Annotated in this window: 42 protein-coding genes; 20 read left to right on the top strand and 22 right to left on the bottom strand. The window is 73.3% G+C overall.

The window, feature by feature from the left end; all coding sequences use genetic code 11:
• Positions 1–116 precede the first annotated feature (116 nt).
• The 4 genes from ACZ38L_RS00330 to zapE form a co-directional block, all read right to left on the bottom strand.
• On the bottom strand, positions 117–1,082 hold the full coding sequence (locus ACZ38L_RS00330; protein ID WP_465687718.1) for a TerC family protein: 966 nt from the start codon (positions 1,080–1,082) through the stop codon (positions 117–119).
• A 218-nt stretch (positions 1,083–1,300) separates the two neighbouring features.
• A complete protein-coding gene (locus ACZ38L_RS00325; protein ID WP_396560088.1) occupies positions 1,301–1,882 on the bottom strand; it encodes a TerD family protein in 582 nt (193 codons plus the stop codon).
• A 191-nt stretch (positions 1,883–2,073) separates the two neighbouring features.
• Positions 2,074–4,170, bottom strand: a complete 2,097-nt coding sequence (gene uvrB, locus ACZ38L_RS00320; RefSeq protein ID WP_465687716.1) for an excinuclease ABC subunit UvrB — start codon at positions 4,168–4,170, stop codon at positions 2,074–2,076.
• A 63-nt stretch (positions 4,171–4,233) separates the two neighbouring features.
• Complete coding sequence (gene zapE, locus ACZ38L_RS00315; RefSeq protein ID WP_465687714.1) at positions 4,234–5,328, bottom strand: cell division protein ZapE; 1,095 nt, start codon at positions 5,326–5,328, stop codon at positions 4,234–4,236.
• Between zapE and ACZ38L_RS00310 the strand changes: the two genes are divergently transcribed.
• From ACZ38L_RS00310 to ACZ38L_RS00290, 5 genes are all read left to right on the top strand, one after another.
• Positions 5,327–6,091: a pyrimidine reductase family protein gene (locus ACZ38L_RS00310; protein WP_465687712.1), complete on the top strand. Its 765-nt coding sequence runs from the start codon at positions 5,327–5,329 to the stop codon at positions 6,089–6,091. The genes zapE and ACZ38L_RS00310 overlap by 2 nt on opposite strands.
• A 159-nt stretch (positions 6,092–6,250) precedes the next feature.
• Positions 6,251–6,688 (top strand): indole-3-glycerol phosphate synthase, encoded by a 438-nt coding sequence (locus ACZ38L_RS00305; protein ID WP_396560694.1) that lies wholly within the window; start codon positions 6,251–6,253, stop codon positions 6,686–6,688.
• 114 nt (positions 6,689–6,802) lie between these two features.
• Complete coding sequence (gene murC / locus ACZ38L_RS00300) at positions 6,803–8,206, top strand: UDP-N-acetylmuramate--L-alanine ligase (RefSeq protein WP_465687710.1); 1,404 nt, start codon at positions 6,803–6,805, stop codon at positions 8,204–8,206.
• A gap of 28 nt (positions 8,207–8,234) precedes the next feature.
• Positions 8,235–8,639, top strand: a complete 405-nt coding sequence (gene msrB, locus ACZ38L_RS00295; protein ID WP_465687708.1) for a peptide-methionine (R)-S-oxide reductase MsrB — start codon at positions 8,235–8,237, stop codon at positions 8,637–8,639.
• Positions 8,640–8,734: 95 nt separating this feature from the next.
• Positions 8,735–9,541, top strand: coding sequence for a TIGR04222 domain-containing membrane protein (locus ACZ38L_RS00290; RefSeq protein WP_465687706.1), 807 nt, complete (start codon positions 8,735–8,737; stop codon positions 9,539–9,541).
• Between the two features lie 28 nt (positions 9,542–9,569).
• Here the strand turns inward: ACZ38L_RS00290 and hemQ are convergent, their stop codons facing one another.
• Genes hemQ through hemE form a run of 3 tightly spaced genes read right to left on the bottom strand, consistent with a single transcriptional unit; the run spans position 9,570 to position 12,764 of the window.
• Entirely contained in the window at positions 9,570–10,280 is a 711-nt protein-coding gene (gene hemQ / locus ACZ38L_RS00285; protein WP_396560078.1) for a hydrogen peroxide-dependent heme synthase, read from the bottom strand.
• Positions 10,277–11,701: a protoporphyrinogen oxidase gene (gene hemG, locus ACZ38L_RS00280; RefSeq protein WP_465687704.1), complete on the bottom strand. Its 1,425-nt coding sequence runs from the start codon at positions 11,699–11,701 to the stop codon at positions 10,277–10,279. Before hemG ends, hemQ begins: the two co-directional genes overlap by 4 nt.
• 49 nt (positions 11,702–11,750) lie before the next feature.
• The gene (gene hemE / locus ACZ38L_RS00275; protein ID WP_465688012.1) at positions 11,751–12,764 is read right to left on the bottom strand and encodes a uroporphyrinogen decarboxylase; all 1,014 of its coding nucleotides are present in this window, start codon (positions 12,762–12,764) and stop codon (positions 11,751–11,753) included.
• Positions 12,765–12,969: 205 nt separating this feature from the next.
• On the opposite strand from hemE, the gene ACZ38L_RS00270 reads away from it, so the two are divergent.
• The 6 genes from ACZ38L_RS00270 to ACZ38L_RS00245 all read left to right on the top strand — a co-directional run bounded on the left by ACZ38L_RS00270 (position 12,970) and on the right by ACZ38L_RS00245 (position 20,222).
• A complete protein-coding gene (locus tag ACZ38L_RS00270; protein WP_465687702.1) occupies positions 12,970–13,620 on the top strand; it encodes a DUF3000 domain-containing protein in 651 nt (216 codons plus the stop codon).
• A 322-nt stretch (positions 13,621–13,942) separates the two neighbouring features.
• Positions 13,943–14,659: a LuxR C-terminal-related transcriptional regulator gene (locus ACZ38L_RS00265; protein WP_396560073.1), complete on the top strand. Its 717-nt coding sequence runs from the start codon at positions 13,943–13,945 to the stop codon at positions 14,657–14,659.
• A 114-nt stretch (positions 14,660–14,773) separates the two neighbouring features.
• Positions 14,774–16,027, top strand: coding sequence for an HRDC domain-containing protein (locus ACZ38L_RS00260; protein ID WP_465687699.1), 1,254 nt, complete (start codon positions 14,774–14,776; stop codon positions 16,025–16,027).
• Positions 16,028–16,222: 195 nt separating this feature from the next.
• Complete coding sequence (locus ACZ38L_RS00255) at positions 16,223–17,440, top strand: thiolase family protein (protein ID WP_465687697.1); 1,218 nt, start codon at positions 16,223–16,225, stop codon at positions 17,438–17,440.
• Positions 17,441–17,442: 2 nt separating this feature from the next.
• A complete protein-coding gene (locus ACZ38L_RS00250) occupies positions 17,443–19,569 on the top strand; it encodes a 3-hydroxyacyl-CoA dehydrogenase NAD-binding domain-containing protein (RefSeq protein ID WP_465687695.1) in 2,127 nt (708 codons plus the stop codon).
• Positions 19,570–19,745: 176 nt separating this feature from the next.
• Positions 19,746–20,222, top strand: coding sequence for an SPW repeat protein (locus ACZ38L_RS00245; RefSeq protein WP_465687693.1), 477 nt, complete (start codon positions 19,746–19,748; stop codon positions 20,220–20,222).
• Positions 20,223–20,289: 67 nt separating this feature from the next.
• Here ACZ38L_RS00245 and ACZ38L_RS00240 read toward each other — a convergent pair whose 3' ends face one another.
• The 6 genes from ACZ38L_RS00240 to ACZ38L_RS00215 form a co-directional block, all read right to left on the bottom strand.
• Positions 20,290–21,804 (bottom strand): glycosyltransferase family 39 protein, encoded by a 1,515-nt coding sequence (locus tag ACZ38L_RS00240; RefSeq protein ID WP_465687691.1) that lies wholly within the window; start codon positions 21,802–21,804, stop codon positions 20,290–20,292.
• Between the two features lie 84 nt (positions 21,805–21,888).
• Positions 21,889–23,823 carry a 1-deoxy-D-xylulose-5-phosphate synthase gene (gene dxs / locus ACZ38L_RS00235; protein WP_465687689.1) on the bottom strand — a complete coding sequence of 645 codons (1,935 nt, stop codon included), beginning with the start codon at positions 23,821–23,823 and terminating at the stop codon, positions 21,889–21,891.
• Between the two features lie 188 nt (positions 23,824–24,011).
• Positions 24,012–25,301 (bottom strand): sugar ABC transporter permease, encoded by a 1,290-nt coding sequence (locus ACZ38L_RS00230; RefSeq protein WP_465687687.1) that lies wholly within the window; start codon positions 25,299–25,301, stop codon positions 24,012–24,014.
• Positions 25,298–26,083: an ATP-binding cassette domain-containing protein gene (locus ACZ38L_RS00225; protein ID WP_465687685.1), complete on the bottom strand. Its 786-nt coding sequence runs from the start codon at positions 26,081–26,083 to the stop codon at positions 25,298–25,300. The genes ACZ38L_RS00230 and ACZ38L_RS00225 overlap by 4 nt, the downstream gene beginning before the upstream one ends.
• Positions 26,084–26,266: 183 nt before the next feature.
• The gene (locus tag ACZ38L_RS00220; RefSeq protein WP_465687683.1) at positions 26,267–27,370 is read right to left on the bottom strand and encodes a sugar ABC transporter substrate-binding protein; all 1,104 of its coding nucleotides are present in this window, start codon (positions 27,368–27,370) and stop codon (positions 26,267–26,269) included.
• A 199-nt stretch (positions 27,371–27,569) separates the two neighbouring features.
• The gene (locus tag ACZ38L_RS00215) at positions 27,570–28,766 is read right to left on the bottom strand and encodes an ROK family transcriptional regulator (protein ID WP_465688010.1); all 1,197 of its coding nucleotides are present in this window, start codon (positions 28,764–28,766) and stop codon (positions 27,570–27,572) included.
• 349 nt (positions 28,767–29,115) lie between these two features.
• On the opposite strand from ACZ38L_RS00215, the gene ACZ38L_RS00210 reads away from it, so the two are divergent.
• A complete protein-coding gene (locus ACZ38L_RS00210; protein WP_465687681.1) occupies positions 29,116–30,975 on the top strand; it encodes an outer membrane protein assembly factor BamB family protein in 1,860 nt (619 codons plus the stop codon).
• 134 nt (positions 30,976–31,109) lie between these two features.
• Complete coding sequence (pepN, locus tag ACZ38L_RS00205) at positions 31,110–33,689, top strand: aminopeptidase N (protein ID WP_465687679.1); 2,580 nt, start codon at positions 31,110–31,112, stop codon at positions 33,687–33,689.
• A gap of 36 nt (positions 33,690–33,725) precedes the next feature.
• Here the strand turns inward: pepN and ACZ38L_RS00200 are convergent, their stop codons facing one another.
• Together ACZ38L_RS00200 and ACZ38L_RS00195 are read right to left on the bottom strand one after the other, a co-directional pair.
• Positions 33,726–35,165, bottom strand: a complete 1,440-nt coding sequence (locus ACZ38L_RS00200) for a sensor histidine kinase (protein ID WP_465687677.1) — start codon at positions 35,163–35,165, stop codon at positions 33,726–33,728.
• A 35-nt stretch (positions 35,166–35,200) separates the two neighbouring features.
• A complete protein-coding gene (locus ACZ38L_RS00195) occupies positions 35,201–35,923 on the bottom strand; it encodes a response regulator transcription factor (protein WP_465687675.1) in 723 nt (240 codons plus the stop codon).
• 316 nt (positions 35,924–36,239) lie between these two features.
• On the opposite strand from ACZ38L_RS00195, the gene ACZ38L_RS00190 reads away from it, so the two are divergent.
• The 4 genes from ACZ38L_RS00190 (at position 36,240) to ACZ38L_RS00175 (ending at position 39,715) form a co-directional block, all read left to right on the top strand.
• The gene (locus ACZ38L_RS00190) at positions 36,240–37,583 is read left to right on the top strand and encodes a ferredoxin reductase family protein (protein ID WP_465688008.1); all 1,344 of its coding nucleotides are present in this window, start codon (positions 36,240–36,242) and stop codon (positions 37,581–37,583) included.
• Between the two features lie 80 nt (positions 37,584–37,663).
• On the top strand, positions 37,664–38,140 hold the full coding sequence (locus ACZ38L_RS00185; protein WP_465687673.1) for an FMN-binding protein: 477 nt from the start codon (positions 37,664–37,666) through the stop codon (positions 38,138–38,140).
• Positions 38,140–38,916: an FAD:protein FMN transferase gene (locus ACZ38L_RS00180; RefSeq protein ID WP_465687671.1), complete on the top strand. Its 777-nt coding sequence runs from the start codon at positions 38,140–38,142 to the stop codon at positions 38,914–38,916. Before ACZ38L_RS00185 ends, ACZ38L_RS00180 begins: the two co-directional genes overlap by 1 nt.
• A gap of 241 nt (positions 38,917–39,157) precedes the next feature.
• A complete protein-coding gene (locus ACZ38L_RS00175; protein ID WP_465687670.1) occupies positions 39,158–39,715 on the top strand; it encodes a hypothetical protein in 558 nt (185 codons plus the stop codon).
• A gap of 119 nt (positions 39,716–39,834) precedes the next feature.
• Here the strand turns inward: ACZ38L_RS00175 and ACZ38L_RS00170 are convergent, their stop codons facing one another.
• The gene (locus tag ACZ38L_RS00170; RefSeq protein ID WP_465687668.1) at positions 39,835–41,400 is read right to left on the bottom strand and encodes an FAD-dependent monooxygenase; all 1,566 of its coding nucleotides are present in this window, start codon (positions 41,398–41,400) and stop codon (positions 39,835–39,837) included.
• 116 nt (positions 41,401–41,516) lie between these two features.
• Here ACZ38L_RS00170 and ACZ38L_RS00165 point away from each other — a divergent pair, with 116 nt between their 5' ends.
• Both ACZ38L_RS00165 and ACZ38L_RS00160 read left to right on the top strand, forming a co-directional pair.
• Positions 41,517–42,158 (top strand): TetR/AcrR family transcriptional regulator, encoded by a 642-nt coding sequence (locus ACZ38L_RS00165; protein WP_465687667.1) that lies wholly within the window; start codon positions 41,517–41,519, stop codon positions 42,156–42,158.
• 86 nt (positions 42,159–42,244) lie between these two features.
• The gene (locus ACZ38L_RS00160) at positions 42,245–42,985 is read left to right on the top strand and encodes a VIT1/CCC1 transporter family protein (protein ID WP_465687665.1); all 741 of its coding nucleotides are present in this window, start codon (positions 42,245–42,247) and stop codon (positions 42,983–42,985) included.
• Positions 42,986–42,997: 12 nt separating this feature from the next.
• Here ACZ38L_RS00160 and ACZ38L_RS00155 read toward each other — a convergent pair whose 3' ends face one another.
• From ACZ38L_RS00155 to malQ, 5 genes are all read right to left on the bottom strand, one after another.
• Complete coding sequence (locus tag ACZ38L_RS00155) at positions 42,998–43,453, bottom strand: GNAT family N-acetyltransferase (RefSeq protein ID WP_465687663.1); 456 nt, start codon at positions 43,451–43,453, stop codon at positions 42,998–43,000.
• Between the two features lie 83 nt (positions 43,454–43,536).
• Entirely contained in the window at positions 43,537–44,451 is a 915-nt protein-coding gene (locus tag ACZ38L_RS00150) for a GlxA family transcriptional regulator (protein ID WP_465687661.1), read from the bottom strand.
• Positions 44,452–44,458: 7 nt separating this feature from the next.
• Positions 44,459–45,067: a cysteine hydrolase family protein gene (locus ACZ38L_RS00145; RefSeq protein ID WP_465687658.1), complete on the bottom strand. Its 609-nt coding sequence runs from the start codon at positions 45,065–45,067 to the stop codon at positions 44,459–44,461.
• A gap of 289 nt (positions 45,068–45,356) precedes the next feature.
• Positions 45,357–45,590, bottom strand: coding sequence for a hypothetical protein (locus ACZ38L_RS00140; RefSeq protein WP_465687656.1), 234 nt, complete (start codon positions 45,588–45,590; stop codon positions 45,357–45,359).
• A gap of 12 nt (positions 45,591–45,602) precedes the next feature.
• A complete protein-coding gene (gene malQ / locus ACZ38L_RS00135; RefSeq protein ID WP_465687654.1) occupies positions 45,603–47,834 on the bottom strand; it encodes a 4-alpha-glucanotransferase in 2,232 nt (743 codons plus the stop codon).
• Between the two features lie 395 nt (positions 47,835–48,229).
• Between malQ and ACZ38L_RS00130 the strand changes: the two genes are divergently transcribed.
• Entirely contained in the window at positions 48,230–52,390 is a 4,161-nt protein-coding gene (locus ACZ38L_RS00130) for a beta-N-acetylglucosaminidase domain-containing protein (protein ID WP_465687652.1), read from the top strand.
• Positions 52,391–52,515: 125 nt separating this feature from the next.
• Here ACZ38L_RS00130 and ACZ38L_RS00125 read toward each other — a convergent pair whose 3' ends face one another.
• The gene (locus ACZ38L_RS00125; protein ID WP_465687650.1) at positions 52,516–53,136 is read right to left on the bottom strand and encodes an HNH endonuclease; all 621 of its coding nucleotides are present in this window, start codon (positions 53,134–53,136) and stop codon (positions 52,516–52,518) included.
• Between the last annotated feature and the right edge of the window lie 323 nt (positions 53,137–53,459).

Below are 53,459 nucleotides of genomic sequence, written 5' to 3'. Positions count from 1 at the left end.
CCAAGCGCAGAAAAAAACAAACCCTGTTGTGTCCCACACCCCACCACCCCCCCCACCCCCCCCCCCCCCCCGCGCACCCCCCCCCCCCTCCCCCCCCCCCCCCCCCCCGCCGGTGGTCAGGCCCCCACCCGCTCACCAGACTGCCGCCGCGAGGCGACCAGGCTGGTGACCGTGGTGACCGCCAGCACCAGCACGATGAAGCCGAGCGAGACCGGGATCCCGATCTCCGGCACGTGCACCCCGCTCTCGTGCAGCGCGTGCAGCACCAGCTTCACGCCGATGAAGCCGAGGATCGCAGAGAGCCCGTAGGAGAGGTGGACCAGCCTCTTCAGCAGCCCGCCGATCAGGAAGTACAGCTGCCGCAGCCCCATCAGGGCGAAGGCGTTGGCGGTGAAGACCACGTACGGCTGCTGGGTGAGCCCGAAGATCGCCGGGATCGAGTCCAGCGCGAACAGCAGGTCGGTGGTGCCGATCGCCAGCATCACGATCAGCATCGGCGTCATCAGCCGCCGACCGTTCTGGCTGATCAGCAACTTGGTGCCGTGGTAGCGGTCGGTGGAGGGGAAACGCCGCTCGATCGACCTGAGCAGCCGGTTCTCCTCGAACTCCTCGTCCTGGTGGTCCTCCCGGGCCTCCTTGATCAGCTTCCAGGCGGTCCACACCAGGAACGCGCCGAAGAGGTAGAAGACCCACGAGAAGGTGGTGACCAGGGCCGCGCCGCCGGCGATGAAGACCGCGCGGAGCACCAGCGCGATGATCACCCCGACCATCAGCACCCGCTGCTGGTAGATCCGCGGCACCGCGAACTTGCCCATGATCAGGATGAAGACGAAGAGGTTGTCGACGCTCAGCGACTTCTCGGTGACGTACCCGGCGAAGAACTCGCCGGCCGGCTGGGCACCGGAGTGCCACCAGAGGAAGCCGCCGAAGAGGAGTGCCAGCACCACCCAGACCGCGGTCCAGGTGCCGGCCTCCTTGAGCGAGACCTCGTGCGGCTTGCGGCCGCCGACGAAGAAGTCGGCGACGATCAGTGCGATCAGCACACCGATGGTGGTGACCCACATGGCAACGGAAACGTCCATGGAACTGCTCCTCCGGCGGTCGGCGGGAGATACGTCGGCTGCCGGAGGTCTCTTCCACCCGCACGGACCGTGCGGGCCAGTGGACCCGGGTGACCACTCGGGCGGGTCACCGTGATGACGGGAACACTGTGCGGGGAATACTCCCCTCCGTTCTTCGAACGGTAACAGAACGGACCAAGAAACGGTAAAGAAGGTAAAGAGTCCGTGGGCTGACCAGCTCAGAGGAAGGGCTCGATGGCGGGCAGCAGGTCCTGGAAGGTCCGGGCCCGGGCCGGGGCACCGATCGCCTGCATGCCCCAGCCACCCGCCGGGTCGCGGTACACCTTGGCCATGATCTGGCCGGTGTGCGCGCCGCCGCCGGCCAGCTCGTAACGGGCCAGCTCCAGCCCGCTGGTCTCGTCCACCAGCCGGCAGTGCGCGTCCAGCACTTCGGAGAAGGTCTGCCCGGTGTACGAGCTGACGGTGAAGACGACCTGGGTGATCTGCGCCGGGATCCGGGTCAGGTCCACCACGATCGACTCGTCGTCACCGCCCGCGCCCGCGCCCCCGACCAGGTTGTCCCCGGTGTGCCGGACCGAGCCGTCCCGGCTCACCAGCTGCTGGAAGAAGACCACGTCGGACGGCGTGCGCTCGGCGTACAGCAGCGCCGAGGCGTCCAGGTCGATCTGCCGGGTACGGCTGCCGAACAGCCCGCGTTTGGGAGCCGCCCGCCAGCCGAGGCCCATCCGGACCAGACTCAACGTCTCCCCCGAGGCCTTGCGCAGGCTGACCTGCTGGCCCTTGGCCAGATTCACCGACACGGTGCTTCCCCTCTGTTCGTCCCGCACACACACGACGCGCACGGACCACGGTTCGGTTCACCCCGGTGCCGTCCCCCGGCTGAGGCCCCCTGTACTTGCCGGCGCGCCGGCCATCCCGGCGTCCCCGCAGGCCAACCCTAGGGCCTGCGGGGACGGCCCGACCAGGGGAGCCCCGTCTCACCGCCCCGGAGTCAGGCGATTCCGGCCTCGCGCATCTGCCGCAGCTCCTTCTTCAACTCCCCAACCTCGTCACGCAACCTGGCGGCCACCTCGAACTGAAGCTCCGCCGCGGCGGCGTGCATCCGCTCGGTCAACTGCTGGATCAGGTCGGCGAGTTCGGCGGCCGGACGGCTCTTGGCCGGCTTCCGGTCGGCGCCCAGGGCCGGCACCGCCACCTTGCCCCTGGTCTTGCCGGTGTCCCGGTAGCCGGTGGCCAGCAGCTCCTCGGTGTCGATCTCCTCCCGGGCCAGGGTGTCCAGGATGTCGCCGATCTTCTTGCGCAGCGGCTGCGGATCGATGCCGTGCCGCTCGTTGTAGGCCTGCTGGACGGCCCGGCGGCGGTTGGTCTCCTCGATCGCCTTCTCCATCGCGGGCGTGATCCGGTCGGCGTACATGTGCACCTGGCCGGAGACGTTGCGGGCGGCGCGGCCGATGGTCTGGATCAGCGAGGTACCCGAGCGCAGGAAGCCCTCCTTGTCGGCGTCCAGGATCGCCACCAGCGAGACCTCCGGCAGGTCCAGGCCCTCGCGCAGCAGGTTGATGCCGACCAGCACGTCGTACTTGCCGGCCCGCAGCTCGCGCAGCAGCTCGACCCGGCGCAGCGTGTCGATGTCGCTGTGCAGGTAGCGGACCCGGATGTCCAGGCCGAGCAGGTAGTCGGTGAGGTCCTCGGCCATCTTCTTGGTGAGCGTGGTGACCAGCACCCGCTCGTCCCGCTCGACCCGCTGGCGCACCTCGTGCACCAGGTCGTCGATCTGACCCTCGGTCGGCTTGACGATCACCTCCGGGTCGATCAGGCCGGTCGGGCGGATGATCTGCTCGACCTGGCCGTCGCCGCGGGAGAGTTCGTACGGGCCGGGGGTGGCCGAGAGGTAGACCGTCTGCCCGACCCGCCCCAGGAACTCCTCCCACTTCAGCGGGCGGTTGTCCATCGCCGAGGGCAGCCGGAAGCCGTGCTCGACCAGGGTGCGCTTGCGCGAGGCGTCACCCTCGTACATCGCGCCGATCTGCGGGACCGTCACGTGGGACTCGTCGATGACCAGGAGGAAGTCCTCCGGGAAGTAGTCGAGCAGGGTGTTCGGCGCGGTGCCGGGTTCGCGGCCGTCGAAGTGCATCGAGTAGTTCTCGACGCCGGAGCAGCTGCCGATCTGCCGGAGCATCTCGATGTCGTAGGTGGTGCGCATCCGCAGCCGCTGGGCCTCCAGCAGCTTGCCCTGCTTCTCCAGGACGGCCAGCCGCTCGCCCAGCTCCCGCTCGATCCCGTTGACCGCGCGCTCCATCCGCTCCGGACCGGCGACGTAGTGCGAGGCGGGGAAGACGTAGACCGAGTCGTCCTGGCTGATGATCTCACCGGTGAGCGGGTGCAGGGTGTAGAGCGCCTCGATCTCGTCGCCGAACATCTCGATCCGGACGGCCAGCTCCTCGTAGACCGGGAAGATCTCCACGGTGTCGCCGCGGACCCGGAAGGTGCCGCGGGTGAAGGCCACGTCGTTGCGGGTGTACTGGATGTCGACGAAGCGGCGCAGCAGCTGGTCCCGGTCGATCTCCTCGCCGACCTTGAGCGGGACCATCCGGTCCACGTACTCCTGCGGGGTGCCCAGGCCGTAGATGCAGGAGACCGAGGCGACCACGATCACGTCCCGCCGGGTGAGCAGCGAGTTGGTGGCCGAGTGGCGCAGCCGCTCGACCTCCTCGTTGATCGAGGAGTCCTTCTCGATGTAGGTGTCCGTCTGCGGGACGTAGGCCTCGGGCTGGTAGTAGTCGTAGTACGAGACGAAGTACTCGACCGCGTTGTTGGGGAGCAGCTCGCGGAACTCGTTGGCCAGCTGGGCGGCCAGGGTCTTGTTCGGCGCCATCACCAGGGTGGGCCGCTGGAGCTTCTCGATCATCCAGGCGGTGGTCGCCGACTTGCCGGTGCCGGTGGCGCCGAGCAGGACGACGTCCTTCTCGCCCGCGCGGATCCGGCGCTCCAGCTCGGCGATGGCCGCCGGCTGGTCGCCGTTCGGCTGGTAGGGGCTGACGACCTCGAAGGGCGCCACGGTCCGCTCAATGCTCGTGATGGGTCGCACGTGTCCACCGTACGACCCGCCGCCGACAATCCGCGGGCGCTTCTCGCCGGCCCCGGTCGGGCCCTACCGGGGAGCCGAGTCCCGGGCCAGCGCGACCAGCCGGGAGACCGCCCGCAGGTACTTCTTGCGGTAGCCGCCGCGCAGCATCTCCTCCGAGAACACCTGGTCGAACGGGATCCCGGAGGCGGTGATCGGCAGCTCGCGGTCGTACATCCGGTCGGCCAGCACCACCAGGCGCAGCGCGGTGGACTGGTCCTCCACCGGGCGCACCCCGCGCAGGAAGACCGCCTGCACGTCGTCCAGCAGCGCGCCGTACCGGCTGGGGTGGACCGCCGAGAGGTGGCCCAGCAGGTCGTCGAACGAGTCCAGCGAGGCACCCGGGGTGCCGGCGGCGCCGGCCTCCACCGCCTCGTCGGAGTAGGGCGGCGGGGCGGCGGGCAGGCCGCGGTGGCGGTAGTCCTGGCCGTCGATGCGCAGCGGGCGGAAGTGCGCCGAGAGCCCCTGGATCTCGCGCAGGAAGTCGGCGGCCGCGAACCGGCCCTCGCCGAGCTTCTCCGGCAGGGTGTTGGAGGTGGCGGCCAGCTTGACCCCGGCCTCGACCAGCCGGCCGAGCAGGGTGGAGACCAGCACGGTGTCGCCCGGGTCGTCCAGCTCGAACTCGTCGATGCAGAGCAGCTTGTGCCCGGACAGCGTCTGCACGGCCTGCTGGAAGCCCAGCGCGCCGACCAGGTTGGTCAGCTCGACGAAGGTGCCGAAGGCCTTCGGCCCGGGCGCCGCGTGCCAGAGCGAGGCCAGCAGGTGGGTCTTGCCGACGCCGTAGCCGCCGTCCAGGTAGATCCCGGCCGGGCCGGCCGGCGTCGGGGCGGACCGGCGGAACCAGCCCCGCTTGGGTGCCTCGGCGGCGTTCAGGCCGGCCGCGAACTCCTCCAGCACCCGGACCGCCTCGTACTGGCTCGGCTGCGCGCTGTCCGGGATGTAGGTGCCGAAGCCGACCCCCGCGAAGCGCGGTGGCGGGACCATCTCGGCGACCAGCCGCTCGGCCGGTACCACCGGACGACGGGCGGTGAGCGCCACCGGGGTGGCCGTGGCTATGGCATCGGGGTGGGAGGCTGCGGGCACGGTAGTAAAGGGTACGCGCCGTGGCAGACTCGCCCGCATGCGCCAGCTGATCTCTCCGTCACACTCCGCCGGCTCCGATCCCGCCTCGCTCGCGGCGCTCGCCGAGACCTACGCCTACCCCGCGCAGGTGAACTCGGGCCGCGCCTGGTTGCGGGCCAACATGGTGGCCGGGCTGGACGGCGCGGCACGGCTGGCCGGGCTCTCCGAGGGGCTCTCCGGCGCGGCCGACAAGCGGATCTTCGGGGTGCTGCGGGCGCTCAGCGACGTGGTGCTGGTCGGGGCCGAGACGGTCCGTGCCGAGGGCTACCGGCCGGCCCGGGCCCGCGCCGAGTTCGCCGCGGCCCGGCGGGCCGCCGGCCAGGCGCCCGCGCCGGCGATCGCGGTGGTCAGCCGCAGTCTGCGGCTCGACCTGGACGCGCCGCTGTTCACCTCCCCCGTGGTGCGGACGGTGGTGATCACCACCGAGGACGCCCCCGCCGAGGCCCGGGCGGCGGTGGCCGAGCTGGCCGACGTGATCGCGGTGGGCCGCGGCTCGGTGGACCTGCCCGCCGCGGTCGCCGCGTTGACCGCGCGCGGCTGGACCCGGCAGCTGACCGAGGGCGGCCCGCGGCTGCTCGGCTCGCTGGCCGACGAGGGCCTGCTGGACGAGCTCTGCCTGTCGCTCGCGCCACTGCTCACCGGCGGTGACGCGCCCCGGATCGTGACCGGCCCGGAACCGGCCCGGGCACAGCGGATGCGGCTGGTCTCGCTGATCGAGGAGAAAGGTTTCCTCTTCACCCGCTACTGCCGCGCCGAGGAGTAGCCGGCGGCGGGCGTCAGCGGCGGCCGCCGGCTCACTCCCCGGTGGCCCGTGTGCTCTGTGCGCCGCGTGAGGAAAGCTTCCTCCGGGCACTATGGGAGGGGACACCGGACCCCGGGGGCCTGCGACACGGAAGGGACTCTTGTGTTCAAGACCGTACTGATGATCGAAAAGGCGCTCTCCGAGGCGGATGTGGAGCTGGTGACCACTCTCCACGGCGACGAGAAGGTCTCCTTCGTCGTCCTGATGCAGCCCCGCGGCAAGCAGGACGAGCTGCTCCGCGCCCTCGACGACGTGGCCCTCGGGCACCTCGACAAGGCGGTGCACGAACGCGAGGAGCCCGGTCCGACCGTCGCCGGCGAGTCACTCGAACACAGCCTGCGCCACCTGCGGGAGGCCGGTGCCGAGGCGGTCGGCAGAGTGGTCGAGGACCACCCCCTGGACAGCCTGCGCGCGGTGGTCGAGGAGACCGGCGCGGACGAGGTGCTGGTGCTCACCGCGCCGCACTTCGTGGAGGAGTTCTTCCACCGCGACTGGGCCTCGCAGGCCCGGCACAAGGTCGGCGTCCCGGTGCTCAAACTGTTCGCCAGCGAGGCCTGAGACCGCCACCGGGCGGCGCGGGGCCCCCTCCCGCGTGGTGCAGAATCGTCCTTGCGGCCGGCCGGTCCGAACCGCCCGCGAGGACGATTCCCACATTCACTACGGAGAGCTCCCTTGAACGACTCCGCCCACGACCTGCACGCCCCGCACTTCGTCGGCATCGGCGGGGCCGGCATGTCCGGCCTCGCGAAGATCCTGGCGGTGCGCGGGGCCCGGGTGTCCGGGAGCGACTCCAAGGAGTCCGAGACCGTACTGGCGCTGCGCGGGCTGGGCGCGACCGTCCAGGTCGGCCACGCCGCGTCGAACGTGCCGGACGGCACCAGCAGCCTGGTGGTCTCCAGCGCCATCCGCGAGGACAACCCGGAGCTCGCCGCCGCCCGCGAGCGCGGCATCCCGGTGGTGCACCGCTCGGACGCCCTGGCGGCGCTGATGGGCGGCCGACGCGCGCTCGCGGTGGCCGGCACCCACGGCAAGACCACCACCACCAGCATGCTCGCGGTCAGCCTGGCCGCGCTCGGCCTGGACCCGTCCTACGCGATCGGCGGCGACCTCGACGCCCCCGGCAGCAACGCGCACCACGGCACCGGCGAGATCTTCGTGGCGGAGGCGGACGAGAGCGACCGCAGCTTCCACAAGTACGCCCCCGAGGTGGCGATCATCCTCAACGTGGAGCTCGACCACCACGCCAACTACGCGTCGATGGAGGAGATCTACCAGTCGTTCGAGACCTTCGTCGGCCGGATCCAGCCCGGCGGCACCCTGGTGGTCTCCGCCGACCACCCCGGCGCCCGCGAGCTGACCGCCCGGGTGGCCGGCCGGGACGGCCTGCGGGTGGTCACCGTCGGCGCGGCCGAGGACGCCACCGTGCGGGTCCGCTCGGTCGTCGCGCACGGCATGACCAGCGAGGTCACCGTCGAACTGGACGGCGCCGAGCTGATCTTCACGGTCTCGGTGCCCGGACGGCACTACGCGCACAACGCGGTGGCGGCGCTGGCCGCCGGCGTCGCGCTGGGCGTGCCGGCGGAGGAGCTGGCCAAGGCGCTCGGCGGCTACACCGGCGTGCGGCGCCGGCTCCAGCTCAAGGGCGAGGCGGCCGGCGTCCAGGTGATCGACTCCTACGCGCACCACCCCACCGAGATGACCGCCGACCTGGAGGCGATCCGCGAGGCTGCCGGGCCCGGCCGGGTGCTGGTGGTCTTCCAGCCGCACCTGTTCAGCCGGACCCAGCAGCTCGCCGAGGAGATGGGCCAGGCGCTGGCGCTGGCCGACGCCTCGGTGGTGCTCGACATCTACCCGGCCCGCGAGGACCCGATCCCCGGCGTCACCAGCGAGCTGATCATCGAGGCGGCCCGCCGGGCCGGCGCCGAGGTGACCGCCGAGCACGACTTCGCCACCGCCCCCGCGCTGCTGGCCGACCTGGCCCGGCCCGGTGACCTGCTGCTCACCATGGGTGCCGGGGACGTGACCAACCTCGGCCCGGAAATCCTGGAGCGGCTCGCCGGCGTTGCGGTCCGGTGAGGGCCAGGGCGGCCCGGAGGAGGGCGAGATGAGCTACGAGATCGAGAAGACCGAGGGCGAGTGGCGGGCTGAGCTGAGCCCCGAGGAGTACCACGTGCTCCGCGAGGCCGGCACCGAGCGGCCGTTCGTCGGCGAGTACACCGACACCAAGACCGTCGGCGTCTACAGCTGCCGGGCCTGCGGCAACGAACTGTTCAGCTCCGATGCCAAGTTCGACAGCCACTGCGGTTGGCCGTCGTACTACACGCCGCTGGCCGAGGACCGGGTCGAGTACCTGGAGGACGACACGCTCGGCACGCGCCGGGTCGAGGTGCGCTGCGCCCGCTGCGGCGGCCACCTCGGGCACGTCTTCGAGGGCGAGGGCTACCCGACCCCGACCGACCAGCGCTACTGCATCAACAGCATCTCGCTCACCCTGCGGCCGGCCGACTGACCGGTCGCGGCACGGTTCGGGTCGCGGTCACGATTCGGTATCGCGCACCCGGATTGCGTTCCGCGCGCCGAGCCGGGCGGTCTACAACAAGCCCTATGTGGCTCGTCTTCCTGGTCCCGGCCTGCGTGGTGGCCGTCCTCTCCTGCCTGCGTCTGGTCCGCGCCGCCGCTGCCGCGGACGCGCTGAGCGGGCTGGAGGTCGAGCCGCCCGCCGAGGCGGTCGGGATCGGGCTGTACGAGACGGCGTACCTGGCCGGCGGACCGGAGCGGGTGGTCGACCTGGCGCTGGTGCTGATGTCCGGGCGCGGCCGGCTGCACCTGGCGCACACCGGCTGGACCACCGTGGTCGACCCGCAGGGCCGCAGCCGGCTGGAGCGGGCGCTGATCGCCACGATCGGCCCGGAGGGGCAGCGCCGGACGGCCGAGCTGCGCGCGGAGCTGGCCGGTCACCCGACCGTGGTCGACATCGGCGCCCGGCTGGCGATGGCCGGGCTGGCCACCCCGGCGCCGGTCCGGGAGAGCACCGTGCTGGCGGTCCGGCAGGTCCGGCAGGCGCTGCTGCTCTCGGTGGTGATGGTGGTCGCGGCGATGAGCCTGGCCGGGCCGGACCAGGCCGACCTGGCCAGCGCGCTGGCCTGGTTCTCGCTGCCGCTGATCCTCACCACCGGGACGCTGCTGATGGCCCGCGTGGACGTGCACCCCTACACCCGGTGGGCCTCGCCGGCCGGTCAGGAGGTGCTCGGCTCGGTCCGGCTGCCGCGCCCGGGCGACGGGCCGGACGAGTCGGCGCGGGCCGAGAAGCGGCTGCTCACCGCGGTGGCGATGGGCGGTCCTGACGCCGTGCCGGACCCCCGGCTGCGGGCCGCGCTGCGCCCGCTGCGCCGCGGTCCCGCCGACCTGTAGAAGCCGGCGGGACCGTGCTCGCCCTCGGTCAGACCAGACCGTTCAGCAGCTCGGCGACCGGCTTGCGGCGACCGGTGAAGAACGGCACCTCCTCGCGGACGTGCAGCCGGGCCCGGGACGGGCGCAGGTCGCGCATCAGGTCCACGATCCGGTGCAGCTCGTCCGCCTCGAAGGCGAGCAGCCACTCGTAGTCGCCCAGCGCGAACGAGGCGACCGTGTTGGCCCGCACGTCCGGGTAGCCGCGGGCCATCTGCCCGTGCTCGGCGAGCATCGCCCGGCGCTCCTCGTCGGGCAGCAGGTACCACTCGTAGGAGCGCACGAACGGGTAGACGCAGACGTACTCGCGGGCCCGCTCGTCGGCCAGGAAGGCCGGGATGTGCGACTTGTTGAACTCGGCCGGGCGGTGCAGCGCCATGTTCGACCAGACCGGCTCCAGGTGACGGCCAAGGCCGGTGCGGCGGAACCGGTTGTAGGCCTCCTGCAGGTCGTCGGAGTCGGCGGCGTGCCACCAGACCATCAGGTCGGCGTCGGCGCGCAACGCGGAGACGTCGTAGGTGCCGCGGACCGTGACGTCCTTGGCGGCCAGCTGCTCGAAGAGCGCGTCGACCTCGGCGGCGAGCGCGGTGCGGTCCTCGGGCAGCGCGTCCTTCAGCCGGAAGACCGACCACATGGTGTAGCGGATGACCTGGTTGAGGTCGCGGGCCTTCTTCTTCGGCGTCTGCTCGGTGCTCTCAGTCATGCCCTCATTGTCCCTTCGGTGCGGTCTGCCCCGTTCGGCGGGGTCAGCAGGTCCTCGACGGCGCGGCGGGCGCTCGCGACGCAGGCCGGGATGCCCACGCCGTCGTAGGCGGCCCCGGCCAGCGCCAGGCCACCCAGCCCGGCCGCCGCCGCGCGGATCCGGGCCACCCGGGCCAGGTGGCCCACGGGGTACTGCGGCAGCCCGGTCGGCCAGCGGGTCACCGCGGTGTCGTACGGCTGAGCGGTCAGGCCGACCGCCTCGCGCAGGTCGGCCAGCGAACGGGCCACCAGTTCCTGGTCCGACAGCCGCAGCGCGGCCTCCTCGCGGTGCCGGCCGAGCGAGGTGCGCAGCAGGAACGCGTCCGGGGCCGAACGCGCCAGCCAGCCCCACTTGTTGGAGGAGAAGGTGGAGGCCTTGATGGACCGGCCGTCCACCGGCGGCACCAGGAAGCCGCTGCCGGTCAGTGGCTCGGCCAGCTCGGCGCGCCGGAAGGCCAGGGTGACCAACGCGGTGCCGGCGTACTCGATCCCGGCCAGCTCGGCCGCGGCGCCCGGGGCGGTCGTGGCGAGCAGCCGGGCCGCGGCGGGGGCGGGGACGGCGAGCAGCACCGCGTCCGGGGTCAGCGTCCGCTCCGGGGTGCGGACCAGCCAGCCCCCGGGGGTGCGGCGCAGTTCCTCGACCGGCTCACCGGTGGACAGCTCGGCGCCGGCCTCCCGGCAGGCCCCGGCGACCGCGAGCGGCAGCGTGCCGATGCCGCCGCGCAGGCCCTGGAAGACCGGGGCCGGGCTGGGCGTGCGGGGCAGCAGCCGGTCCACCCCGGCCACCAGCGAGCCGCCGCCCTGCGCGATCGGCAGCAGCTGCGGGACGGCGGCGCGCAGTGAGATCTCCTCGGCGCGGCCCGCGTAGACGCCGCCGAGCAGCGGCTCGACCAGCCGCTCCAGCACCTCGTGGCCGAGCCGGTCGGCGACCAGCCGGCCGATCGCGATGTCCTCGCCGACCTCGACCGGTTGCTCGGCGGCGGTCCGCCGCAGCCCCTCGGCGCTGAGCACCCCGGACTCCGCCAGCAGCGCCAGGTCGCCGGGGACGCCCATCAACTGACGGCCGGGCAGCGGGCGCAGCCCGTCCCGGGTCCACACCGAGGCCTTGGCGGTGGCGGGCGGTTCCAGGACGTCGGCCAGGCCGACGTTCCGCGCGAGCTCGACGGCCTCCGGGCGGCGGGCCAGCATCGACTCGGCCCCGAGGTCCACCTGGACCCCGCCCACCTCGCCCACCCGCAGCTTCCCGCCGAGCCGCTCCCCCGCCTCCAGCAGCGTCACTGCGGCCCGGGCCGGCCCGCCGGCCGCCCCACTGAGGAAGGCGGCCGCGGCGAGCCCGGCGATGCCGCCACCGATCACGACTACGTGCGGGAGAGGTTCTGACATGCCTCGCAGTCTCGCAGAACTCACAACCACGACCGGCCCGGGGCCGGGCTCAGCGGGCGGTGGCCTCGTGGACGAAGGCGACCAGGCGGGTCAGCGCGTCCGGGTCCATGCTGGGCAGCACGCCGTGGCCGAGGTTGAAGATGTGCCCGCTGTCGCCGATCGCGGAGGCCGCGTGCAGCACCTCGCGGGCCTTGGTCTCCACCACGTGGGTCGGCGCGAAGAGCACCGCCGGGTCGAGGTTGCCCTGCAGCGCCTTCTCCGGGCCGACCCGGAGGGCGGCCTCGTTCAGCGGCACCCGCCAGTCGACTCCGACCACGTCGGCGCCGGCCCGGCTCATCAGCCCGAGCAGCTCGCCGGTGCCAACCCCGAAGTGGATCCGCGGCACGCCGTACTCGGCGACCGCCGAGAAGACCTTGGCGCTGGCCGGCATGACCGAGCGCCGGTAGTCGTCCGGCGCCAGCGAGCCGACCCAGGAGTCGAAGAGCTGGACGGCCGAGACGCCCGCCTCGATCTGCACCTTGAGGAACCCGGCGGTGATGTCCGCGAGCCGGTCCACCAGCTCGGCCCAGAGCTCGGGCTCACCGTACATCATGGCCTTGGTCCGCTCGTGGTTCTTCGACGGACCGCCCTCGACCAGGTAGCTGGCCAGCGTGTACGGCGCGCCGGCGAAGCCGATCAGCGGGGTCTCGCCCAGCTCGTCGACCAGCAGCCCGACCGCCTCGGTGATGTACGGGACGTCGTCGGGCTCGAGCGCGCGCAGCCGCCGCAGGTCGGCCTTGGTACGGATCGGGTCGGCGATCACCGGGCCGATGCCCGGCTTGATGTCGACGTCGATCCCGACCGCCTTGAGCGGCACCACGATGTCGCTGAAGAAGATCGCGGCGTCCACCTTGTGCCGGCGGACCGGCTGCAGGGTGATCTCCTTGACCAGCTCCGGCCGCATGCACGAGTCGAGCATCGGAATGCCCTCGCGGACCTTCAGGTACTCGGGCAGCGAACGGCCCGCCTGCCGCATGAACCACACCGGGGTGTGCGGAACCGGCTCGCGCCGGCAGGCGCGCAGGAACGCGGAGTCGTACGCGGCGCCGCGCCGCGGGGAGGTCTGGGCAGCGGGCTGGCGGCCGGACGGGGCTGCGGAAGTGTCACTCACGGGGCCATCCTGCCACGCGTTTCCGGGCCGTCCGGCGCGGGTCACTCGTGCGATTCTCCAAGAGGGCTCTGCGTGCCGATCCCCCGCGAGATGGGGGACAGGGCCTAGTCTTCAGCTCATGGCAGCGGTCGGCGGGAACCCCGCAGAGAATGGCGGAACGGGCAAGGAGTCGGCGCCGATCGAGTTCCGCAGTGCGGTGGAGATCTTGACGGGCGTGCGGCTGCGGCCGGAGGTGGAGCTCTCGCCCGCCCCGGCGCCGCGCCGGCTCGCCCCGTACAGCTGGGCGGTGACCGCCTCGGTCGAGCTGGAGGGCGAGGAGCTGGCGGACGGCCGACTGGTGCTGCTGCACGACCCGGCCGGCCAGGAGTCCTGGCACGGCACCTTCCGCCTGGTCAGCATGGTCCGCGCCGAGCTGGAGCCGGAGATCGCCGGTGACCCGATGCTCTCCGAGGTCGGCTGGGCCTGGCTGATGGACGCGCTGCAGTCGCACGGCGCGATCGCCTCCGAGCCGAGCGGCACGGTGACCCGCTGCGCCTCGCAGTACTTCGGCGGCCTGGCCGACCGGGCCTCGACCACCGAGATCGAGGTCCGGGCCTCCTGGACCCCGACCGACGGCCGGTTCGAGCGGCACCTGACCGGCTGGGCCGACCTGCTCTGCGTCTGCGCCGGGCTGCCGCCGTCCACCCCCGCACCGCTGCCGCCGCCCGACGCGCCGTCACTCGGCGGAGTGGTCCCGATGCCGGCCCGACGGCGGCCGCGCTCACACTGACGGCTGACCCGGGCCGCGCCGCACCGGACCGGGCGCGACCGGGTGCGACCAGGCCGGACGGCCGGTCAGGGCACCACTGGTCGTCAACTCCCCGTCCACAGAAGACCGTTTTGCATCTCTCCTGACCGATTTCTGATGCCTTGTGGGCATGTCGCGTCAATCATCTGCACGATTTGTCCGTATTGTGGCTCACTAGATCGTGATCTTTCGCTAAAGCCGGGCGCGGATGCTGCCGAAGCAGTCTGTGACCCTTTCCATCCGCGGAACACTCCGACTCCTTCCCCCATCGGGGTTCCGTCCGCCACTCCCCACAGGAGGCCTGGTGTCGGTCCTTCTTGAGCACCCCGCAAACGTGGTCGCCTACCGTCCGACCAAGCCCACCGCGATGGTGGTGATCGCGGACCCGCGGGTCCGCAACACCGTCACCCGGCATCTGTGGGCGCTCGGCGTGCGCGACGTCATCGAAGTCTCGTCCATCGCCGAGGCCCGCCCCCGGGTGTCCACGCCCCGGGACATCTGCGTCGCCGACGTCCACCTCCCCGACGGCTCCGGGCTCACCATCCTGGCCGAGACCCGGGCGGCCGGTTGGCCGAACGGTCTGGCGCTGTCCGCCGCCGACGACATCGGCGCGGTCCGCAGCGCGCTGGCCGGCGGGGTCAAGGGTTACGTGGTGACCGGGACCCGGACCAACGTGGCGATGCCGGGCCGGCCCGGGCTGCCGCTCGGTGCCGCCGGGCTGGCCGGCCGGATGCGCCGTCCGGGCCTGCCCGGCGCCCCCGGCCACCCGGGTGCGCCCGGTGCGGCGGGCGTCCCCGGGGCGCCCGGCAGCCAGCCGGCCGCCTACCGCGAGCTGTCCGGACGCGAGGTCGAGGTGCTGCGGCTGGTCGCCGAGGGTCAGTCCAACAAGGCCATCGGGGTCGCGATGGGGCTGTCCGCGCTCACCGTGAAGAGCCACCTGGCCCGGATCGCACGCAAGCTCGGGACCGGCGACCGCGCCGGAATGGTGGCCGTCGCGCTGCGCACCGGCATCATCCACTGAAGGGCCGCGGCGGCGGTCCGGAGGAACGTTTCCTCCGGACCGCCGTTGGCATTCGAGCTGGTCCGCGCCCGACGAGCAGGTACCCGCCGGGAAGGCTCGTCGTACCCTTGGTGGGTGACCGAAGCCGCAGAAGCCATCGCCCTAGAGTCAGCAGAGACAGCACCGGTCCCGCTCGTCGAGCCGCGGGAGGGACTACCTCCGGTGGTGGCGGACGAAGCGGCGCTGGCCGCCGTGGTCGCCGCCTTCGCGGCGGGCCACGGACCGGTCGCGGTCGACGCCGAACGGGCCTCCGGCTACCGCTACGGGCAGCGCGCCTATCTGATCCAGCTGCGGCGGGCCGGTGCCGGCACCGCGCTGATCGACCCGATCGCCTGCCCCGACCTGAGCGAACTGGGTGACGCCCTGGCGGAGGCCGAATGGGTGGTCCATGCCGCCACCCAGGACCTGCCCTGTCTGGCCGAGGTCGGGATGCGCCCGAACCGGCTCTTCGACACCGAGCTGGCCGGCCGGATCGCCGGCTTCGCCCGGGTCGGCCTCGGACCGATGACCGAGAGCGTGCTCGGCTACACGCTGGCCAAGGAGCACTCCGCGGTGGACTGGTCCACCCGCCCCCTGCCCGAGCCGTGGCTGCGCTACGCCGCTCTGGACGTCGAGGTGCTGGTCGAGCTGCGGGACGCACTCGAACGGGAGCTGGACGGCCAGGGCAAGCTCGACTGGGCGCTGGAGGAGTTCGCCGCGATCGCCGCCGCACCGCGCCCGGCGCCCCGGGTGGACCCGTGGCGGCGCACCTCCGGGATGCACAAGGTGCGCCGGCGCCGGCAACTGGCCGCCGTGCGCGAGCTCTGGCAGAGCCGGGACCGGATCGCCCAGGAGCGGGACGTCTCACCGGGCCGGGTGCTCTCGGACGCCGCCATCGTCAACGCCGCGCTCGCGATGCCGCAGAACATCGCCGCGCTGCAGGCCGTGCAGGGCTTCGGCCCGCGGGTGCACCGCCGCCAGCTGGAGCAGTGGCTGGCCGCGCTGGACCGCGCCCGGGCCGTACCGGAGGCGCAGCTGCCGGCCGCCACCGCACCGCACGAGGGCCCGCCGCCGCCGCGCGCCTGGGCCGAGAAGGACCCGGTGGCCGCGGCCCGGCTGGCCGGGGCGCGGGCCGCGGTGGCGGAGCTGGCCGAGCGGCACCGGCTGCCGGCCGAGAACCTGATCACCCCGGAGCTGGTCCGCCGGGTCGCCTGGGCGCCGCCGGGCGAGCCCACCGTGCCGGCGGTGGCCGGGGCGTTCCGCGCGCTGGGCGCGCGTCGCTGGCAGGTCGAACTGGTGGCCGCCGCGGTGGCGGCGGCCTTCGCGACGGCCACCGAGGCGGCCGGCTGAGCGGCCTCCCGTCCCGGGGTCCGCGCAGGCCGAACGTGGCGGGGGACACACCGGTTGAGTGGGGCCCCGGCCCTGGGCAAGTTGGTTACCGACCAGTAGCATGGCGGTGAAGCAGCGCTGCTCACCCGCCTTTTCCCGGCGGGATCCGGTCGCGGCCTGCACACCGTTCTGTTGGTCCCTGGGAGGAGAGCCCCCGTGCCTCGTACCGCGAGGGACGTCGTCTTCGTCGATGGCGTCCGCACCCCGTTCGGCAAGGCCGGCCCTAAGGGCATCTACCACGAGACCCGCGCCGACGACCTGGTCGTCAAGTGCATCCGGGAGCTCGTGCGCCGCAACCCGAACCTGCCCGTCGAGCGCATCGACGAGGTGGCCGTCGCCGCCACCACGCAGATCGGCGACCAGGGTCTGACCATCGGCCGTACCGCCGCGCTGCTCTCCGGTCTGCCGAAGTCCGTCCCGGGCTTCTCGATCGACCGGATGTGCGCCGGCGCGATGACCGCCGTCACCACCACCGCCGGCGGCATCGCCTTCGGCGCCTACGACGTCGTGGTGGCCGGTGGCGTCGAGCACATGGGCCGCCACCCGATGGGCGAGGGCGTCGACCCGAACCCGCGCTTCGTCTCCGAGAAGCTGGTCGACGAGTCCGCCCTGTTCATGGGCATGACCGCGGAGAACCTGCACGACCGGTTCCCGCACCTGACCAAGGAGCGCTGCGACGCCTACGCCGTGCGCTCCCAGGAGAAGGCCGCCAAGGCCTACGCCAACGGCGACATCCAGCCCAACCTGGTGCCGATCGCGATCCGCAACACCAACCCCGAGGTCGGCGAGACGGGCTGGGGCCTGGCGACCACGGACGAGCCGATGCGCCCGGGCACCACGCTGGAGAGCCTGGCCGGCCTGAAGACCCCGTTCCGCCCGCACGGCAACATCACCGCGGGCAACTCGGCCGGTCTGAACGACGGCGCCACCGCCTCCCTGCTGGCCGCCGAGGAGGTGGCCGAGGAGCTCGGGCTCCCGGTCCGGATGCGCCTGGTCTCCTACGCCTTCGCCGGCGTCGAGCCCGAGGTGATGGGCATCGGCCCGGTCCCGGCGACCGAGAAGGCGCTGGCCCAGGCCGGTCTGACCATCGAGGACATCGGCGCCTTCGAGATCAACGAGGCGTTCGCCGTCCAGGTGCTGGCCTTCCTGGACCACTACGGCATCGCGGACGACGACGAGCGGGTCAACCCGTACGGCGGTGCGATCGCCTTCGGTCACCCGCTGGCCTCCTCCGGTGTGCGTCTGATGACGCAGCTGGCCCGCCGCTTCGAGCAGCGCCCGGACATCCGGTACGGCCTCACCACCATGTGCGTCGGCTTCGGCATGGGCGGCACGGTCATCTGGGAGAACCCCCACTTCGAGGGTGGTAAGTGAGCATGAGCACCACTGAGCTGCTGAAGCGCGCCGCCGAGCTGTTCCCCGGCGAGGTCGTCACCACCGCGCACGTCCGCCACCTCGACCTGCCGCTGCAGGCCGGTCGGCTGGCGCTGATCACCCTGGACAACGGCTTCGACCACACCAAGCCGACCACCTTCGGCCCGGGCTCGCTGGCCAAGCTGTCCGAGGCGCTGGACCAGGTCGAGGCGGAGGCCGCGGCCGGCGAGATCGTCGCCGTCGCGATCACCGGCAAGCCGTTCATCTTCGCGGTCGGCGCCGACCTCAAGGGCGTCGAGGTGCTCAAGGAGCACGGTGACGCGCTGGCCATCGGCAAGGGCGGCCACGACGTCTTCAAGCGGATCGCCGCGCTGCCGGTCCCGAGCTTCACCTTCTACAACGGTGCGGCGATGGGCGGCGGCGTCGAGGTCGGCCTGCACTGCAGCTACCGCACGGTCAGCGCCGGCATCCCGGCCTTCTCGCTGCCCGAGGTCTTCCTGGGCCTGGTCCCGGGTTGGGGCGGCTGCACCATCCTGCCGAACCTGGTCGGCCCGGCCAACGCGGTCAAGGTCATCATCGAGAACTCGATGAGCCAGAACAAGCAGCTCAAGGGCAAGGAGGTGTTCGAGCTCGGCATCGCGGACGCGATCTTCGAGCCGGCCGACTTCCTGGAGCAGTCGCTGCACTGGGCCGCCTCAGTGCTGACCGGCGCCACCGTCGTCGAGCGTCCGGAGATCGACCGCGGCGAGAACTGGGACCAGTGCATCGCCTGGGGTCGCGCGGTCGCCGACGCCAAGGTGCACGGCGCCGCCCCGGCCGCCTACCGGGCGCTGGACATCATGGCCGCCGCCAAGGACGGCGACCTGCAGAAGGGCTTCGACGCCGAGGACGCCGCGCTGGCCGACCTGATCATGGGTGGCGAGCTGCGGGCCGGGCTGTACGCCTTCAACCTGGTGCAGCGCCGGGCCAAGAAGCCGTTCGGCGCCCCGGACAAGTCGCTGGCCCGCCCGGTCACCAAGGTCGGCGTGGTCGGCGCGGGCCTGATGGCCTCGCAGCTGGCGCTGCTCTTCGCGCGCCGCCTGGAGGTGCCGGTGGTCCTCACCGACATCGACCAGGAGCGGATCGACAAGGGCGTCGGCTACGTCCACGCCGAGATCGACAAGCTGCTCGCCAAGGGTCGGATCGGCGGCGACAAGGCCAACAAGCTCAAGGGCCTGGTGCGCGGCTCGCTCGACAAGGCCGCCGCCTTCGGCGACGCGGACTTCGTCATCGAGGCCGTGTTCGAGGAGATGGGCGTCAAGCAGAACGTCTTCGCCGAGCTGGAGGCCGTGGTCTCGCCGAGCTGTGTGCTGGCGACCAACACCTCCTCGCTCTCGGTCACCGAGATGGCCTCCAAGCTCCAGCACCCGGAGCGCGTGGTCGGCTTCCACTTCTTCAACCCGGTCGCGATCCTGCCGCTGCTGGAGATCGTCCGGGCCGAGAAGACCGACGACGCCTCGCTGGCCACCGCCTTCGGCGTGGCCAAGAAGCTGAAGAAGACGGCCGTGCTGACCAAGGACGCCCCGGCGTTCGTGGTGAACCGGATCCTGACCCGCTTCATGGGCGAGATCCAGACCATCATCGACGAGGGCACCTCGTTCGAGGCGGTCGAGAAGGCCGTCCAGCCGCTCGGCCTGCCGATGTCCCCGATCGCGCTGCTGGAGCTGGTCGGCCCGGCCATCGCGCTGCACGTCTCGGAGACCCTGCACGGCGCGTTCCCGGAGCGGTTCGCCGTCTCCGAGAACCTCGGCAAGGTGGTCAAGGCCGGCAAGCGCGGTTTCTACGTCTGGCAGGACGGGCAGCAGGTCCTCGACCCCGAGGTTCTGGAGCTGCTCTCCTTCGGCGACACCGTGCTGACCGAGGAGCAGGTGCGCGACCGTGCCCTGGACGCGGTCGCCCAGGAGATCGGCCTGATGCTCGACGAGGGCGTCGTGGGCGAGGCGCAGGACATCGACCTGTGCATGATCACCGGTGCCGGCTGGCCCTTCCACCTGGGCGGGATCACCCCGTACCTGGACCGCGAGGGCGTCTCCGAGCGGGTGAACGGCAAGCGCTTCCTGGCCCCCGGCCTGGCCAGCGTCCCGGAGTAGGCAGGACCCGGAAGAGCCGCGAAGGGCGGCCCGCTCCCACGGGGGCGGGCCGCCCTTCGGCGTTCTCCGGCGGCCGGTGAAAGAGTCAGAGTCTGCCGGTATACAGCAAATTGGGACAAAGGGCATAATACGGTTAGGCCAGTAAGCAGACTTTGCACCTGAAGGAGGCGAGTCGTATGGCCGACGTCTCACACCAGGCAAGTGACCTCTCCACTCACCCCGACATCTCCGAGATGCGCGCCCGCTACGCGCGGATGATGGACGGCCCCCAGGGTGTCGCCGTCGACGGACTGGTCTTTCTGGCCGGCCTGTACCTGGCGATCTCGCCGTACGTGGTGCACTTCAGCGCACAGAGCCACGAGCTGGCGCTCTGCAACCTGATCGTGGGGATCGGGATCGCGGTGCTCGGCCTCGGGCTCACCCTCGCGCCGGCCCAGATGTTCGGGCTGACCTGGGCGCTGACCGCACTCGGCGTGTGGCTGATCATCTCGCCGTGGGTCGCGACCGTGGGTCACAGCGCGAGCAGGGGGATGATCTGGAACAACGTGATCGTCGGAGGCCTGGTCTGCCTCCTCGGGTTCACCGCGGCCAGCATGGTGCTGAACCGCCAGCGGGAGGGCGGCGGACGAGCCAGCCGTCGGCGCCGGATCTGACCCGGCGGCCACTCCCCGAGGGCCCGGGCCCGCCACGCGGCGGCCCGGGCCGTTCCGCGCCCGGGGGCTACTTCCGCAGCCGGTAGACCATGGTGTCGCCGTACGCGCCGATCACCTCGTAGTGGCTGTCCAGCATGTTCTCGATGGTCGGGACCAGCTCCGGCTGGTAGGGCGCGTTGCCGGAGTCGTCGACCACGATCTCCGGCAGGCCCTTGGCCATCTCCTGGTCGAAGGTCTGCCAGGCGTCCGGCACGCTGTACTGCGGGCCGACGTCCGCGCTGCTCTTGCCGCCGCTGAAGTTGGTCAGGAAGCCGGCCGTCAGGTACCGGGTGGCCGGGCGGCGGTCGGAGAGCCAGTAGAGCTCCGGGTGCATGCCCCAGACCAGCACGGTGTCGTTGGGCGTGCTGCGCTCGGCCACCGCGGTGGCCACCTGGGTGGTCTGGCTCATCTGCTCGCCGGGCCAGGCCACCGCGAGCACGAAGAACGCCAGCGAGGCCACCGTGCTGTAGGTGAGCACGGGCTTCCAGCGCACCCCGGAGACAGAGACCGCGCCGGTGCCGAGCAGCACCAACGGCGGCATCAGCTGGAGGTAGTAGTGGCCGAAGAAGTGGAAGCCGGTGCAGACCGCGACCACCGAGGAGAAGAGCCAGACCCAGAGGTCGCCGACCGAACCGTGTGCCGTGCCGGCGGTCGGCACCGCCCGCCCGCCGCGGTACTTCAGCCAGAGCCGACGGGCCAGCGGGAGCACGAAGCCGAGGCAGGCGGCGAGCAGGATCGCCGAGTTGCCGAGCGCCCGGCCGATCATCTGCCACCAGGAACCGTCCAGTGAGGCGTAATCGCCACTGCCGGTGACCACCCAGAACAGGAAGCCCTTGGGCTTGGTGAGGATGGCCGCGACCAGCGCTATCGGCAGCGCGAAGCCGAACCCGATCTTGGCCAGCGCGGAGCGCCAGGGCACCCCGCGCTGCCGGGCGTCCTGCAGCAGCATCCAGAGCACCGGCAGCAGCACCGCGCCACCGGTCTGCTTGGTCAGCGAGCAGACCGCGACCGCGATCCCGGCGGCCAGCCAGCGCCGCCGCTCGGCGTAGCGGAAGGCGGCCACCATGGCGGGCAGCATGAAGACCTCGAAGGTCGCCGCCTGGGTGTCCTCCGGCGAGAGGCCGATGGAGATCAGCAGGTAGAGCGCGCCGGCCGCGGCGCCGGCCTTGTCGCCCCAGCGGCCGCGGGCGACCGAGGCCAGCAGCACGGCGGTGACCAGGTGGGCCACGATCGCCAGGACGCGAAGCGGCCAGAGCGAGAGCGAGCCGAAGACCGCGAAGCAGGCCTCGTAGAGCCAGGGCAGCAGCGGCGGCTTGCGGTCCACCACGGTGTCGTAGAGCACCCCGCCGTCGGAGAGCATCCGGGCCTCGCTGGCCAGGTAGCCCTCGTCCGGGCTCCAGACCGGGCGCAGGAAGGACGGGATGTGGGTGACCGTCGCGAGCAGCGCCAGCACCGGGACGACCCGGGTCCAGTACCCCGTGCGGAGACCCTCCGGAAGCCGGGCGGTCAGCGCGGCGAAGCGGGAACTCGTGGTGGTCGGCACGGGTGACAACCTACCTGGCGGAACTGGCGTCGGGAGCGCCAGTTCCGCTCTGGGATATGAAAATCATCTTGTGACAGCGCCAGATCAGGCCCGCACGGTCGCGGCGGCCGGGTCCAGCCGGGACACCAGGGCGGTGACCTGCCGGGCGATGTCCGGACCGGTCAGACCGATCTCGGCGAGGATCTCCTCGCGCTTGGCGTGGTCCAGGAACTCCTGCGGGATGCCGAAGTCGCGCAGCGGCAGGTCCAGCTCGGCGTCCCGCAGCGCCTGGGCGATCGCCGAGCCGACGCCGCCGGCCCGGCCGTTGTCCTCGACCGTGACGACCACCCGGTGCTCGGCCGCCAGGCCGGGCAGCGCGGCGTCCACCGGCTTGACCCAGCGCGGGTCGACCACGGTGCAGGTGATGCCCTGGGCGTCGAGCAGCGCGGCCACCTCCAGACAGATCGGCGCGAGGGCGCCGACCGAGACCAGCAGCACGTCCGCGCGGTGCTCGCCCGCACCCTCCTCCCGCGGCGGAACCGGTTCGGTGGAGCCGTGCAGCACGTCCATCCCGCCGATCCGGCCGAGCGCGGCCACCGCCGGGCCGACCGTGCCCTTGGAGTAGCGGACCACGGTCGGGGCGTCGGTCACCTCGACCGCCTCGCGCAGCTGGGCGCGGAGCTGGTCGGCGTCGCGCGGGGCGGCCAGCCGCAGGCCCGGGACGACCTGCAGGATCGACATGTCCCACATGCCGTTGTGCGAGGCGCCGTCGGTGCCGGTGACGCCGGCCCGGTCCAGCACGAAGGTGACGCCGAGCTTGTGCAGCGCGACGTCCATCAGCACCTGGTCGAAGGCCCGGTTGAGGAAGGTCGCGTAGACCGCCACCACCGGGTGCAGGCCGCCGGTGGCCAGGCCGGCCGCCGAGACGGCCGCGTGCTGCTCGGCGATGCCGACGTCGAAGGTGCGCTCGGGGAAGGCCTTGGCGAACGGCGCCAGGCCCACCGGGTGCAGCATCGCGGCGGTGATCGCCACCAGGTCGTCGCGCTCGTGGCCGAGCGCGACCATCTCCTCACCGAAGACCGAGGTCCAGTCCTTGCCGGAGGTCTTCACCGGCAGGCCGGTGTCGGGATGGATCACGCCGACGGCGTGGAAGCGGTCCTCGTCGTTCTGCAGCGCGGCGTGGTAGCCGCGGCCCTTCTCGGTGATGCAGTGCACGATCACCGGGCCGCCGAAGCCCCGGGCCTTGCGCAGCGCGGACTCCAGGGCGGTGATGTCGTGGCCGTCGATCGGGCCGAGGTACTTCAGGCCGAGGTCCTCGAACATGCCCTGCGGGGCGATGAAGTCCTTCAGGCCCTTCTTGGCGCCGTGCAGTGCGCCGGCCAGCGGCTGGCCGAGCACCGGGGTGCGCTGCAGGGTGTCCTTGCCCCAGGTGAGGAAGCGCTCGTAGCCCTGGGTGGTGCGCAGGGTGGCCAGGTGGTTGGCGAGGCCGCCGATGGTCGGCGAGTAGGAGCGCTCGTTGTCGTTGACCACGATCACCACCGGGCGGTCCTTGCCGTCGGCGATGTTGTTGAGCGCCTCCCAGGCCATCCCACCGGTCAGCGCGCCGTCGCCGGTGACCGCGACCACCGGGCAGTCGCGCAGGCCGCGCAGCTGGTTGGCCTTGGCGATGCCGTCGGCGTAGCCGAGCACGGTGGAGGCGTGCGAGTTCTCGATCACGTCGTGCTCGGACTCGGCCCGGGACGGGTAGCCGGACAGGCCGCCCTTCATCTTCAGCCGGGTGAAGTCCTGCCGGCCGGTGAGCAGCTTGTGCACGTAGGACTGGTGCCCGGTGTCGAAGAGGATCCGCTCCCGCGGGGAGTCGAAGACCCGGTGCAGGGCGATGGTGAGCTCGACCACGCCGAGGTTCGGGCCGAGGTGGCCGCCGGTCTTCGCGACCTCTTCGATCAGGAAGCCCCGGATCTCCTCCGCGAGGACAGCCAGCTGTCCCGGGGTGAGCCGGTCGAGATCGCGCGGTCCCCGAATGCGGGTCAGCAGGGCCACCCGTTCCTCCTCGTTTCGGTACGTGTCCGGGCGTGCCCGGTACGGGGGTCTCGGACCGCCCGACCGGTCGAGTCTAATGTCAGCTCCTGGGACGCGGTGCGACGAGGGACGGGTTCCGGCCGCGATCCGGGGCGTGCGAAGGCCCGGGACGCGCCCCTTGAGGGGACCGTCCCGGGCCTTGGGCGGGGTCAGCCGCGCCCGGAGGACTTCTGGGTCCGGCGGGAGACCGAGTCCAGCACGACGGCGGCGAGCAGCACCGCGCCGGTGATCATGTACTGCACGGACTGGCTGATGCCCTGCAGGTCGAGGCCGGTCACGATGGACTGGATCACCAGCATGCCGAGCAGCGCCGACCAGGTCTTGCCCCGGCCGCCGAAGAGGCTGGTGCCGCCGATCACGGCCGCGGCGATCGAGTTCATCAGCACGTTCCCGCTGCCCAGCTGCTTGTCGGCGAAGCCGGCCTGCGAGGCGATGAAGAGACCGCCGACCGCGGCCAGTCCGGCCGAGATCATGAAGACCGAGATCCGCACCCGGGCCACGTTGATGCCGGCCCGGCGGGCCGCCTCGACGCCGCCGCCGACCGCGAAGACCTTGCGGCCGTAGGAGGTGCGGCGCAGCACGAAGTCGGTGACGACCACCACACCGAGGAAGACCACCAGGGCGAGCGGCAGGCCGCGGTCCTGGTTGAGGGTGTAGGCGGCGCCGAACGCGACCACCGCGAGCACCACCGCGCGCAGCACGATCTCGCCCACCGGGCGGGCCGGCAGCCCGGCCTGCCGACGGCTCCGGGCACCCAGCAGCGCGGCGACCAGGTACCCGGCCACGCCGACCGCGGCCAGGCCGTAGGCGGCCGCGACGTCGGCGAAGAAGTAGTTGTCCAGGTTGGCGATCACGCCGCTGGGGATGTTGTTCAGGGTGCCGGTGTTGCCCATCACGGCGCCCTGCAGGCCGCTCCAGCCGAGCAGGCCGGCCAGCGTGACGACGAAGGCGGGCACGCCGATCTTGGCGAAGAAGAAACCGTGCAGCGCGCCGATCAGCAGCGCCGCGAGGACCGCGAGGACCATCGCCAGCCACTCGTTGACGCCGTGCTGGATGGAGAGGACCGCCGAGAGCGCGGCCGAGACGCCGGCCACCGAACCGAGCGAGAGGTCGATCTCACCGAGCAGCAGCACGAAGACGATGCCGACCGAGATCAGGCCGGGCCCGGCGATGTAGAGGGTGATGTTGGAGAGGTTGCCGGCGGTGAGGAAGTCGCCGGTGATCAGCTGGAAGATGGTGGCGATCAGGATCAGGCCGAGCACCACGGGTATCGAACCCAGGTCGCCGCTGCGCAGCTTGCGCTTGAACTCGTCCAGGTAGCCGGCGAAGCCCTGCTCACGCACCAGCAGCCGGGGGTCCACGGCGGGGATCGGCGCCGCCTGGTCGGAAATCTCGCTCACAGTCGTGCCGTTCGTCGTCGTGCCGGTGTGCTTGCTCACTTGGCCCCCTCCGCGACCCGGGCCTGACGCCGGGTCACCGCGTTGTCGGTGGCGCCGGTGATGGCGGAGATGATCGTCTCGTGGGTGGTGGACTCCACCGGGAAGGCGCCGTTGTTGCGGCCGAGCCGGAGCACGGCGACCTGGTCGGCCACCGCCCGGACGTCCGCCATGTTGTGGCTGATCAGGATCACCCCGAGGCCGCGGTCGCGGAGCCGCTCGACCAGGTCGAGGACCTGCGCGGTCTGCTCCACCCCGAGCGCGGCGGTCGGTTCGTCCAGGATGACGATCTTCGGCTCGCCGATCAGCGCGCGGGCGATCGCGACCACCTGGCGCTGGCCGCCGGAGAGCGCGGCGACCGGGATGCGCACGCTGGGGATCCGGATCGACAGGGTGTCGAGCAGCTCCTTGGCGCGCTTCTCCATGGCGACCTCGTCCAGCCGGCCGCCGCGCTTCAGCTCGCGGCCGAGGAAGAGGTTGGCCACCACGTCGAGGTTGTCGCAGAGGGCGAGGTCCTGGTAGACCGTCGCCACGCCGAGTGCCTGGGCGTCCTGAGGTCGGTTCAGGTGGACCTGGCGGCCCTCCCACTCGATGCTGCCCTCGTCGATCGGGTGCACCCCGGCGATCGTCTTGACCAGGGTGGACTTGCCGGCGCCGTTGTCGCCGACCAGCGCGACCACCTGGCCGGCGTGCACCTCCAGGTCGACTCCGGTGAGGACCTGGACCGCGCCGAAGCGCTTGGAGACTCCGCGCAACGCCAGGATGGGTGCGTCTGTGTGGACCATGGTGTGGGCTCCTTCGTTCCCGGCTCCTGGGGGGTCGTCCCACCGTGCCGGGCCAGCCGCGCGCCGCCCCGGGCGCGAAGAGGTAGTGCGAGAGACAAGAGGGGCGCACGCGGATTCGACACGCACGCCGGGGTAACGCGGGCCGGCCGGACCCGGTGGGGCGGGTCCGGCCGGGCACGGGCGTCACTCGAGGCCGGCGGCCTTGCAGGCGTCGGCGTACTGGGCGGTGCAGATGTCGCTGACCTTGTACATGCCGTCGGCGATCACGGTGTCCTTGACGTTGGCCTTGGTCACCACGACCGGGGTGAGCAGCAGCGAGGGGACGTTGGTGCCGCCGTCGTTGGTGACGGAGGTGGCGGTGCCGGTGACGTCCAGGCCGTGCAGCAGGTCGACGGCGATGGTGGCGGCGCCCTCGGCCTCGGGCTTGTAGGCCTTGTAGATGGTGTAGGCCTGGTCGCCGCTCAGGATCCGCTGGATGGCGTCGGGGGCGGCGTCCTGGCCACCGACCGGGACGTTGATGCCGGCGGCCTTCAGCGCGGTGATGATGGCCGCGGCCATGCCGTCGTTGGCGGAGTAGACGCCCTGGAAGCCGTTCTTGCCCAGGGCGGTGATCGCGGCGCCGATCTTCTGGCTGGCCACGGTGGGCTGCCACTGGCCGGACTGCTCGTAAACGATCTTCTTCACACCGGTGTCCAGCACCTTGTGCGCGCCGGCCTTGAACTGGCCCGCGTTCGGGTCGTTGTCGTCACCGTTGATCATGACGATGTCGTCGTTCTTGGCGTTGCCGCCGTTCGCGTTGAGCGCGTCGATCAGGGCCTGGCCCTGCAGCTCGCCGACCTTCTCGTTGTCGAAGGAGACGTACCCGGCGACCGGGCCGGCGGCCAGCCGGTCGTACGCGACGACCTTGACACCCTTCTTGGCGGCGTCGGTGACCCAGGAGGCGGTGCCGTTGGCGTTCACCGCGTCGAGCATGATCACCTTGATGCCCTGCGCGACCATGGTGTCGAACTGCTGCTTCTGCGTCGCGGCGTCACCGTTGGCGTTGTTGTACTTGACGGTGCAGTTGGGGCAGAGCGCCTTGACCTTCGCCTCGATCAGCGGCTTGTCGAACGACTCGTACCGCACCGACGAGGAGTTCTCCGGCAGGAGCAGACCGATGGTCCCGCTGTCAGGACTGGAAGCCGAGCTGCTGCTACTGCTACCGCCGGCCTTGCCACAGGCGGCCATGGACAGGGCCATCGATACCACGGCGGTGCCGATGAGGGCGCGACGCATCATTGCGTTCATGGTGGGGGGTGCCTCCCTGACAGAGCCGCAACGTTGCGGCGAGGTGGGGAGGAGTCAACCCGGCTCGTCGGCTTATCGTCAAGAAGTAAATCCAGCCCCCCGCCGATTCAAACCCTTTCGTTATCTTCATGAAGGCTAAGCCGAGACCAAATGCGGTGTTCCCCGAGTTTCCCCGGGGTTTCCCGCCGCTTCTCGGAGTTCAGGCGCGGGCCACCGCGGCCGGTCCGGCGTGCCCGAGTGCGCCCGTTTCGCCCATCTCGCTCATCACCAGCGCGAGCGCGCCCAGTACCTCCGCCCGACCACCCAGGGTGCCCGGGACGATGGAGAGCTGACGCGCGGCGGAGGGGATCGCGTACCGCGCCACCGAGTCCCGGATCGGGGAAAGCACCAGCTCACCGGCCTCGGCCAGGTCACCGCCGAGGATCACCCGGCGCGGGTTCAACAGGTTGCACAGGGTGGCCACCCCGGTCCCGATCTGCCGGCCGGCGTCCGCGATCACCCGGCGGCAGCCGAGGTCGCCCTCCCGGGCCAGCTGGACCACCCGGGAGAGCGTCAGCCCCTGCTCGTGGCTCGCGTTCAAGAGGTTGAGCAGGTAGCGCGAGCCGACGAAGGTCTCCAGGCAGCCGCGGTTGCCGCAGCGGCAGACCGGGCCCGCCTCGTCCAGCGTGATGTGGCCGATCTCGCCCGCCGTGCCGCCCGGGCCGCGGTAGATCTGGCCGTTGATCACCAGGCCGGCGCCGACCCCGCTGGCCACCTTGATGTACGCCAGGTCGCCCAGCCCACGGCCGGCGCCCCAGACCAGTTCGCCCAGCGCGCCGAGGTTGGCGTCGTTGTCGACGTGCACCGGCATGCCCAGCCGGGAGGAGAGCTCGCGACCGGGCACCACACCGGTCCAGCCGGGCAGGATCGCGGTGGAGCCCAGCGCGCCGGTCTCCACGTCGATCGGCCCGGGCACCCCCAGACCCACGCCGATCACCTTGTCGGACCGGAAGCCGGCCTGCACCAGCAGCCGCTCGACCAGCGCCTCGGCCCGGTCGAAGCCCTGCGCCGCCGACTCGTCCACGTTCATCGGCTCGCTCTCCTCGGCGAGCACCCGGTGGGCCAGGTTGCCCACCGCGACCCGCAGGTGGGAGTGGCCGAAGTCGACGCCCACCACGATCCCGGCGTCCCCGCTGAGCGAGACCGAGCGGGCCCGCCGGCCGCCCGAGGAGGTGTCGGCCACCACCACCGTGCCGCTCTCCTTGAGCTCCCGCACGATGTTGGAGACGGTCGCCGCCGAGAGCCCGGTGCCGCGGGCGATCTCGGCCTGGGTGAGGGAACCCGCCATCCGCACCGCCCGTAGCACCCGCTCCAGGTTGGCGCGGTGCAGTGACGACTGCGAACCGGGCGTGTCCATCGACATTGCTTGATCCTCCCAAGGGATCGGGACCTGGTGTCCCCGTCCACGCCGCGCCTTTGCGGTGGAGCTCGCGTGCCGGCGGTCGCGGCACCGGGAGAGCCGGCACCACGACCAGGTTTCACCTTCAACTTGTGAACTCTATGCTGCGCCTGCCCGGCAAGGCAGCGTCAAGGCCGAGTACGGATCGTTGTAAACCCCACCGGCTGCCAAGCCCGCGGCGGTCCGCAGGCCGGACCTGGCGGAAGCGGAATTCGGCCCACCCGTACGATGTGCTCTGTTCCAGCCGCCAGATCATTCGGGGCCATTGTGGCAAGGCGGCACAGATTCGGACATGACGGGGAATCACATGGCAGGGGATCAGCCGAACCCGAGCCCGGGCGGCGCGCCGCAGGACGCGACGCCGGGTCAACAGGGCGGAGCAGCGGCAGAACAGCGACCCGGGGTGGACCCGGCGGCTCTCGCGGACCAGGCGACCCAGCTCGCCGGCGCGCCGATCCCCGCCCAGGCCGCGGGCCCCGTGCCACCGCCGCCCACCGCGCCGCCGACCGCGCCGCCCGCCGGCGCACCCGCCCCGCCCCCGGGCGCCCCGGCCGACGTCAGCTACCAGCCGACCGCCCCCGCCTTCCCCGCCCAGGCCCCGCCGCCGGCGGGCGGCTACGGCGCACCGGTCGGCCCGTACGACCCGCAGGCCGGCTCGGCGTACGCCTACCCGCAGGCCGCCCCGGCCCCCGTGCCCGGCCCGTACGGCCCGCCGCAGCCCGGCTACCCGCAGCCCGACCAGGGCGGCTACGCCTACCCCGGTCCCCCGCAGCCCGACCAGGGGGGCTACGCCTACCCGGGTCCCCCGCCGCAGCAGGGCGGCTACGCCTACCCCGGTCCGCCGATGCCGGCGCCGGCCAAGCAGCGCAACCCGGTGCTGGTCTTCGGCGCGGTGGCCGGTTCGGTCCTGGTGGTCGGCATCATCATCGGCCTGGCGGTGCTCTTCGGCGGCGGCAAGAGCAGCGGCAACAACACGGCCGGCGGCGGCGGCAACAACCCGCCCGCCGCCCAGCCCGGGAAGTTCAGCGCCACCTGGACCGCGCCCAAGTCCGACGACGACGGCTCCGACTCGCAGACCCTCGGCACCTGGACCACCGACAAGCTGCTGGTCCGCGGCGACGCCACCGGGCTGACCGCCTACGACCTGAGTGACGGCAAGGTGGCCTGGACGCTGGCCGTGCCGCCGAACACCAAGGCGTTCTGCAGCATGTCGGCCACCGTCAACAAGAACATGATCGGCGGTGTCTCCTTCAACCTCGGCGACGACGACTGCGCCGCGGTCGGCGCGGTCGACGCCACCAGCGGCAAGCTGCTCTTCAAGGTCGGCCAGTCGATCCCGAACAACACCAGCTTCAACACCCAGGTCACCGTCACCGACACCACCCTGGCCGCCGCCAGCGGCGCGATCCAGGAGGGCTTCAGCCTGACCGACGGCTCGACCGTCTGGCAGTGGAAGGACCGCGGCCAGTTCTGCAACGACTCCGCCGACACCGCCGGCGGCGTCCTGGTGGTCAGCGACTACTGCGCGGACGCCACCCCCAGCCAGGTGCTGAGCGTGCTGGACGCCAACACCGGCAAGGTCGAGACCAACTTCAACCTGAACACCCAGGGCGAGCGGATCGGCGCCATCATCTCGGTCAAGCCGCTGGTGCTGCAGATCTCCAACGGCGGCGACAACGACTTCGTGGTCGGCCTGGACGGCGCCAACAACGCGATGGCCCAGATCCCGCTGAAGGTCACCGGCCAGGACACCCTGCAACTGACCGACGTCAACGCCGGTCTGAGCCACGACATCGTGCTCGGCAACACGCTCTACGTCGAGGTGGAGGAGAGCAGCAAGACCGCGGTCCGGGCGATCGACCTGGTCTCCGGCCGGACCCTGTGGACCGTGGACGGCGGCACCGACGAGGGCCTGCGCCTGGCTGCCTCCGCCACCAGCGACGGCAAGCCGCTGGCGATCGCGATGCAGGGCTACGGCAAGGCCTCGCAGTTGGTCAGCCTCTCCCCCGCGGACGGCTCGCTGACCACCATCGCGCCCTTCGCCAACACCCAGGACAGCTCGCTGCCGTTCCAGGACGCCCAGGTGCTGGTGCCCTCCACCGGCCAGGTGATCACCGTCCCGCAGTCCCCGATGGACAACAGCGCGCAGCTCTACACCAAGGGCTGAGCCGACCCGGCGGGAAGGGCGGGCCGTCCACCGACGGCCCGCCCTTCGTCGTACCCGGACCGCCCGCTCCCCGGGGGCCCGAGGGCGACGTGGGAGGATGCCGGGCAGACAAGCCTGACGAAGGAGTCCTGCGAGTGCCTGGCACCAACCTGACCCGTGAGGAGGCCCGCACCCGGGCCGAGCTCCTCCATGTCGACGCGTACGACATCGAGCTGGATCTGAGTACGGCCCGTGACGGCGGCACGTTCCGGTCCACCACCGTGGTCCGCTTCACCGCCTCCCGTCCCGGCGCCTCCACCTTCATCGACCTGGTGGCCCCGACCGTCCACGAGATCGTCCTGAACGGCGAGCGGGTGGACGTCTCGGCGTTCGCCGACAGCCGGATCGCCCTGAACGGCCTGGCGGCCGAGAACGAGCTGCGGGTCGTCGCCGACTGCGCCTACACCAACACCGGCGAGGGCCTGCACCGCTTCGTCGACCCGGTGGACGGCGAGACCTACCTGTACAGCCAGTTCGAGGTTCCGGACGCCCGGCGGGTGTTCGCCTCCTTCGAGCAGCCCGACCTGAAGGCCGCCTTCAGCTTCACCGTCACCGCCCCGCGCGGCTGGGTCGTGGTCTCCAACTCCCCCACCCCGCAGCCGGTCGGCGAGGGCGGGACGCAGGTCTGGCGGTTCGCCCCGACCGGCCGGATCTCCACCTACATCACCGCGCTGGTCGCCGGCCCGTACGTCGGCGTCTTCGACGAGTACGTCGCCGGCTCGCAGCGGGTTCCGCTCGGCATCTACTGCCGGCCCTCGCTCCGGGAGTTCCTGGACGCCGAGGCGGTCTTCGACGTCACCAAGCAGGGATTCGCGTACTTCCAGGAGAAGTTCGACTGCGCGTACCCGTTCGAGAAGTACGACCAGCTCTTCGTCCCGGAGTTCAACGCCGGCGCGATGGAGAACGCGGGCGCGGTGACCCTGCGCGACCAGTACATCTTCCGCTCGAAGGTGACCGACGCCTCCTACGAGATGCGCGCCACCACGATCCTGCACGAGCTGGCCCACATGTGGTTCGGCGACCTGGTCACCATGGAGTGGTGGAACGACCTCTGGCTCAACGAGTCGTTCGCCACCTACGCCGAGATGGTCGCCCTGGTCGAGCCGGCCGGCACCAAGTGGCCCAACGGCTGGACGACTTTCGCCAACCAGATGAAGACCTGGGCCTACCGGCAGGACCAACTGCCCTCCACCCACCCGATCATGGCCGAGATCAACGATCTCGAGGACGTCATGGTCAACTTCGACGGCATCACCTACGCCAAGGGCGCCTCGGTGCTCAAGCAGCTGGTGGCGTACGTCGGTCAGGACGCCTTCTTCGCCGGCCTGCGCGCGTACTTCAAGCGGCACGCCTGGGGCAACACCACGCTGCCCGACCTGCTCGGCGCGCTGGAGGAGACCAGCGGGCGCGACCTGAAGACCTGGTCCCGCAAGTGGCTGGAGACGGCCGGCATCAACGTGCTGCGCCCGGAGATCGAGCTGGACGCCGCCGGCGCGATCGCCTCCTTCGCGGTCCGCCAGGAGGCCCCCGCGCTGCCCGTCGGCGCGAAGGGCGAGGCCGCCCTGCGTCCGCACCGGATCGCCATCGGCTGCTACGAGTTGACGGACGGCAAGCTGGTCCGCACCGAGCGGATCGAGCTGGACGTGGACGGCGAGCGCACCGCCGTCCCGCAGCTGACGGGCCGTCGGCTGCCCGCCGTGGTGCTGCTCAACGACGACGACCTGTCGTACGCCAAGCTGCGGCTGGACGACGCCTCGCTGGCCACCGTCACCGCGCACCTGGGCGACTTCGCCGAGCCGCTGCCGCGCGCGCTGGTCTGGGCCGCCGCCTGGGACATGACCCGGGACGGCGAGCTGGCCGCCCGCGACTACCTCGCGCTGGCCGTCGCCGGGCTGCCCAAGGAGAGCGACATCGGCGTGGTCCAGTCGGTGCAGCGCCAGGTGCAGAGCGCGCTGGACTCGTACGCCGACCCGGCCTGGCGCCCGCAGGGGCTGGCCCGCTGGGCCGCCGCCTGCGAGGAGCAGCTGCGCGCCGCCACCCCGGGCAGCGACCACCAGCTGGCCTGGGCCCGGGCGTTGGCCGCGGTCGCGCACCAGGCACCGCAGCTGGACCTGATCGCCGGCCTGCTGGACGGCTCGGTCGAGGTTCCCGGTCTGGCCGTGGACACCGAGCTGCGCTGGACCCTGCTGGTCAGCCTGGTCGCCGCCGGCCGGGCGGACGAGGCCGCGATCGACGCCGAGCTGGTCCGTGACAACACCGCGGCCGGCCAGGAGCACGCCGCCACCTGCCGGGCCGCCCGGCCGACCGTGGCCGCCAAGGCCGACGCCTGGGCCTCGGTGGTGGAGTCGGAGGAGCTGACCAACTACCTCCAGGACGCGGTGATCGGCGGGTTCAACCGGTCCGACCAGCGCGAGCTGCTCGCGCCGTACGTGGCGAAGTACTTCGCCGCGATCAAGGGCGTCTGGGAGTCGCGCAGCCACGAGATCGCCTCGCAGATCATCACCGGGCTGTACCCGGCCACCCAGGTCGAGCAGGCCACCCTGGACGCCACCGACGCCTGGCTGGCCTCGGCCGAGCCGGTGCCCGCGCTGCGCCGGCTGGTCGTCGAGTCCCGGGCCGGCGTCGAGCGGGCGCTGAACGCCCGGGCCGTCGACCGCGCCGCGGGCGAGCGCTGAGCCGGGCCCTGGGCCACCCCCTCCGAGGGGGGTGGCTCAGGGCAGGGTGACGGTGACCGTGGTGCCGCCGGCCGGCGGGCTGGTGAGGGTGACCGTGCCGCCGTGCGCGGTCACCACGGCGTGCACGATGGCCAGCCCGAGGCCGGTGCCGCCGGTGCTGCGGGTGCGTGACTGGTCGGCGCGGACGAAGCGTTCGAAGACCAGCGGGACCAGCTCGGGCGGGACCCCGGGGCCGTCGTCGCTGACGGTCAGGGTGCCCTCGGCCAGCCGCAGGGTGACCGTGCTGCCCGCCGGGGTGTGCCGGTGGGCGTTGCCGAGCAGGTTGGAGACCACCTGGCGCAGCCGGTCCTCGTCGCCGCTGACCAGCACCGGCTCCGTCGGCAGGTCGAGCCGCCAGTGGTGGCCGGGCGCGGCGGCGCGGGCGTCCGCGGTGCCGTCCAGGGCCAGCCGGGTGAGGTCCACCTCGCCGCGGGCGAGCGGCCGGCCGGCGTCCAGTCGGGCGAGCAGCAGGAGGTCCTCGACGATGGTGCCCATCCGGCGGGACTCCGCCTCGATCCGCTCCAGCGAGTGCCGGACCGGTTCCTGCACCGGCCCCGGGTGGCGCAGCGCCAGCTCGGCGTGGCCGCGCACGGCCGCCAGCGGGGTGCGCAGCTCGTGGCCGGCGTCGGCGGCGAACGAGCGCAGCCGGTCCTCCACCGCGTGCCGCTGGGCGAGCGCGTCGGCCACGTGGCCGAGCATCCGGTTGAGCGCCAGCCCGACCCGGCCGGTCTCGGTGGCCGGGTCGGCGTCCGGCACTCGTTCGGAGAGCTCCACCTCGCCCCGCGCCAGCGGCAGCGCGCCGACCCGCTCGGCGGTGTCGGCGATCCGGTCCAGCGGGCGCAGCGAGACCCGCACCCAGCACGCGGCGGCCAGGCCGGCGGCGGCGCCGGCCACCGCGAAGACGGTCAGTTCGAGCACCAGCACCTGGTGTTCGGTACCGCTGACCTGACTCATCGGCAGGCCGGTGACCAGCACGTCACCGTCCCCGCCGGCCACCGCGCGGACCCGGTAGTCGCCGAGCGCCGCCAGGTGGACGGTGCCGGCCGACCCGCCGACCGGGAGCGCGGCCAGCCGCTGCTGCTCGGCCGGGGTGAGCCGGACCAGGTCGTCGGTGTCGGGCGCGGCGCTCCCGGCCGCCACCGCGTCGTCGTCCGCGTCCCCGTCCACCACGCCGGCCTGGGTCACCGTGCCGTGCAGCAGCCGGGCGCCGAAGGTGCCCGGGGCCTGCGCCCGGGTGTCGCTGCGCGGCCGGCCCGTCCGGCCGCTGTGCTCCAGGCTGGCCGCGTACCGGCCGCCGGTGTCGGTGAGCTGCTGGTCGAGCCGGGCCACCAGGAAGGTCTGCAGCGAGACCGCGACCGCCACGCCGACCGCGGCGAAGGTCAGCAGCAGCAGGACGAGCAGGCCCGCGATCAGCCGGCCGCGCAGTGTCCGGGGCACCGGACGCGGCCTCGGGAACCTCGGGAAGCGGGACGTCACGTGGTGGGCGCCTTGATCAGGTAGCCCGCGCCGCGGACGGTGTGGATCATCGGAGTGCGGCCGGCGTCGATCTTCTTGCGCAGGTAGCTGATGTAGAGCTCCACCACGTGCGCCTGGCCGCCGAAGTCGTACGACCAGACCGCGTCCAGGATCTGCGCCTTGCTGAGCACCTGGCGCGGATGGCTCAGCAGGTGGCGCAGCAGGGCGAACTCGGTCGGGCTCAGCTCGATCGGGTCACCGCCCCGGGTGACCTCCCGGGTCTGCTCGACCAGCACCAGGTCGCCCAGCACCAGCGCGCCCTCCGGCGGCGGCAGGATCCGCCGCCCGGTGGCCGCGTCCGCCCGGCGCAGCAGGCCGCGCAGCCGGACCACCACCTCCGCCAGGCTGAACGGCTTGGTCACGTAGTCGTCGCCGCCGGCGGCGATGCCGGCGATCCGGTCCTCCACCGCGTCCTTGGCGGTCAGGAAGAGCACCCGGACCTCGGGGCGCTCGGCGTGGATCCGGGCCAGCACCGCCATGCCGTCCAGGTCGGGGAGCATCATGTCGAGGACCACCGCGTCCGGCGCCCAGGTCGAGGCGGTGCGGACCGCCTCGCCGCCGGTCGCGGCACCGCGGGCCTCCCAGCCCTCGTAACGCAGCGCGCCGCAGAGCACCTCGACCAGGTCGGGCTCGTCGTCGACGACCAGGATGCGGCGGGCGGTCAGGAGGTCCCCGGTCATGAGGTCCCTTCGGGGGGGGTGGGCGAGCGGGTGCGGCGTCCGTCCATTCTGCCGGTGGCGATGAGAAAGCGGTGAGATCCGCGGGCGCCGGTGGGGACTTCCGCCGGCGGAAGAGCCCGGAAATCCGGGCTTCCGGTCCGGTCACGGGCCCACTGTTCAGAGCGAACTGAGAGCTTGCGGTGTCAGGGTGGCAGCTCGGCCGCAGTCCATCACCCGGCAGCTCCGTCACCGTCACGAGGAGGTCGCCCTGAGCGCCGCCACCCAGCACCCACACCGGTCCCCCGGCGGCCGCCGCAGGCAGGGGCAGCCGACCGTGATGCGCGCCCGCGGCGTGAGCCCCACCGAGCTGCTGCCCGACCCGGTGTCGCTGCTGGTCCTGCTCGCGATCGGCGCGGGTGCCCTCGGCGTGCTCGCCCTCTGGTGGCGGGACACCTTCGCGGTCACCGGCGCCGACGAGTGGCTGACCAACGCCGGCCGGATCACCGGCCTGCTGGCCGGGTACGCGGCGCCCGTGCTGCTCCTGCTGATGGCCCGGATCCCGCTGCTGGAGCGCGAGGTCGGCGCGGACCGGCTGGCCCGCTGGCACGCGATCGGCGGGCGCTACCTGGTCGGCCTGGTCAGCGCGCACGTGCTGACGATCATCTGGGGCTACGCGCTGACCGCGCGCGAGAACGTGGTCGGCGAGGGCGTCCAGATGGTCTTCCACTTCCCCGACATGATCAAGGCCTCGCTGGCCACCCTGCTGATGTTCGCCACCGGTGCCTTCTCGGCCCGGGCGGCCCGCCGCAGGCTGAGCTACGAGACCTGGTACTACCTGCACCTGGGCACCTACCTGGCGATCGCGCTCGGGTTCGGGCACCAGCTCAGCAACGGCGCCGACCTCGGTGAGGGGCCCGGGAAGCTCGGCTGGTACGCGCTCTACGCCGGCTCGTTCGGGCTGCTCGGGTGGTACCGGCTGGCCGTTCCGTTCCTGCGCGACCGGCGGCACCGGCTGCGGGTCGCCGAGGTGCGTCCGGAGGGGCCCGGGGTGGTGTCGGTCTTCCTGACCGGTGACCGGCTGGACGAACTGCGCTGCGAGCCGGGGCAGTTCTTCCGGCTGCGGTTCCTGACCCGCGAGCTGCGCTGGGCGGAGAACCCCTACTCGCTCTCCGCGCCGCCGCACCCGCGCTTCCTGCGGTTCACCGTCAAGGACCTCGGCGGGCACAGCGCGGCGATCGCCGGGCTGCGGCCGGGGGTGCGGGTGTGTGCGGAGGGCCCGTACGGCGCGTTCACGGCGCGGCGGCGCAGGGCGCGGCGGGTGCTGCTGATCGCGGCGGGGGTCGGGATCACCCCGATCCGGACGCTCTTCGAGACGCTGCCGGCCGGACCGGGCGAACTCACCCTGCTCTACCGGGCACGCGACGAGCGGGACCTGCTCTTCCGGGCCGAGCTGGAGGAGGTGGCGGCCAGGCGCCGGGCCCACCTGCGCTACCTGGTCGGGTCGCGCGCCGAGATCGGTGATCCGCTCACCGCGGAGGCGCTGGGCCGGCTGGTGCCCGGGCTGGCCTCGCACGAGGTGTTCCTGTGCGGTCCGGAGGGGCTGGCGGCGGCCACCGTCGCCGAGCTGCGGGCGGCGGGGGTGCCGGCGCAGCGGATCCATCATGAGTCGTTCGCGTTCTGAGCCCGCCCGGCTGCCCGCCCGCCCGAACCGTCCGGCCACCCGAACCGTCCGTCCGCCGAATCCGAGGAAGTGCCCACCCGATGCGTCGAACCGTTGTCACCTGCACCGCCACCGCGGCGGGCGTCATCCTGCTGCTCTCGCTCAAGCCGCACGGCTCGGGGACGGCGGCCAACAGCCTGCCGGTGATCTCCTCGAACACGGCCGGGCCGGGTGGGTCGGGGGCTTCGGGCACGCCGTCCGGGACACCGTCGAGTACGGCCTCCGGCCAGGCGTCGGCCGGGTCGCGGGTGGTGACCGGGAGCGCGGTCGACACCCGGTACGGGCCGGTGCAGGTCCGGGTGACCCTCACCGGCGACCGGCTGAGCCAGGTGGACGTGATCCAGTACCCCTCGGAGAGCAACCGCGACTCGGAGATCGACAGCTACGCGCTGCCGCAGCTCAACCAGGAGGCGATCGCCGCCCAGAGCGCGCAGGTGGACAGCGTCTCCGGCGCCACCTACACCAGCGAGGGCTACCAGCGCTCGCTGCAGAGCGCGCTGGACCAGGCGGGGCACTGATGCTCCGGCACGTCGAGCACGCCATGGGGACGGTCTTCTCGTTCGCCGTACGCGACGCGACCGCCGACGACCGGCCGGCGCTCTCCCCCGCACTGGCCGAACTGCACCGGCTGGACGCGCTGTTCTCCACCTACCGGCCGGAGAGCGAGATCAGCCGGCTGCGTCGCGGCGAACTCACCCCGGCCGCCTGCGACCCGCTGGTCACCGAGGCGCTGGCGCAGTGCGCGACGATCGGCGCGCAGACGGGGGGATGGTTCTCCGCCGAGTACGCGGCCCGGGCGGGCGACGGAGGGCTCGACCCGACCGGGTGGGTCAAGGGCTGGGCGGTGGAACGGGCCTCCCGGCTGCTGACCGCGGCCGGCTACCCGCACCACAGCATCACCGGCGGGGGCGACGTGCAGACCTCCGGCGAGGCGGCCCCCGGCCGGCCGTGGCGGATCGGCATCGCCGACCCGGCCAGGCCGGGGCACCTGGTCGGCGTGCTGGCCGGCCGCGACCTCGCCGTCGCCACCTCGGGCACCGCGGAGCGCGGGGCGCACATCCTCGACCCGCACACCGGCCGGCCGGCGCGGGAGTTGCTCTCGCTCACCCTGGTCGGCCGCGGCCTGGCCCGGACCGACGCCTGCGCCACCGCCGCCTTCGCCATGGGTCCCCTGCGCGCCATGCGCTGGACGCAGTCGCAGCCGGACCTGGAGGCTCTGGCGATCCTCCCGGACGGCCGCCGGCTGGGAACGGCGGGCTTCGGCCGCCACCTGCTCCCGACCGGGGCCGCCTGACGCACGGCCGGAGGTTCCCGGGGGCGTCGAGGACGCCCGGCGGCGGACGCCCGGCGGCGGACGCCCGCCTCCGGCGCGGTGGCCGACTCCCGGCGGGGTCGGACGGCTCGGGAGCAGCGCGGAACCAGCCTCCTGGCAGCGAGATCCGGACGCCTCCGTCGAACGTCGCCGGCCTCGCGGCGCGCGCGGTTAGCGTCGGTCTGCCGCCGCCAGCCAGCAGTACCCCGGCAGAAGGAGCCCGATGCACCGCAGTACCGGCCGCCCCGATCCGCTGCCCGAGGAGAACGAGGAGCTGTCCCGCTGGACCTTCGGCGAACCGGCCGCCTTCCTGGTCGGCCCGCCGGCGCGGTGGCGGCGCTCCGTGGAGTCCGGCAGCTCGGACGGGCACCCGTGGTCGCTGGAGGTCCACTACCACGCCGAGCGGCGGCGGGTGCTGAGCGTGCGGACGATCCGCGAGCTGCCGGCCTCGGTCCGGCGCCGGCCGTTGGACGACCTCGCCTCTCCGCTGCTGAGCTTCCGGCTGCACCGGGCCGCGGCGGAGCGGGCGGCCACCGGCGTCCGCGAGCTGCTCGCCCGGGCCGGCCGCGGGATCGCCCAACTGCCCGAGCGGGAAGCCGCGCTGACCGTGGACGGCATCGAGGTCCGGGCCCGGATGATCGAGGCGTCGGACAGTTACGCGATCCGCGCCCGGCTCGCCACCCTGACGGTCGTGCTCTGCGCGGAGCACGGCGTGGACGTACCACCGGCGGTGACGCTGGTACCGCCCCCGGTACGGCGGCCGACGGAGGCCGAGCACTGACGGACCCGGACACTGACGGACCCGGGCACTGACGGACCCGGCGGGCTGACGGGTTCGGCGCCCGTCAGCGCACGGTTGACCGCCCGTCGCCGACCGCGGCTGACCGGCGACGGCAGCGGTCAGCCGTCGAGCCGGTCCAGGTAGTCGGTCACCGCGCCGGGGTGGTGCGGCGCCGAGGCGGTGAGCCCGAGGTGGCCGTCCGGGCGCACCAGCACCAGGGTGCCCTCCCGCGCCGCGTAGGCCGACCGGGCCAGCCCCCGCTCGTCGCGCCACCGCGCCACGCCGTCGGGCAGGCCGTGCGGCGAGCCGTCCAGCAGGCAGGCCCGGACGCTCGCACCGTGCGCGGCGACGGCCTCCCGCAGCACTCCGGCCGTGGTGTCGCCGAAGCCCAGCAGGGTGAAGTGCGGCCCGGCGAAGAACTCGAACAGCCGGACCGGTGCGCCGCTGGCGGCGTCCCGGCAGGGCGCGTCCGGGGCCCGGTCACCGGCCCGCAACCGCCCGCCGTCCCGGTCACCGCCCCGGTCGTCCAGCTCCCGGGCGAGCCGGCTCCAGCGGTAGCCGACCCCGAGGGTGCTGGTCTCCGGCGTCGACACCGTGTCCAGGCCGCCACCGGGCCGCCGCATCGCCGCCAGCACCGCGTCCAGCCGCGCCGAGCTGAGGTCGAGCGTCCAGGCGGCCACCGGCAGCCGCTCCTCCTGGTAGCTGTCCAGCAGCGCGGCCCCGGCCAGGCCGCCCGCCACCCGGGCGAGCTTCCAGCCCAGGTTGGCGGCGTCCTGGATGCCGGTGTTCATGCCCAGACCGCCCGCGATGGGCTGGACGTGCGCCGCGTCGCCGGCCAGCAGCACCCGGCCGACCCGGTAGCGGTCGACCATCCGGACGTTGACCCGGTAGGTGGAGAGCAGGTCGGCCCCGGTCAGCCGCAGGCCCGGCCGCCGGGCGTGCCGGTCGAGCAGCCGCTGGAAGCTGTCCAGGGACGGCGGGACCGGGCCGCCCGCGGCGTCCCGTTCGGGACCGGCCTGGAACCACCACCCGGCGCGGGTGCCCGGGATCGGACAGAGCATCACCCCGCCGTCCAGATCGATCCACTGGTGCCAGTAGCCGCGGTCCAGCCCGGTCAGTTCGACGTCTCCGCAGACCATCACCCGGTCCTCGGAGGTCCGGCCGGCGAACCGCAGGCCCGACAACGTGCGGACCGTGCTGTGCCCGCCGTCGCAGCCGACCAGGTAGCCGGCCGCGATCTGCCGCCCGTCCACGAGCCCGGCCCGCACACCGGTCTCGTCCTGGCTCAACTCCACCAGCTCGGAGTCGAGTTCGACCCGTACACCGAGCCCGGCCAGGCGGTCCCGGAGGATCTCCTCCAGCCGCCACTGCGGCAGCGTCCAGGGCCGGGCGTACGGAACGTCCGGGGTCGGGCCGGCCGCCGCGAGCGGGTCGGCGTCCGCGATCCACACGCCGTCCCGGTACTTCCGCATCGGCACCGGCGGCGCGCCGGACGCCAGCACCTCCTCGATCACCCCGAGGTCGGCGAGCACCTCCAGGCTCCGCTGGTTCGGCCCCTTGGCGCGCGAGCCGCGCGGATACCGCGCCGCCCGCTCGAGCACCCGGACGGCGACGCCCCGGCGGGCGAGGTCGCAGGCCAGGGTCAGGCCGGTCGGGCCGGCTCCCACGATCAGTACGGCGGTCATCCGGGTTCCTCCTCGATGTCCGGTGCTCGACCCTCCCACCAAAACGCAACCGAGTTAAAAAAGCAACCAGGAAAGACTTCACACCCAGTTGCCTTCCGGGTGCTACCGTGAACGCCGTGAACGAAGCGACCGGGCTGCGGGCCCGGAAGAAGGAGCGGACCCGCCAGGCCATCTCGGACGCCGCGATCGCGCTCTTCCTGGCCCGCGGCTACGACCAGGTGGCGGTGGCCGAGGTCGCGGCCGCCGCCGAGGTGTCCAAGCCGACGCTGTTCCGGTACTTCCCGACCAAGGAGGACCTGGTCCTGCACCGGTTCGCCGACCACCAGGGCGAGTGGGCACGGGTGGTCGCCGAGCGCGCACCCGACGAGCCGCCGCTGGCCGCGCTGCACCGCCACCTCGTGCGCGGGCTGCACGAGCGCGACCCGGTCACCGGGCTGAACGACGTCCGGGAGGTGCTCGCCTTCCACGGCCTGGTGTTCGGCACTCCGTCCCTCTGCGCCCACCTGGTCCACTACCGCGCCGCCGACGAGGCGGCGCTGGCCGAGGCGCTGCGCGCGGCGGCCGGCGCGGGGCCGGACGAGCTGGGCCCGCGGCTGGCCGCCGCCCAGCTGACCGCCGTGCGGGAGGTCCTGGCCCGGGAGAACTGGCGCCGGCTGACCGCCGGTCACACCGCCGACCAGCTCCTCCCGCAGGCCGAGGCGGCGGCCGACCGTGCCTTCGAGCTGCTCGCGACGGGCCTGGCGGGGCGCTGGGCCTGAGCCCGTGCTCACCCCCGCCCCCGCCCACGACACGCCGGGCGCGGGGGCGGGGGTGAGCCGGTGCCCCGACGGGGAGACTCTCGGACGTGGCAGAGAACGGTCAATCACCCCACGACGCCGGCTCCGCGCACGCCGGCGAGCAGCACGGCACCGCGCTGGGAAGCCGGCTGAACTGGCTGCGGGCCGGCGTGCTCGGCGCCAACGACGGCGTGGTCTCCACCGCCGGTCTGGTGGTCGGCGTGGCGGGCGCCACCTCCTCGGCCACCGCGCTGCTCGCCGCCGGCCTGGCCGGCCTGCTCGCCGGGGCACTCTCGATGGCCTCCGGCGAGTACGTCTCGGTGAGCACCCAGCGCGACACCGAGCGGGCCGCGCTGGCCCTCGAGCAGCGCGAGCTCGCCGAGCAGCCGGTCACCGAACTCGCCGAACTGACCGAGCTGTTGGCCGACCGGGGACTGACCGGGGAGCTGGCCCGCGAGGTGGCCGAGCAGCTCACCGCGCGCGACGCGCTCTCCGCGCACGCCCGGGTCGAGCTCGGCATCGACCCCGAACAGATCGTCAACCCGTGGCACGCCGCCGCGGCCAGCTGCGCGGCCTTCACCATCGGCGCGCTGCTACCCCTGCTCGCCATCGTGCTGCCGCCGACCTCGCTGCGGGTGCCGGTCACCGTGGTCGCCGTGCTCTGCGCGCTGGCCCTCACCGGCTGGGTCAGTGCCCGGTTGAGTGCCTCACCGGCCGGTCCCGCGGTGCTGCGCAACCTGCTGGGCGGCGGGCTGGCGATGGGCGTCACCTACGCGGCGGGCACCCTGGTGGGCACCGCCACCCGCTGAGTCGGTCGTGGCTCACCCGTCCACCGTGATCCGGAAGAGCGGCAGCACCCGCCCGGGGACCGACCCGGACGGCGTCTCCCCGATCCGCACCGCGCCCAGCCGGGCGTAGAAGGGCGCGGCGTTGGGGTCGGAGTCGATGCTCAGGCTGCGGAAGCCGAGCTCCCGAGCGGCGCTCACCACGTGCCGGTAGAGCAGGCTGCCCACGCCCCGGCCCATCGCGACCGGGTCGACGAAGAGCATCCCCAGCGAGCCGTGCGGGGCGTCGCCCTCCAGGGTGGCCATGCCGAGCAGCTCGCCGTCCCGCTCCGCGACCACCGCGCGGCCGATCACCAGGTCCTCCGGGCCGAGCGTCAGCTCCAGCCGGCAGGCGGCCATGAACGCCTCGTCATATCCCCAGTGCGCCTTGGAGCGCAGGACCAGCTCGGTGAGCGGACCGGCCTCCTCGGGCCGGGCGGAACGGACCAGCATCAGAGCCTCCGCAGGGGCGTCAGGGCCTCGACGGGCCGGGGACGCTCCACCGTACCGGCCGGCCGCAGGACGTCGGCAGCCGGTCACGGGGCACCGGTCCGGGCCCGCAGCCGGCGCAGCATCCGGGCGTCCTGGAACCCGGTGGCCCGGGCGGCGGCCTCCACCGTGCTGCCCTGCCCGATCAGGTGCTCGGCCCGCTCCACCCGGAGCAGCTGCTGGTAGCGCAGCGGGGTCAGCCCGGTGACCTCGGCGAACCGCCGGGTCAGGGTCCGTTCGCTGACGCCGCCGGCCGCCGCCAGGTCGGCCAGCTGGAGCCGCTCGGCGAACCGCGCGTCGATCAGGTCCTGCACCCGGTGCACGGCGTCGCTGAGGTGCGCGCGGTGCCGCAGCATCGCGCTGGCCTGCCGCTCCTCGCCGTTGCGGCGGGCGTAGACGACCATCTGGCGGGCCACCCGGGCGGCGGCGGCCGGCCCGTGCCGGACCGCGACCAGGTGCAGCGCGAGGTCGATGCCGCTGGCGATCCCGGCCGAGGTGACCACCCGGTCGTCCGCCACGTAGAGCACGTCGCGCGCCACGCGCGCCCGGGGGTAGCGACGGGCCAGCTCCTCCTGCAGGTCGTGGTGGGTGGTGCAGCGCCGGCCGTCCAGCAGGCCGGCCCGGCCCAGCGCGTCGGCCCCCGCGCAGATGCTGGCGACCGTCCCCCCGGCGCGGTGGTGGGCGGCCAGCCGTGCCAGCGCGGCGGCGCCGATCGGGCCGCTGGCGCGCAGCATCGGCCCCCGCCAGCCGGGGACCATCAGCAGGTCCTCGACCGAGAGCTCCGGCCACCGGGTCGAGGCGCGCAGCGGCAGGCCCTGCGCGCTGGGGACGTCCTCCTGCTCGGCCACGTAGTTGAGCCGGTAGTCGTGGCCGAGCCCGGCCGCGGTGGAGAACACCTGGGCGGGCCCGGCGAGGTCCAGCAGGTGCAGCTGCGGGACCAGCAGGAAGACGACGCGCGGCACGATCCGGTCAGCCTCCGATCGAAGTGGCGGCGGCCGGCCGGGTCAGTTCGGCCACCGTGGCGATGGTGGCGAACCGGCCGGCCAGCGCGTACTCGGTACGGGCGATGACCTGGTCGGTGGTCAGCGTGGTCGGGTCGGCCAGCAGCTCGGCCAGGCTCCGGTCGGCCGGGGCGTCCCGGTGCGGGATCGGGAAGGTCGCGGTCGCGTCGGTGACGAAGGTGACCTCGAAACCCAGGTCGGCGGCGAGCCGGGTGGTGGTCTCGCAGCACTGCTCGGTCTGGATGCCGCCGATCAGCAGGTGCCGGATCCCACGCTGGGTGAGCAACTGCTGCAGGTTGGTGGTGGTGAAGGCGTTGCGCGAGGTCTTGGTGAGCACCGGCTCGCCGTCCCGCGGCACCAGCCCGTCCATCAGTCGGACGTGCGGCGAGCTGGGGTCGAACGGCCCGCCGCTGCCGGGCTCGGTGTGCAGGATCCAGACCACCAGGTCGCCCTGCTCCCTGGCGGCGGCCACCAGTTCGTTGGTCACCTCGACGATCTCGGGGTTGGACACGGCCGCCCAGTTCGGCCGCTGACGGAAGGACTCCTGGACGTCGATCACGATGAGTGCGTTGGTCATGGCTCGATCCTGGTGGTTCCGGCGGGCTGCCCGGTAGGCACCATCATGCCGCGAACCGGACCGATCCGGTCAGCCGCCGTGTGCCGTCGACCGGCGCGGGACGGTCCCGCGACGACCGTGGACCAGACGTCCCCCGCCGGGTCCGGCTCGACCACGAACGGCTCCTCCGCGCACGCCCGGCGGCCGAGCGGCCCGGCTCGGGCGGTCGGACCCGGCACGGCTCCAGCGGGGGAACGCGCGAAAACCCCGCTGCCCAGTGGTGCGGCAGCGGGGTTCCAGGCCGAGTGGTCTACTTCTTCTTGTCCTTGTTGATCACCGAGGGCAGCATGACCAGACCCGAGATGATCACGAAGAGCGCGATCGGGATCCCCACGTACAGGCCGAGGCTCTGCGCGACGGTCAGCCCCTTGTACGAGCCGTCACCGCCGTCGGCGAAGGCGGGCGACGACATCAGCATCATCAGCGCAGCCACCGCGGAGACCGCACCGGCGCGCACAGCGTTCCTCTTGTCCACGTTTTCCAAGGTACCGGCCCTTTATCGGGGGCCGCTCGGCGGGGTCGACCTTCCGGGTTCGGCGCCCCGGCCGGCCCGGATCCCGCCGGCCCGGATCCCGCCGGCCCGCAGCCCACCGGTCAGCAGGCCGCCGAGGGCCAGCGCTCCGGGGGCGGCGGCCAGTCGCTCCAGGGTGACCGGGCGACCGGTGGCGTCGGCGACCGGGAGGCGCCAGTTGGGGTACTGGTCCCAGGTGCCGGGCAGGTTCTGCGGCCGGGGGTCGCCGACGGTGTCCGGCAACCAGACGCCGACCAGCTGGGCCGGGGTGGCCAGCAGGAAGCGGTGGAGCGCGGTCTGGTCCAGCGGGCCGCCGGTGGCGAGCAGGCCGAGCCGGACCAACTCGGCTTGCCAGTCGGCCAGTTCGGCGGCGGCCGCGGCCCGCTCCACGGCCAGCGGGCGGCCGAGCAGGCCGAGCTGGTGGCGCAGGTCCACGTGCTCGCCGGAGAGCCGGGCCGCGGTGCTCGGCAGGTCGTGCGTGGTGAGGGTGGCCAGGCAGCCGGTCCGCCAGCGCTCGGGCGGCAGCGGAGCGCCCTCGGCCGCCCAGTCGCGCTCGAACCAGAGCACCGAGGTGCCGAGCACGCCGCGCGCCGTCAACTGCTCCCGCACGCCGGGTTCGACGGTGCCCAGGTCCTCGCCGATCACGCTGGTGCCGGCCCGGTGCGCCTCCAGGGCGAGCACGCCGAGCATCGCCTCGGCGTCGTAGCGGACGTAGGCGCCCTCGGTGGGCGGGCGACCGGCCGGCACCCACCAGAGTCGGAACAGGCCCATCACGTGGTCGATCCGCAACGCCCCGCAGTACCGGGCGGCGGCCCGCAGCAGCTCCGCGTACGGCGCGTAGCCGGCCCGGGCGAGCGCGTCCGGGCGCCAGGGCGGCAGGCCCCAGTCCTGGCCGTGCGCGTTGAAGGCGTCCGGTGGCGCGCCGACCGAGATGCCGGTGGCCAGCACGTCCTGCAGCACCCAGGCGTCGGCGCCGCCCGGGTGCGCGCCGATCGCCAGGTCGTGGACCAGGCCGACCGCCATGCCGGCCCGTTCCGCGGCCCGCTGGGCGGCGCCGAGCTGCTGGTCCAGCTGCCAGGCCAGCCAGCGGTGGAACTCGACGGCCCCGGCCAGCTCGGCGCGGGCGGCGGCGACCTGCGGGGTGTCCGGCCGGCGCAGCGCCTTCGGCCAGTGCTGCCAGTCGCTGCCGTGCACCTCGGCGAGCGCGTTCCAGAGCGCGTAGCGCTCCAGCCAGTCGCCCTCGCGCCGGACGTACGCCTGGTACGCGGCCTCCCGCCCGGGCCCGCGCGGCACCGCGTGCAGCAGCTCCAGGGCGGCCCGTTTGAGGGCCCAGACGGCGTCCCGGTCGATCAGGCCGTCGTGCTCCAGCACCTCCGCGCGCAGCCGGCCGGCCTGCCGGGCCAGCTCCGCCAGCCGCTCACGGTCGGCCGGGCCGACGTAGGCGTACTCCGGCACGTCCTCCACCCGCAGGTGGACCGGGTCGGCGAAGCGCCGGGAGGACGGGCGGTACGGGGACGGGTCGGACGGGCTGCCGGGCACCCCCGCGTGCAACGGGTTGGTCTGCAGGAAGTCCGCGCCCAGCGCGCCCGCCGACCACTGCGCCAGTTCGGCCAGGTCGGCCAGGTCGCCCATGCCCCAGGATCGTTCGGAGAGCACCGAGTAGAGCTGGGCGAGGAACCCCCAGCCCCGGCCGCGCGGGGCGGGTGGCCGCTCGGGGGCGACGATCAGGTGCGCGCTCTCGGCGCGCTCGCCGAGCCACAACCGCAGCGTGTGCCGGCCGAGCGGGAGGTCGGCGGGCAGCCAGTGCGCCCGGCCGGCCGGCAGCCGCCAGTCGGTGCCGTCCTCGAGCGCGATCACCAGCCGGGCCTCGGCGGGCAGGTCCAGCGCGGTGCGCCGGCCGGCCCTGGTGACCAGGGTGGGCGGCAGCAGCCGGGCGGCGGTCCGCTCGCGGTGTTCGGCCAGCGCCCGGTCGACGGCCTCGGGGGTGGCGGCGTCGACGCCGAGCGCGGCGAGCACCGCGACCAGGGTGGGGGCGCTGACCTGGACCACCTCGGCGCCGGAGTCGTAGCTGCTCTCCACGCCGTGCGCGTGGGCCAGCGCGAGCAGCGCGGCGGGCGGGGCCGGGGCGTCGTAGGCGGGCGGCGCGCCGGCGGCCCGGGCCGGCTCGGGCGCGTCGGTTCCGGAGGCGTCGTCAGGGCGGTTGAGGTAAGCGGCCAACACGGTCTCCTGCGGGGCTCGGTGACACAGGACAGGGAGGAAGGACACGGGGGACGGAGGGCGGACACGGCAGCTCCACTCCTACCCGGGCGCCCTCGCGGCGACCCGCAGCGGCACGCCGGGGCGGGGGCGCGGGGCCGTGGTGCGGCGGCCCGGACGGGGACTCGGGCGGGGACTCGGGCGGGGACTCGGGCGGGGACTCGGGCGGCAGGCCGAGAATCGGATGATCAGCAACAAAAGGGTCATAAGCCCTCATCGCGTTGACAGTTGCCCTGTCAACTGGTGGGCTGTCACGGCGACGTCGGGCGCGGTCGGGCGCAGATCGCGGCCGCACGGTCGCGAACCCGCCGACCACCCCCTTCCGGCCGACTGCCCCGGCCGTCCAGGAGGCCTCCTTGCAGACCCGTGTGTCCGCCGCCGCGGGGAGGCGGCTACGGCAGCAACTCGAAGACAGCCCGGCCCTGCGCGAGGTTCTGCGGCACCCGGCGGTCCGGGTCACTCGGCGGGCCACCGCGCGCACCGCGCGCCGGGTCGCGCCGCGCACCGCGGACCGGCTGATCGCCGACCTCAAGGGCACCGAGCCGCTGCTCGCCGAGGTCCGCGCGGCCCGCACGGCCGAGCGGACCGGCACCGTGACGCACCGTCGGGCCGCGCTGCGGATCGCCGCCACCTTCTCCGCGGCGGCCGTGATCGGCGGCCTACTCGCGGTCGCCCCGGCCACCGCGCTCGGCCAGTCGGCCGCCTCGGCCGCGGTCAGCACCCCGTTCGCCACCCCCAACGGCACCCCGCTGGGCAACCTGGCCGACCCGCAGGTCTTCCCCCGCCCGCAGCAGCAGACGCTGACCGGCAAGCCGGTGACGGTCTCCTCCGAGGTGTTCCTGGTGGCCGCGCCGCAGGCCGACCCGGGCGCGCTGGCCGCCGTCCGCGAGGTGCTCGGCGACGCGGGCGCGCAGACCGTGCTCACCCCGCCGTCGGCGACGGACGCCCCGGCCGGCTCGCTGGTGGTGTACGTCGGAGGGGCCGCCGAGGGGTCGACCGGCGGCACCGAGGGGGTGCTGCACCAGCTCGGCGCCCCCGACCCGACCGGCCTGCCGTCCGGCGGCTACGTCCTGGCCGCCGGTCAACTGCCCACCACGGGCGGCTCGTTCGGTGCGGTGGCGCTGGCCGGCGTGGACCCCGCGGGCACCTTCTACGCGGCACAGAGCCTGCGCCAGCTGCTCACCGCGGTCCCGGCCGGGCAGGGCCAGGGCGGCTCGGGAAGCTTCGGCTTCCCCGGCGTGATCCTGCGCGACTGGCCGTCCGGCGCGCCGGTGCGCGGCACCGCGGAGGACTTCTACGGCACGCCGTGGACCAACGACCAGCGGCTCGCCCTGATGGACTTCCTGGGCGCCACCAAGCAGAACTTCTACCTCTACTCCCCCGGCGACGACCCGTACCGGCAGGCCCAGTGGCGCGACCCGTACCCGGCCGACCAGAACACCGACCTGCGGGTGCTAGCCGACCGGGCGCAGCAGAACCACGTCACCCTCGGCTACGCCATCGAGCCGGGCCAGAGCTTCTGCTACAGCAGCAGCAAGGACCTCGACACGCTGCTCGGCAAGCTGGACGCGATGCGTCAGATCGGCTTCACCGCCTTCCAGTTGCAGTTCCAGGACGCCACCTACGACTCCAGCCAGTGGCACTGCGCGGGCGACCGGCTGGCCTTCGGCACCGGCCCGGCCGCCGCCGCCCGGGCCCAGGCCAGGGTGGCCGCCGCCGTGCAGCAGCGGCTGATCGACCGCGACCCCGGTCTGGCGCCACTCTCGATCGTCCCCACCGAGGACCACCAGCAGGGTGCCAGCCCGTACCGCACCGCGCTGGCCGGCGCGCTGCCCAAGGGCGTGCAGGTCGCCTGGACCGGCGTCGGGGTGATCCCGGCGACGATCACCGCCGCGCAGACCTCGGCCACCGCCGCGCTCTTCGGCCACCCGCTGATGACCACCGACAACTACCCGGTCAACGACTCCACCCCGGACCGGCTCTACCTCGGCCCGTACACCGGCCGTGACCCGCAGGTGGCGAGCGGCTCGGCGGTGCTGCTGACCTCCGGCATGCAGCAGCCCACCGCCTCCCGGATCGCGCTCTCCACCGCCGCCGACTTCGGCTGGAACCCGACCGGCTACCAGCCCGACCAGTCCTGGCAGTACGCGCTGCGCTCGCTGGCCGCCAGTACCGTGCCCGGCAGCGCCGCCGACCCGAGCGGCGGGCCGGCCCTGGCCGCGCTCACCGCGCTGGCCGCCAACAGCTCCTCCTCGCCGCTCGCACCGCAGGAGTCGGCCTATCTGACCCCGCTGATCAACGCCTTCTGGGCGGCGTTGCAGCCGCCCACCGGCGGCACGATCGACCTCGGCAAGCTCCAGCAGGCCGCCGCCCCGCTGCGGGCCGCCTTCGACACGATGGCCGGCGCGGCCGACGCGCTGCGCGGCAACGACTCGCAGGCCACCCCGGCCGGCGACGACCTGGCCGCCGAGGCCGGGCCGTGGTTGGACCGGCTGAGCATCTACGGGCAGGCCGGGCAGGCCGCGCTGGACATGCTGCTGGCCCAGCACACCGGCGACGGCGCCACCGCCTGGCAGGCCCGGGTCACCCTGCGCTCGCTGCGCGACCAGCTCGCCCAGGGCGGCACCACGATCGGCGCCGGGGTGCTCGACCCGTTCCTGGACCGGGCGCTGAGGGCCGCCGACAGCTGGTCCGGGGTGACCGCCGGTTCGATCTCGCCGACCACCACGATGGGCAGCGCGACCGGACACGGCCCCCACCGGATGACCGACTCCTCGCCCGGCAGCTTCTACTGGACCTCCGCGCCGCCGCAGGTCGGCGACTCCTTCGGGATCAGCCTCGGCGACGGCCTCCCGGTCGGCACGGTCACCGTCGCCATGGGCGCGCAGCCCGCCGCCGACCCGGGCAGCGACGACGCCATCGCCGCGGCCGACGACTACCTGCACGACGGCGTCCTGGAGTACACCACCGGCGACGGCGGCTGGCAGCAGCTCGCCACCGTGCACGACCAGAAGACGGTCACGGCCAGCCTGCCGGCCGGCGTGGTGGTCCGGGCGATCCGGTTGCGCGCCACCGCGACCCAGCAGTCCGCCATCGCGGTGCGCGACTTCAGCATCACCGCGCCGGACGCCGGCAGGACCAGCGTCAGCGGTGGTCCGGCCCCGGCGCCCGGCTCCTCCCCGGCGGCCGTGCTGGACGGCGACCCGGACACCGCCTACCGGGCGGCCGCCCCGGCGACCCCGAGCGACCCCCCGCTCACCGTGCAGCTGGGCAGCACCCGGCCGCTGGACCGGCTGACCGTGCTGACCGACCCGACGGTGCACTCCACCGCGGCGGTGCAGATCCACCAGCCGGACGGCAGCTGGACCCAGATCGGCACCGTGCAGCCCGGCTACAACGAGCTGCCCGCGAACGGGCAGCGGACCGACGCGGTCCGGCTGGTCTTCCAAGCGGGCGGCGACGCGCCGGTGGTCAACCAGATCGTGCCCTGGTACGCGGACGACCCGGTCGCCCAGCTGACGCTGGCCGACCCGGTGCTCGACGTGGTGGCCGGCGCGACCACTCCCGCGAGCACCCGGGCCGTGGTGCAGGCGGTCCGGCCGGAGGGCGCGAACGGCGACGTGCACCTCGAGCAGCCGAGCACGCCGGCCGGCCTGACCGTCACCCCGGTCGCGGCGCCCGGCCAGCCGGGCTCGCCGGTGAGCGTGCCGCGCGGCGCCCAGGCCAGCGCGACGGTGCAGGTCAGCGCGGCGGCGGGGACGCCGTCCGGGACGTACCCGGTGCCGGTGGACTTCACCAGCAACGGGACGACCGTCCAGCAGACCCTCCAGGTGCACGTGGTGCCGCCGACCGGCGGCCCGGACCTGGCGCTCACCGCGACCGCCAGCTCCTCGGGTGACGCCTCGGCGAAGTACCCGGCCTCGGCGGTCACCGACGGCAACCCGGCCACCCGATGGGCCTCGAAGCCGGCCGACAACGCCTGGGTGCAGCTCCAGCTGCCGCAGGCCGCCGAGCTGGGCGAGGCCGTGCTGCACTGGTCGGACGCCTACGCCGCCGCGTACCAGTTGCAGACCTCGGCGGACGGGGTGAACTGGACCACCGTGGCGACCGTGGGCAACGGCCACGGCGGGACCGAGACGGTGCGCTTCGACGCGCCGGGCGCGGTGTACTTCCGGATGCAGGGGGTCCGGCAGGCCACCCAGTTCGGCTACTCGCTCACCGGGATCGAGCTCTACGCGGTGGCCGGCACCGGCGGCGCGGCCTCGCCGCCCGTCCAGCCGGGGCAGCCGACGCCGACGCCCACGCCCACGCCGTCCGGGCAGCCGAGCGGCGGGCCGAGCACGGTCCCGACCCCGACGCCGACCACCTCGCCGGGCGCCGTCCCGACCCCGACCGCCTCGCCCTCGGCCCAGCCCAGCCCGGGCGCCCCGCCGGCGCCCTCGGCCCCGCCCACCCCGGGCACCCCGCCGGCACCCCCGGCCTCGCCGACCCCGGGCGCGACCTGGCCGACGCACTAGCGGGCGGGACCGGTCCGGCACGCACCGCTGAACGGGTGAGTGCGGGCATACGGCGGGCCGGCGGCGCGCTCACCGGGAGCGCGGCGCCGGCCCATGAGGCGTACCGAAGGGTGCGGCCTTGGTGGTCAGGCGGTGAGGGCCTCCGGCTGCTCACCGCGGTGGACGGGGCGGGACCGGCCGATCGGGAGCTTGGCGGGCCCCGAGTGGTCGGTATGGTCGTGGTGTTCGAAGTCACGGAACTGGTCCGTGCCACCGTACGGCTCCAGGTAGGGCCGCCAGCGCGGGTCCTTGATCCCGGTTCCGATGATGCGCCAGGCCAGCCCGCTGGGCGGGGCCGGAGGTCGCTTCATCCGCCACCCGAGTTCGGTCAGGTGGCGGTCGGCCTTGACGTGGTTGCAGCGGCGGCAGGCCGCCACGACGTTGTCCCAGCGGTGCTGCCCACCGCGGCTGCGCGGAATGACGTGGTCGACGCTGGTAGCGGCGGCCCCGCAGTAGACGCAGCGCCCGTGGTCGCGGGCGAAGAGCGCGCGGCGGGTGAGCGGGACGGGCCCGCAGAACGGCACCCGGACGAACCGGGTGAGCCGAACCACGGAGGGCGCCGAAACGGCGCTGGTGGCGCTGTGCATGGTGACTCCCGATTCCTCCAGGCTGACCGCCTTGTGGTTGAGGACCAGGATGAGTGCGCGGCGCATCGATACGACGCCGAGTGGCTCGTAGGACGCGTTGAGGACCAGGACATGCGGCACGGATGCCTCCTTGGACGCCTGCGGCGCGTGGCTCGCGCCGGGACGAGCGGATGATCACGCTTTGTGGCGCGATCACCCCCAGTGTCGCCTTACGACTTTGTACGGCGCCACCATTACCGGGTAACAGGCCGGGGTGGCTTCGGTCATAACCCGGTGTTCTTGCTCTATGCCCAGACCTGCGGCGTGCTGCACTCGAACGGCCCGCGGGCGGTCCGTGGCGGTCCCGCGTGGGCGGTTCGGAGGGGAGGGAGGAGGGGGGAGGAGGGGGGGGGTGGCAGGGGTTGGGTGTTTGGGGGTGGGCAAAATGTCAATACGTGATGGTG

The sequence above is a fragment of the Kitasatospora sp. NPDC024654 genome (genome assembly GCF_055559155.1).
The sequence above is the reverse complement of the archived record's forward strand: the minus strand, read 5'-3'. Positions and strand labels throughout refer to the sequence as shown.

Excerpts from the sequence above, each read along its gene's own strand:
- ACZ38L_RS00330 (WP_465687718.1), bottom strand. The coding sequence starts at position 1,082 with ATGGACGTTTCCGTTGCCATGTGGGTCACCACCATCGGTGTGCTGATC.
- ACZ38L_RS00310 (WP_465687712.1), top strand. The coding sequence starts at position 5,327 with ATGCGCCAGCTGATCTCTCCGTCACACTCCGCCGGCTCCGATCCCGCC.
- zapE (WP_465687714.1), bottom strand. The coding sequence starts at position 5,328 with ATGCGGGCGAGTCTGCCACGGCGCGTACCCTTTACTACCGTGCCCGCA.
- ACZ38L_RS00305 (WP_396560694.1), top strand. The coding sequence starts at position 6,251 with ATGATCGAAAAGGCGCTCTCCGAGGCGGATGTGGAGCTGGTGACCACT.
- msrB (WP_465687708.1), top strand. The coding sequence starts at position 8,235 with ATGAGCTACGAGATCGAGAAGACCGAGGGCGAGTGGCGGGCTGAGCTG.
- ACZ38L_RS00290 (WP_465687706.1), top strand. The coding sequence starts at position 8,735 with ATGTGGCTCGTCTTCCTGGTCCCGGCCTGCGTGGTGGCCGTCCTCTCC.
- hemQ (WP_396560078.1), bottom strand. The coding sequence starts at position 10,280 with ATGACTGAGAGCACCGAGCAGACGCCGAAGAAGAAGGCCCGCGACCTC.
- hemG (WP_465687704.1), bottom strand. The coding sequence starts at position 11,701 with ATGTCAGAACCTCTCCCGCACGTAGTCGTGATCGGTGGCGGCATCGCC.
- ACZ38L_RS00270 (WP_465687702.1), top strand. The coding sequence starts at position 12,970 with ATGGCAGCGGTCGGCGGGAACCCCGCAGAGAATGGCGGAACGGGCAAG.
- ACZ38L_RS00250 (WP_465687695.1), top strand. The coding sequence starts at position 17,443 with ATGAGCACCACTGAGCTGCTGAAGCGCGCCGCCGAGCTGTTCCCCGGC.
- ACZ38L_RS00245 (WP_465687693.1), top strand. The coding sequence starts at position 19,746 with ATGGCCGACGTCTCACACCAGGCAAGTGACCTCTCCACTCACCCCGAC.
- ACZ38L_RS00225 (WP_465687685.1), bottom strand. The coding sequence starts at position 26,083 with ATGGTCCACACAGACGCACCCATCCTGGCGTTGCGCGGAGTCTCCAAG.
- ACZ38L_RS00220 (WP_465687683.1), bottom strand. The coding sequence starts at position 27,370 with ATGAACGCAATGATGCGTCGCGCCCTCATCGGCACCGCCGTGGTATCG.
- ACZ38L_RS00215 (WP_465688010.1), bottom strand. The coding sequence starts at position 28,766 with ATGGACACGCCCGGTTCGCAGTCGTCACTGCACCGCGCCAACCTGGAG.
- ACZ38L_RS00210 (WP_465687681.1), top strand. The coding sequence starts at position 29,116 with ATGGCAGGGGATCAGCCGAACCCGAGCCCGGGCGGCGCGCCGCAGGAC.
- ACZ38L_RS00195 (WP_465687675.1), bottom strand. The coding sequence starts at position 35,923 with ATGACCGGGGACCTCCTGACCGCCCGCCGCATCCTGGTCGTCGACGAC.
- ACZ38L_RS00190 (WP_465688008.1), top strand. The coding sequence starts at position 36,240 with ATGCGCGCCCGCGGCGTGAGCCCCACCGAGCTGCTGCCCGACCCGGTG.
- ACZ38L_RS00185 (WP_465687673.1), top strand. The coding sequence starts at position 37,664 with ATGCGTCGAACCGTTGTCACCTGCACCGCCACCGCGGCGGGCGTCATC.
- ACZ38L_RS00180 (WP_465687671.1), top strand. The coding sequence starts at position 38,140 with ATGCTCCGGCACGTCGAGCACGCCATGGGGACGGTCTTCTCGTTCGCC.
- ACZ38L_RS00175 (WP_465687670.1), top strand. The coding sequence starts at position 39,158 with ATGCACCGCAGTACCGGCCGCCCCGATCCGCTGCCCGAGGAGAACGAG.
- ACZ38L_RS00170 (WP_465687668.1), bottom strand. The coding sequence starts at position 41,400 with ATGACCGCCGTACTGATCGTGGGAGCCGGCCCGACCGGCCTGACCCTG.
- ACZ38L_RS00155 (WP_465687663.1), bottom strand. The coding sequence starts at position 43,453 with ATGCTGGTCCGTTCCGCCCGGCCCGAGGAGGCCGGTCCGCTCACCGAG.
- ACZ38L_RS00145 (WP_465687658.1), bottom strand. The coding sequence starts at position 45,067 with ATGACCAACGCACTCATCGTGATCGACGTCCAGGAGTCCTTCCGTCAG.